Annotated in this window: 46 protein-coding genes and 2 pseudogenes (2 of these 48 cut by a window edge); 25 read left to right on the forward strand and 23 right to left on the reverse strand. The window is 53.2% G+C overall.

Annotated features, from left to right (window positions below; all coding sequences use genetic code 11):
• Positions 1–159, reverse strand: partial view of a FixH family protein gene (locus BLR57_RS13840; protein WP_089698520.1) — the beginning only. Its footprint begins 921 nt before the window's first position; the window shows 159 of its 1080 coding nt (coding positions 1–159); the start codon lies at positions 157–159; its stop codon lies off the left edge, out of view.
• Positions 160–273: 114 nt separating this feature from the next.
• On the opposite strand from BLR57_RS13840, the gene BLR57_RS13845 reads away from it, so the two are divergent.
• The 5 genes from BLR57_RS13845 (at position 274) to BLR57_RS18995 (ending at position 6711) form a co-directional block, all read left to right on the forward strand.
• Positions 274–2556: a PGF-pre-PGF domain-containing protein gene (locus tag BLR57_RS13845; RefSeq protein ID WP_089698522.1), complete on the forward strand. Its 2283-nt coding sequence runs from the start codon at positions 274–276 to the stop codon at positions 2554–2556.
• 111 nt (positions 2557–2667) lie between these two features.
• The gene (locus BLR57_RS13850) at positions 2668–3429 is read left to right on the forward strand and encodes an ABC transporter ATP-binding protein (protein WP_089698524.1); all 762 of its coding nucleotides are present in this window, start codon (positions 2668–2670) and stop codon (positions 3427–3429) included.
• Between the two features lie 652 nt (positions 3430–4081).
• Positions 4082–4654 carry an FtsX-like permease family protein gene (locus BLR57_RS19735; RefSeq protein ID WP_244510031.1) on the forward strand — a complete coding sequence of 191 codons (573 nt, stop codon included), beginning with the start codon at positions 4082–4084 and terminating at the stop codon, positions 4652–4654.
• A 65-nt stretch (positions 4655–4719) separates the two neighbouring features.
• Positions 4720–5883, forward strand: coding sequence for an ABC transporter permease (locus tag BLR57_RS13860; RefSeq protein WP_244510033.1), 1164 nt, complete (start codon positions 4720–4722; stop codon positions 5881–5883).
• 237 nt (positions 5884–6120) lie between these two features.
• Entirely contained in the window at positions 6121–6711 is a 591-nt protein-coding gene (locus tag BLR57_RS18995) for a hypothetical protein (RefSeq protein ID WP_139173355.1), read from the forward strand.
• A gap of 155 nt (positions 6712–6866) precedes the next feature.
• On the opposite strand, the gene BLR57_RS13865 is transcribed toward BLR57_RS18995, so the two are convergent.
• From BLR57_RS13865 to BLR57_RS13890, 6 genes are all read right to left on the reverse strand, one after another.
• On the reverse strand, positions 6867–7784 hold the full coding sequence (locus tag BLR57_RS13865; protein ID WP_089698531.1) for an NAD-dependent epimerase/dehydratase family protein: 918 nt from the start codon (positions 7782–7784) through the stop codon (positions 6867–6869).
• Positions 7785–7857: 73 nt separating this feature from the next.
• Positions 7858–8394 (reverse strand): metal-dependent hydrolase, encoded by a 537-nt coding sequence (locus BLR57_RS13870; RefSeq protein ID WP_089698533.1) that lies wholly within the window; start codon positions 8392–8394, stop codon positions 7858–7860.
• A gap of 260 nt (positions 8395–8654) precedes the next feature.
• Positions 8655–9833, reverse strand: coding sequence for a tubulin/FtsZ family protein (locus BLR57_RS13875; protein ID WP_089698535.1), 1179 nt, complete (start codon positions 9831–9833; stop codon positions 8655–8657).
• 72 nt (positions 9834–9905) lie between these two features.
• Positions 9906–11219 carry a phosphoglucosamine mutase gene (gene glmM, locus BLR57_RS13880; protein ID WP_089698537.1) on the reverse strand — a complete coding sequence of 438 codons (1314 nt, stop codon included), beginning with the start codon at positions 11217–11219 and terminating at the stop codon, positions 9906–9908.
• A 220-nt stretch (positions 11220–11439) separates the two neighbouring features.
• Positions 11440–13239 (reverse strand): glutamine--fructose-6-phosphate transaminase (isomerizing), encoded by a 1800-nt coding sequence (gene glmS, locus BLR57_RS13885; protein ID WP_089698539.1) that lies wholly within the window; start codon positions 13237–13239, stop codon positions 11440–11442.
• A complete protein-coding gene (locus tag BLR57_RS13890) occupies positions 13240–14436 on the reverse strand; it encodes a sugar phosphate nucleotidyltransferase (protein ID WP_089698541.1) in 1197 nt (398 codons plus the stop codon).
• A 366-nt stretch (positions 14437–14802) separates the two neighbouring features.
• On the opposite strand from BLR57_RS13890, the gene BLR57_RS13895 reads away from it, so the two are divergent.
• Genes BLR57_RS13895 through BLR57_RS13910 form a run of 4 tightly spaced genes read left to right on the forward strand, consistent with a single transcriptional unit; the run spans position 14803 to position 19274 of the window.
• Positions 14803–15816, forward strand: coding sequence for a glycosyltransferase family 2 protein (locus tag BLR57_RS13895; RefSeq protein ID WP_244510035.1), 1014 nt, complete (start codon positions 14803–14805; stop codon positions 15814–15816).
• Complete coding sequence (wecB, locus tag BLR57_RS13900; RefSeq protein ID WP_089698543.1) at positions 15813–16922, forward strand: non-hydrolyzing UDP-N-acetylglucosamine 2-epimerase; 1110 nt, start codon at positions 15813–15815, stop codon at positions 16920–16922. The genes BLR57_RS13895 and wecB overlap by 4 nt, the downstream gene beginning before the upstream one ends.
• A complete protein-coding gene (locus BLR57_RS13905) occupies positions 16922–18217 on the forward strand; it encodes a nucleotide sugar dehydrogenase (protein ID WP_089698544.1) in 1296 nt (431 codons plus the stop codon). Before wecB ends, BLR57_RS13905 begins: the two co-directional genes overlap by 1 nt.
• Positions 18177–19274, forward strand: a complete 1098-nt coding sequence (locus BLR57_RS13910) for a DUF354 domain-containing protein (RefSeq protein ID WP_211603272.1) — start codon at positions 18177–18179, stop codon at positions 19272–19274. Before BLR57_RS13905 ends, BLR57_RS13910 begins: the two co-directional genes overlap by 41 nt.
• 800 nt (positions 19275–20074) lie before the next feature.
• Here BLR57_RS13910 and BLR57_RS13915 read toward each other — a convergent pair.
• Complete coding sequence (locus BLR57_RS13915; protein ID WP_089698550.1) at positions 20075–21520, reverse strand: oligosaccharide flippase family protein; 1446 nt, start codon at positions 21518–21520, stop codon at positions 20075–20077.
• Positions 21521–21529: 9 nt separating this feature from the next.
• Positions 21530–22384: a hypothetical protein gene (locus BLR57_RS19000; protein WP_139173356.1), complete on the reverse strand. Its 855-nt coding sequence runs from the start codon at positions 22382–22384 to the stop codon at positions 21530–21532.
• 195 nt (positions 22385–22579) lie between these two features.
• Between BLR57_RS19000 and BLR57_RS13920 the strand changes: the two genes are divergently transcribed.
• From BLR57_RS13920 to BLR57_RS13940, 5 genes are all read left to right on the forward strand, one after another.
• A complete protein-coding gene (locus BLR57_RS13920) occupies positions 22580–23767 on the forward strand; it encodes a glycosyltransferase family 61 protein (RefSeq protein ID WP_089698552.1) in 1188 nt (395 codons plus the stop codon).
• 531 nt (positions 23768–24298) lie between these two features.
• Positions 24299–25684 carry a sulfatase gene (locus BLR57_RS13925; protein ID WP_139173357.1) on the forward strand — a complete coding sequence of 462 codons (1386 nt, stop codon included), beginning with the start codon at positions 24299–24301 and terminating at the stop codon, positions 25682–25684.
• A gap of 11 nt (positions 25685–25695) precedes the next feature.
• Positions 25696–26802 carry a glycosyltransferase family 4 protein gene (locus tag BLR57_RS13930; RefSeq protein ID WP_089698557.1) on the forward strand — a complete coding sequence of 369 codons (1107 nt, stop codon included), beginning with the start codon at positions 25696–25698 and terminating at the stop codon, positions 26800–26802.
• An 81-nt stretch (positions 26803–26883) separates the two neighbouring features.
• On the forward strand, positions 26884–27948 hold the full coding sequence (locus BLR57_RS13935) for a glycosyltransferase family 4 protein (RefSeq protein ID WP_089698559.1): 1065 nt from the start codon (positions 26884–26886) through the stop codon (positions 27946–27948).
• 574 nt (positions 27949–28522) lie between these two features.
• Entirely contained in the window at positions 28523–29344 is an 822-nt protein-coding gene (locus BLR57_RS13940) for an IS5 family transposase (protein WP_089698561.1), read from the forward strand.
• Between the two features lie 165 nt (positions 29345–29509).
• Here BLR57_RS13940 and BLR57_RS13945 read toward each other — a convergent pair whose 3' ends face one another.
• The 3 genes and pseudogenes from BLR57_RS13945 to BLR57_RS13955 all read right to left on the reverse strand — a co-directional run bounded on the left by BLR57_RS13945 (position 29510) and on the right by BLR57_RS13955 (position 33452).
• The gene (locus tag BLR57_RS13945; RefSeq protein ID WP_139173358.1) at positions 29510–31063 is read right to left on the reverse strand and encodes a hypothetical protein; all 1554 of its coding nucleotides are present in this window, start codon (positions 31061–31063) and stop codon (positions 29510–29512) included.
• Between the two features lie 454 nt (positions 31064–31517).
• A pseudogene (locus BLR57_RS19975) lies at positions 31518–32293 on the reverse strand (IS200/IS605 family transposon protein TnpB); the annotation flags it as partial.
• A 931-nt stretch (positions 32294–33224) separates the two neighbouring features.
• Positions 33225–33452, reverse strand: a complete 228-nt coding sequence (locus BLR57_RS13955; RefSeq protein ID WP_089699061.1) for a helix-turn-helix domain-containing protein — start codon at positions 33450–33452, stop codon at positions 33225–33227.
• A 298-nt stretch (positions 33453–33750) separates the two neighbouring features.
• On the opposite strand from BLR57_RS13955, the gene BLR57_RS13960 reads away from it, so the two are divergent.
• A complete protein-coding gene (locus BLR57_RS13960) occupies positions 33751–34386 on the forward strand; it encodes a hypothetical protein (RefSeq protein WP_089698566.1) in 636 nt (211 codons plus the stop codon).
• A gap of 243 nt (positions 34387–34629) precedes the next feature.
• On the opposite strand, the gene BLR57_RS13965 is transcribed toward BLR57_RS13960, so the two are convergent.
• A complete protein-coding gene (locus BLR57_RS13965) occupies positions 34630–35001 on the reverse strand; it encodes a rhodanese-like domain-containing protein (protein ID WP_089698568.1) in 372 nt (123 codons plus the stop codon).
• Between the two features lie 333 nt (positions 35002–35334).
• Here BLR57_RS13965 and BLR57_RS13970 point away from each other — a divergent pair, with 333 nt between their 5' ends.
• From BLR57_RS13970 to BLR57_RS13990, 5 genes and pseudogenes are all read left to right on the forward strand, one after another.
• Positions 35335–36675: an FAD-dependent oxidoreductase gene (locus BLR57_RS13970; RefSeq protein ID WP_170830648.1), complete on the forward strand. Its 1341-nt coding sequence runs from the start codon at positions 35335–35337 to the stop codon at positions 36673–36675.
• A gap of 88 nt (positions 36676–36763) precedes the next feature.
• Positions 36764–37003 (forward strand): annotated as a pseudogene (locus BLR57_RS13975) (DUF488 family protein, N3 subclade); the annotation flags it as partial.
• 75 nt (positions 37004–37078) lie between these two features.
• A complete protein-coding gene (locus BLR57_RS13980; RefSeq protein WP_089698574.1) occupies positions 37079–37525 on the forward strand; it encodes a universal stress protein in 447 nt (148 codons plus the stop codon).
• Complete coding sequence (locus BLR57_RS13985) at positions 37512–38030, forward strand: hypothetical protein (RefSeq protein ID WP_211603275.1); 519 nt, start codon at positions 37512–37514, stop codon at positions 38028–38030. The genes BLR57_RS13980 and BLR57_RS13985 overlap by 14 nt, the downstream gene beginning before the upstream one ends.
• A gap of 312 nt (positions 38031–38342) precedes the next feature.
• Positions 38343–38834: a hypothetical protein gene (locus BLR57_RS13990; RefSeq protein WP_089698577.1), complete on the forward strand. Its 492-nt coding sequence runs from the start codon at positions 38343–38345 to the stop codon at positions 38832–38834.
• A gap of 542 nt (positions 38835–39376) precedes the next feature.
• Here the strand turns inward: BLR57_RS13990 and BLR57_RS20040 are convergent.
• A complete protein-coding gene (locus tag BLR57_RS20040) occupies positions 39377–39883 on the reverse strand; it encodes a DUF7342 family protein (RefSeq protein ID WP_089698579.1) in 507 nt (168 codons plus the stop codon).
• Positions 39884–40432: 549 nt separating this feature from the next.
• On the opposite strand from BLR57_RS20040, the gene BLR57_RS14000 reads away from it, so the two are divergent.
• From BLR57_RS14000 to BLR57_RS14010, 3 genes are all read left to right on the forward strand, one after another.
• Entirely contained in the window at positions 40433–40864 is a 432-nt protein-coding gene (locus BLR57_RS14000; protein ID WP_139173360.1) for a hypothetical protein, read from the forward strand.
• Positions 40865–40948: 84 nt separating this feature from the next.
• Positions 40949–41251 (forward strand): ribbon-helix-helix domain-containing protein, encoded by a 303-nt coding sequence (locus BLR57_RS14005; protein WP_089698584.1) that lies wholly within the window; start codon positions 40949–40951, stop codon positions 41249–41251.
• Positions 41252–41740: a PIN domain-containing protein gene (locus BLR57_RS14010; RefSeq protein ID WP_089698586.1), complete on the forward strand. Its 489-nt coding sequence runs from the start codon at positions 41252–41254 to the stop codon at positions 41738–41740.
• A gap of 58 nt (positions 41741–41798) precedes the next feature.
• Here the strand turns inward: BLR57_RS14010 and BLR57_RS14015 are convergent, their stop codons facing one another.
• The 7 genes from BLR57_RS14015 to BLR57_RS14045 all read right to left on the reverse strand — a co-directional run bounded on the left by BLR57_RS14015 (position 41799) and on the right by BLR57_RS14045 (position 52039).
• The gene (locus BLR57_RS14015) at positions 41799–44645 is read right to left on the reverse strand and encodes a type IV secretory system conjugative DNA transfer family protein (protein WP_089698588.1); all 2847 of its coding nucleotides are present in this window, start codon (positions 44643–44645) and stop codon (positions 41799–41801) included.
• Positions 44645–45556, reverse strand: coding sequence for a DUF8128 domain-containing protein (locus BLR57_RS19015; RefSeq protein WP_139173361.1), 912 nt, complete (start codon positions 45554–45556; stop codon positions 44645–44647). The genes BLR57_RS14015 and BLR57_RS19015 overlap by 1 nt, the downstream gene beginning before the upstream one ends.
• 136 nt (positions 45557–45692) lie before the next feature.
• Positions 45693–47762: a VirB4 family type IV secretion system protein gene (locus tag BLR57_RS14025; protein ID WP_089698592.1), complete on the reverse strand. Its 2070-nt coding sequence runs from the start codon at positions 47760–47762 to the stop codon at positions 45693–45695.
• Positions 47755–48846, reverse strand: coding sequence for a TraC-like domain-containing protein (locus BLR57_RS14030; protein WP_089698594.1), 1092 nt, complete (start codon positions 48844–48846; stop codon positions 47755–47757). Before BLR57_RS14030 ends, BLR57_RS14025 begins: the two co-directional genes overlap by 8 nt.
• Positions 48847–48854: 8 nt before the next feature.
• A complete protein-coding gene (locus tag BLR57_RS14035) occupies positions 48855–49901 on the reverse strand; it encodes a TrbL/VirB6 family protein (protein ID WP_089698596.1) in 1047 nt (348 codons plus the stop codon).
• Positions 49902–49965: 64 nt separating this feature from the next.
• Positions 49966–51579: a DUF8186 domain-containing protein gene (locus tag BLR57_RS14040; protein ID WP_244510039.1), complete on the reverse strand. Its 1614-nt coding sequence runs from the start codon at positions 51577–51579 to the stop codon at positions 49966–49968.
• Positions 51580–51631: 52 nt separating this feature from the next.
• Positions 51632–52039 (reverse strand): DUF7985 family protein, encoded by a 408-nt coding sequence (locus BLR57_RS14045; RefSeq protein WP_089698598.1) that lies wholly within the window; start codon positions 52037–52039, stop codon positions 51632–51634.
• 376 nt (positions 52040–52415) lie between these two features.
• Between BLR57_RS14045 and BLR57_RS14050 the strand changes: the two genes are divergently transcribed.
• Both BLR57_RS14050 and BLR57_RS14055 read left to right on the forward strand, forming a co-directional pair.
• Positions 52416–53804: an ATP-binding protein gene (locus tag BLR57_RS14050; RefSeq protein WP_089698600.1), complete on the forward strand. Its 1389-nt coding sequence runs from the start codon at positions 52416–52418 to the stop codon at positions 53802–53804.
• An 86-nt stretch (positions 53805–53890) separates the two neighbouring features.
• Positions 53891–54556 carry a metallophosphoesterase family protein gene (locus BLR57_RS14055; RefSeq protein WP_089698602.1) on the forward strand — a complete coding sequence of 222 codons (666 nt, stop codon included), beginning with the start codon at positions 53891–53893 and terminating at the stop codon, positions 54554–54556.
• Positions 54557–54742: 186 nt separating this feature from the next.
• Here the strand turns inward: BLR57_RS14055 and BLR57_RS14060 are convergent, their stop codons facing one another.
• Positions 54743–56509 (reverse strand): restriction endonuclease, encoded by a 1767-nt coding sequence (locus tag BLR57_RS14060; protein ID WP_170830649.1) that lies wholly within the window; start codon positions 56507–56509, stop codon positions 54743–54745.
• 197 nt (positions 56510–56706) lie between these two features.
• Positions 56707–57671, reverse strand: the 3' portion of a protein-coding gene (locus BLR57_RS14065) for a hypothetical protein (RefSeq protein WP_089698605.1). It continues 787 nt past the right edge of the window; 965 of the gene's 1752 nt are visible here — the last part of the coding sequence; the start codon falls outside the window, past its right edge; its stop codon occupies positions 56707–56709.

Below are 57671 nucleotides of genomic sequence, written 5' to 3' on the forward strand. Positions count from 1 at the left end.
CTGGCCTTCGACGGTGACGGTTCTATCGGGGGTATCGAGACTACCGTCGACATCCAGCGAGTACTGTGTCTGTGCAGTGCCAACACCGACGACACAGCTCCCGACAATCAAAAGCGCAACGAGGAGGGCAAAGTGAGACAACGCTACACGGTCTGACATGGTTGCACCACTTCAGCCACGCTGTATAATTCTTGTTGCTTGATTCTGCACTCGAATATACCGTATATTGAAACTCTCGATAGAATTAACTGTCTTGATTGAGCAGAGGTGCTCATGAAACAGCAATCAAGAAGAGGGATTGGGGTGATGCTTATCGTCATTGCCCTGCTACTTTCGACTGTTGCTCCTGTTAGTGGGAGTCTACAGTCAGTAGAAACGAACGGACAAGCACCACAAGCACTCGACGACAGCGACTTCTTCAGCGCGTCGGACGACGTTCAGGTGTGGGACCGCAGTGCGTTCCCGCTGCGCGTTAGTACCGGTAATGCCGCCAACGCAATTACCGGCCCGTCGATCGACGTAAGTACCGACGAAATCGACGGCGCCTCGCTGAACAAGCGACGAGTCGGTGTTTATAACGCAGGTACGACACTTCGGTTCTCGTACCAGTCCGGGAACATCGAAACTAGTGACTTCGCTAACGCCGATACCCAGCTACTCGTTGCACGGCTCGACCCCCAAGCGACGACCGGAATGGGGCTGCCGGACATGGACATGACGGACCTGAGTGAGCTCACGACTGAAGACGCGAACGACGAGGCGTCGTTTGCACTGAAGAGCAGTCCGGTCTCACTGGACGGAGATGGTGAGAACAGTGGGTTCTCCTACACGGCGGAGGAGTCCGGACAGTACGCCTTCTTCCTGATTCAGGACGTTGACAATGACAATGGCATCTCGATCGATAACGTGGACAGAGACGGCTTCGGCGACCTCGAAGTCAATAACGATGTCCGCGTCATCGGTATGGATGGCGCGCTCGTCCAAGAAACGTCATCGCGTGTTCGAGTCCAAGACGCACGTCAGCGTCCCGGACAATCGTTTACGTTCAATATCCAGGCTAACTTAGCGGGTGAGAACGATGTCCGCCATAGCGTAGTGCTGTACGATGAGGGGAAACTCCAAGCACAGCGCTTCGACATCACGATCAGCGGAGAGATTGACCGGAGTATCACGTCCGATCAGGTCACGGTTGAACACACTGTCGAATCGGTCAACGGTGTTGCTAACATCCCTGCAGACCTCACTGACGTGTCGGAGTTCGACGACGGGACGTTTAGCGGGACCACGCAGGCCAGCGACGCGATTCAGTTCGCAGCCGACCAAGCCAATCGTCAGAGCCCGAACACCCAAGCGACGGACGACGTCGTGTTGGACGCATCCGTAACGGCAGTTGAGGACGATGGCTCGGTGACGGTCACCGTCGAGACGCTCAACGATTGGGACACCGGCTCGTACCGCTACATCCACATGGCCGTCGGTGACCAGACTAACGAAGTCTCGACTAATACTGGACTCGTCCGTCTCGCACGTGGTGGTGGCGGCGGTGACGACGATAATAACGACAACAACGGCAACAACGGCAACAACGACGCCGGTAGTGGTGGTGGCGGTGCTGGCCCTGTCGTTGACGTTGAGAAGCGGATCAAGAACGGCCGTCTCACCATCAGCATCACGCGTGTCAGCTCTGGTGCGACCGTCACTGAGGTCGTTACTGGTGCAAACGTCTCGAACGGCGTCGGTCTGCAGCAGTTCTCCTTCAGTGTTAGCCAGAACGTCTCGAACGCACAGGTGAACGTCGAGACGCTCTCAGAACGTCCCAGTAACGTTCCGGACACGGGCGTTCCGACAGCTGCCTACTACGACGTCCAACTGAGCGGCTTCAACGACACCTCAGTCTCTGGTGGGGCGTTCCAGTTCACGGTCAACGAGAGCACACTCACGCAGCTCAACGCAACGTCCGACCAAGTTCGGATGTACCGCTTCAGCGGTGGCGAGTGGCAGGAACTCGAAACCACGTACCTCGGAAACGGAACGTACGAGGCCCAGACGCCTGGCTTCTCGTACTTCGCTGTTGGTGCCGCACCGGCCCAGCAGAGCGGGCAGCCGAACTTCAACATCGAGAGTACCAGCCTTGGGACGGAGTCGGTCGCCGTCGACGAGACGGTGACTGTTGAGGCATCGGTGAGCAACAACGGCGATGCAGCAGGCACGCAGACGGTGACGCTCACGGCGAACGGTGATGTCGTCGACGAGCAGGACGTGCAACTTGACGCTGGCGAATCGACGACGGTCACCTTCGATGTGTCCTTCGGTGAAGCAGGCACGTACGACTTAGCTGTCAACGGTAACGGTGCTGGATCGCTCGAAGTCGTCCAGCAAGACACGGGCACCGACGAACCAGGTGACCAGACCTCACCCAGTGAGGTCACCCCTGGTGAGGGCGACGGCGACGGTGGAAGCGGAGCACTCGTCCCGGTACTTGTCGTGTTTGTCCTGCTGGCACTTGCACTCGTCGCGTACTACTTCCGCGACGACCTGCAACAGCAACTGAAGTAAGTCAACGAATCCCGTTTTGCGGTTTTGTTTTTGTTTTTCACGCGGCAAACGACACCACAGCGTACCCCCGACATATATGTTCCTCCCGTAGCATCCCTGAGTTAGTAACAGATGCAGACGAACACCCCGTCAGATACTGCCGTTGTCTCCTCGCCCTCCAGTTCGGCTGATTCCCCGCTAATCGACTGTTCGAACGTCACCCGAACGTACACTCGAGGGGGACGCTCGGTATTCGGCTCGAAGCGAACAGGCCAAACCGTAACCGCACTGGACAACGTCTCGCTTCAGATACACCGTGGTGAGCTCGTTGGAATCGCAGGCCCGAGCGGGAGCGGAAAATCGACCTTGCTGCATCTCCTCGCAGGGCTCGACACACCCTCGAGTGGATCGCTCTCGATCGTCGATACGGACGTCAGTAACCTCTCGTCTCGACAGCGGACCCGACTACGGTTGGAGAATATCGGCATCGTATTCCAGCATTTCTATCTCCTCCCGTCGCTGTCTGCACGAGCGAACGTTGCGATCCCACTCGTCGAGAAGGGCTGGGGAAAACGACGGCGTCGCGAGCGTGCAGCTGCCTTGTTAGACGAGGTTGGACTCGGTGACCGGACGACACACAAACCCGGCGAACTCAGTGGTGGTGAACAGCAGCGGGTAGCGATTGCACGAGCACTGGCGACAGAGCCAGATCTCTTGATTGCAGACGAGCCGACTGGTGAGTTAGACACCGCTACTGGAGAGACAATTATGGGACTGTTCGATGAGTTAGCGAATGACCGCGCCGTGGTGATGGCGTCACACGATGAGCGAGCGTTGAGTCGCACTGACCGAGTCATTCGACTGCAAGACGGAGTTCGACTCGACGATGCCTGAGTGGCGACAACTCCTCGCTGTCATTGGACTCGGGTTTCGACGCGTCGTTGGTCGCCTGACTGGTGCTGCCTCGGGCCGCGTGTTGCTGAGTGCTGCTGGTGTCGCGATTGCAGTCATGTTGATGACAACCGTGTCCGGCGTCGCACTCGGATTAGCCTCACAGTCGACTGTCGAGAGCGATAATGTCGATTACTGGGTCCTCCCAGAAGCGAACGGGGGTACGTCGTCGACCCTGTCTGTTGGAGGCCCACAACTTGGTGACGTTCACACCACGGCAGCACGACTTAGTGCAGATGACCGAATCGACTTCGTTACGCCCGTTCAGTTGCGTGTGGTGAATATGCAAGCACAGGGGGGTAATACCTCAGAGTATATTCTTGCAATTGGTGTGATTCCACGCGAAGAATCACCATCTGTAGGCGGGCTTCCACTGAGAGATTTACAACCTGGTGACCCTTACTATGCGAACGGGACGTACAGCGGACCATGGACCGGAGAGATTGTATTTAGTCAGGCAGCGTCGGAGTTGCTTGGCGTATCGACGGGTGACGACATCGTTGCACGAAGCGGGGGGACAACTCGGAACCTGAGTGTTACGAACGTTAGCCAAGCGAGTCTCTCATCGGGGGCGGGGCCACTTCCAGTTGCGGTGATGCATCTCTCTGAACTGCAGAGGCTCGCTGGGGGGACAGAGGCGGATATCGCCGACCAAATCCTCGTGAGTACAGATGACCCGAGTGTGCAAAGTGACCTGGAGGCATCAATCGCTGGGGCGACGGTTGTCTCCGGGACAGGCGTGTCAACTCAGAGTGTATCGACGTCGAGTCTTGCACTTGCTGTCGCGCTAACGGCGTTCCTAACCGCCGTTGTCGTCGGCGTTCTGTTCGTTGCGACGATGATGGGCCTGGAGATTCTGGCTTCACGAGCAGAACTCGCCGTGTTGACGGCTGTGGGATATTCACAGCGTTCACAAGCGTTGTTGGTACTCACCGAAACAGTCGCCGTCTCGGTGGTCGGTGGCATTGGTGGCGTTGGACTCGGTGCTGGAGCAATTGTCGTGTTCAACCGGTTTGCAGCGCGGTCGTTCGGCGTTGAATCGTTGGCGACGTTTGACCCACTGTTGATTGTCTATGGAATCGCCGTTGCAGTGCTTATCGGACTGATCGCAGCTCCCTATCCGATTTGGCTGAGTCGTCGAACCGACGTGACGGAGGTGCTTGGGTAATGTTTGGGCTGTCTCGGATTCGAGCGGTAATCGGAATCGCACTCGCACAGCTGCGACACGAGCGAATGCGGACGATATTAGCGGTGTTGGGGATTACGCTCGCAGTCCTCGCCAGTACGTTGCTTGCAAGTGTTGGGGCAGGTGTCGTCCAGACAGGTCAAGAGAAATTCGAGACCTCTGGGCGTGATTTGTGGGTTACTGGTGGGCCGGTTCGGCTGAGTCCGGAGACCGGTGGATTTGAGAATACCGTTGTGAATGCCCACGAGGTGTCTGATGAGATCACAGAACGTGAGGATGTTCGATCAGCTGTCCCACTCGCGTTCCAGACTGTGTATGTGAGTGCTGATGGTTCTGACTTCGAAACCATTGTCGGAACCGGCTCACCAACAGGTGGAACGGCGGTCTCAATCGAACGTGGGACTGGGCTTTCGAGTGGTGACGTGCACTATGCAGGGGGGAACTACACAGGACCGATGACCTACGAAGTCGTCATCGATCCACAGATTGCAAACCAATTCAACGTCTCTGTTGGTGACACGCTGTACATCGGCGGAACGCTAGCGAGTGCACGACAAAACGAGTTTACCGTCGTCGGGATTTCGCAGACCTTCACCCAGTTTTTGGGCACGCCCACAGTCGTGATGCAGTTGAGTGAGCTGCAAGAGATTACTGGAACAACGGGGTCTGACCGTGCGACGATGATTACCATTAACCTCGTTTCAGGGACAAATCCAGAAACAGTAGCGACTGAGCTTGAAGCAGAGTATCCCGGATACGAAATCCGGACAAATCGAGAACAACTTCAAACAGTTCTGCAGAACCAAGCGGTGGTTATTGCAAGTGGGACAGTGTTAGTTCTCCTGGCAGTGCTTGCAGGGCTAGCGCTGACGGTGAATCTGTCTCTGTCTCTTGTGTATCATCAGCGAAAGGAATTGGCGGCGTTGAAAGCGACAGGGACTCGAACGACGACGTTGGTTGGGATAATGCTCGTTCAGTTGTTCGTCGTCGGTGTTATTGCGAGTAGTCTCGGTGTTGCACTTACCTATCCCTCGGTTGCGATCCTCAACTACGTTGCAGCGCAGATCGTGGGGTTCGAAGGGCTGGTTCAAATTTCGAGACAAATCTTACTCGGTGGGGCAGTGGTTGGTGTCGTCATGAGCCTCTTTGGTGCACTGGCAGCGAGTGTCCGTCTCGCTCGGTTGAACCCACTGACGCAGTTGGCTGACTGAGTGATGGTTCTCTCATAGTTACAGAGTCCTCTGCAAGCGGCCTTGAGCTACGAAGTAGTGCTGTTGAGCGAGCACGGTTATACTGCCTATCAGGGAGACTAATCGTCAGGAGCCCAATAACATGGATAGCTGAGCTATAACAAAACAGTCACATCCCGAATCACCTATGTATGAGGGTAGGTGGTAGGACTGGCACGAAATCAGGGGTTGTCCACCAGCAGAGACTCCCACGGAGTGGTGAGTAAGGTGCCAGACCGACGGACGTTCCTCAAGTGGGCCGGTTTCACACCAATCAGCGGTGCGATTCCCTACTGGATCACGCCTGAGCGGACGATTCAGGTCATGCCGGATGAACAACTCGAAGAGCCACCAACCGAATCAGAGTCCATAACAACAACCCGACGCTCAGTCTCGTGGGTACAGAAACATCTGCGTGATTACTTCGGTTCAGATTTCTACAAGGCCCCTAACCAAGGGATTTTCCACCATTATCCCGATTACACGTATGACCTCTTCGAGCCAGATGTCTTTCGCGAACTCGCAGCAAGCTACTCTCCGAAGGTTATTCCAGGGAATTCAGAACGATATGACTGTGACGAGTATGCAACTGGATTCCGCTGGTACTTCTTGACTGGCGGGTTTGGTAAGTTCCCACCAACAAATATGGTTGGACAAGCGCACAACTTCGCAGGAAACCATGTGTACAACGTCGCCATCTGCGCAGATGGGACCATACTCGAGTGGGAACCGCAAACCGGAACACTCGCTGCAGACTCAGGAGCACCACCGAGATACTACGAGTTCACGAACGGCATTCTCTACCTGTAATAATCACGAACACGGGACAGCGTTGCCACCGAGAGAAGAACAAAAGGTGTGCCACCACCGGAATTCTGGGACGGTCGACCCCTGAGGCAGCGTCGGTTACCCCATATGATTGAAATGAGGTGCCCTTTTTCAAGTCAGAAGAATCCGACCGCGTGTCAATTTGACTTCTTATGTTCGACAAGTGTTGCAAGCCCTTCTGATAGCAGGATAGTGGGCTCGTAACCCAGTTGAGATTGGGCCTTAGAGATGTCTGCGAGACTCCGTTCGATGTCACCGTCACGACCGTCTGTGTGCACGATTTCCGAGTTCGAATCAGTAACGTCGCGGATCGTTTCCGCGAGTTCTCGGATACTCGTTTCACTCCCTGTCCCGACGTTGTAGGGCTCGCCGACGTGGTCCGTCGTTGCGGCTTTCAGATTTGCTTGGACGACATCGTCGACGTGTACGAAATCACGCGTTTGTGAGCCATCGCCGTGGACCGTAATCGGCTCATCGTTGAGTGCCTGCTTGAGGAAGATGCTGATAACACCACTGTAGTCACCTGCGGCTTGCCGTGGGCCGTACACGTTGAAATACCGAAGTGGGACTGCTTCCAGGTCGTAGAGCTCGTGATAGACCTGTGCGTAGTGGTCGAGAGTTGTCTTGTCGATCCCATAGGGTGAGGAGGGCTTCTTGGATTCTGCTTCCGGTGTTGGGATTTCGTCGGCATCGCCATAGATAGCCGTACTCGAGGCAAGGACGATACGAGCGTTGACATCACGGGCATACTCAAGAACATTGAGCGTGCCGCCCATGTTAATCGCGTGTGAACGCGCTGGCTCCTCGACAGACTTGGGGACACTCACGAGGGCGGCTTCATGGAAGATAAGGTCGGCCTGTGGGAGGGATTCGAATACGTCCGTATCCTGAATGTCACCGCGGATGAGTTCGACATCCGCGGGTAGGTTAGACGGTTTCCCTGTAGAGAGATTATCCAGGATGTAGACGTCGTTGTCCTCAACGAGTGCGTCTGCAAGATGACTCCCAATGAAGCCTGCTCCACCCGTGATAAGGACCGTTTGACCCTGAACCATGTTTGTAACTACTCACACCTTGTAGGACAAAACGGTTCTCGTTCGGGTTGGTTATGTGTAAATTACTGAGAAACTACCTGGTCAAGAGGCGACGTAGCAAATCGATACCGGGGTAGTCGTCATAGACCCACACGACGAAAGCGAGTGGAACCAATCCAAACTCGAGCATGGCGAACAGTTCGAACTCGAAGGCCGCAAAATGGGCGAGGATGCTCTTGTCAGTCTCGTAGGCGGGGAGGGGAAGAAGCGGCCACGCAAGGTACGAGAGGGAAGCAAACTCACCTTCGAGAAACGGATACAGACCGTCTGCCGCGAGGTGCGAGAGGTAGCCAATTCCGAAGGCCCCTGCCAACGGCGATCGATTGGCCCGTCGTGCGAGAACGACAACGACACCGATGACGAGCGACGCCGTGAGCAGTGAGTGCGCGAGTGACCGCCCCGCCGGAAGAACCGAAACGGTCCACGCGAGTGGTTTGTCAATAAGGTCCGGAAATTGGGTACCAAATCCGACAACGACGACCGTGAGGCCTGTTGGCGGCTGGTTACGCACACTGCGGCTGTACAGCGAGTAGAGCAGATATCCGACCGCCGCGTGTCCCCAGGGCCACATTGTCTCTGACGGAGGTGCGCGGTCTGGGTGAATCTATCGAAGTCTATCCACCGATCTGTTGTTGTTTGTCGGCCAAAATAGCTACTGTGGCATAATATTCAATGGAACATACATTCAATCCGTTCTATAATTACATTACTAGGCCAGTCATATTAATGCGGCAGAAGGTGTCTAGTAAGTCTTTTGGCCAAACATATAATCTTTGGTCACACAGACAGGTTCGAGTACGTGCTCGCGCTGAGACGTTTTGACTGGGTACGCTAGAAGAGTGAATCGAGGCGGTCAGTTGGGTCCTCAACCAACGTCTCCAGGTTCTCCTCAGAGACCTCATCCCGGTTTTCTTGCCATTCATCGGTCTCCATGGCCTGCTGTTGGAGCTGCTTGAGCCGTGGGATGTCTGTGACGCCAGAGAAAAGCCCAGCGACAGAGACATACTTCGATGATGGCTGCGGATCGTCGCCGCCGCGAATTTCCATACTAGTAGTCTCTTCTTCGAGCCACTGGCTGCTCTGTTCGATTCCCTTTCGACTCAACCACGCTGGTGGGCCGCTCACGACGACGAGCGCACGCTCGGTACTAGAGAGATCAGCAGGCAGTGTGAGGCGTCCACGGGCAGCCCGTCGTGCAGCGGTCGTAATCCGGCTCACAGCCTCTACTTCGTCGGGCTTCGGTGTCGACGAGCCGAGAAGGCCACGAATACTGAATCCTGAGGAACTGTCGTCCGGGAGTTCACTCGAGGCGAATCCGATTGTCGTGACACCGCCACCTTTGAGCGTGTTGATAATCTCGCTGGAGTCGACGACACTCTCACCAACGGCATCCGAGCCAGAGACTTCTCCCGCGTTGAAGATGACCGACAGCCGTCGAACCAGTTTCTCGTTCATCGAGTCATAGGCACTCGTCACATCCTCACCCGACTGCATCCACGCATCGTTGTCGAACAAGAGGAGGTTGTCTACCTCGTCGATGAACGTCTGGAACGAACGAGCGGCGTTGTACGTGTAGATACTCCCTTCATCCGTCCCAGGGAGGATTCCGAGACCGTAGATTGGTTGTGCGTAGATTCGGTCTAACTCACGTGCGATGACGGGCGCAGCACCGCTTCCCGTTCCACCGCCGAGACCGGCGACGACGAGGAACGCGTCAGCTTTGGAGGTCGGGATGTCGTCAGTCGCTCGAATGAGTTCCTGTGCGTCTTCGACTGTCAGTCTGGTCGCGAGTTCGTTGTCGGCACCGACACCATGGCCGTTCACTTCGGTCTGTCCGAAGAGGTGTCGGCGACGGTCCGGAATGTGCTCGAGCCCACGGAGGTCTGCACGGGCGGTGTTGAGTGCAACGGTGCCAACGATGAAGTCCTGATTTGTCTGTTGTTCGTACTGGAGGAAGCGGTCAACAATTTTCCCACCGGCCTGTCCGACACCAAGTAAGATGAGGCGCATACAAGTGTGTGAGATTAGAACTATGTTCAATCTTCGGTCATGAGTGGGTGAAGTGGTCGGACCCTACGTTGGTTAGCAGAACCGCTGGAGTAGCGTTCGTGCTTCAGTGAGAAGGGTATCAGCGTGTTTGCTGTTGCGTGCTTCTGCAGTCAGTCGAATCAGTGGTTGTGTCCCACTCGCTCGAATGAGGATCCAACCAGTGCCCATCTCGATTCGGACGCCGTCGATAGTCGAAACGTTGTCGTACTCCTCAAGGACGTGATTTCGGATAGCGTTCATCACCTCTGTTTTGTCATCGACGTCGACGTTGTCGCGTCGAATCGGGTACTGCTCGATAGAATCGACAAGCTCTGAGAGTGGGCCACGGTCGGCAACGAGTGCAGCCAGTTTCACGGCAGCGAGCGAGCCATCGGGACAGAGCGTTTCGTCAGGCCAAATCCATGCCCCGCTTGGCTCCCCACCGAAGACGACGTCGGAATTAGTCACTTCTTCAGCAACAAACACGTCGCCGACGCGAGTTCGGGTGACAGACGCGCCACAGTCTGCGAGAGCGTCGTCGACTGCGAGGCTTGTGTCGACCGGAGCTGCGATGCGAGTCCCTTCAGTTGCCTCGTGAATACCGAACAGCGCGAGTAGGGCGTCGCCAGAGAGGAACTCACCGGTCTCGTCGACTGCACGCATACGGTCTGCGTCGCCGTCGTGTGCGATTCCGAGGTCTGTGTCAGTTGCGGCGACGTGTTGGCACAATCGCTTGCAGTTTTCTGCCGTTGGTTCGCTCGGACGTGCGGGGAAGCGACCATCGGGTTGGGCATTGAGTGTCTCGACGTCACAGCCGAGTTCGTAGAGGGAATCAGCAGTTACCTGGCCAGCACCGTTACCGACGTCAACGGTGACTGAGAGTCCGTTGAGGGAGTTTTGTTTCGCTGTAAGCGCGTCGACATGGCGGGTTTGTGCAGTCGTATCCGACTGGGCGGTTCCGAGTTCGTCCCACGGTTTGAGGTCGAAGTCTTCAGTCTCGATTCGTTCAGCGATTGCTGCTCGTTGCTCTGTATCGAATGCCTGTCCAGACGGGTTCCAGAGTTTGAGGCCGTTATCAGGTGCCGGGTTGTGTGACGCAGTGATAGAGACACCAGCGTCGGCTGTGTACCAACTCACGCTTCGAGCAATTGTCGGCGTTGCTGCTTGGCCGAGATCGATGACATCAGCACCGCATTCTCGAAGGCCGGCAACGAGTGCATCACGCAGTACCTCGCCGCTCTCACGAGGGTCACGACCGACGACAACTCGTTGTGTTCCTTCGCTTGCAAGCGCACGTCCGACTGCAAGGGCGAGTGCTGCAGTGACGTCTTCTCCGATGGGACCACGGACACCGCTTGTGCCAAACATGACTCCGGGTTTCCAAGAGTGGCAGATAAACGCTCGGTATGGGGAAGTCCAAAATTGGCCCGGGAATTATTATATATCATATTAGATTATGATATCATAGGGAATACTAGGTAATCAAGGAGTTACAAGACTAGTCTTGGCAAGTATTGCAAAACAAGACTGTCTGGACAGCAGATGTGTTAGTACTTGAATCTATTGCTTAGGCCGGAGCTTTGACAACCTATTCAACGGTCACACTCTTCGCAAGGTTCCGCGGCTTGTCAATCGACCGGTTGAGCCGGTTTGCCATGTGGTACGCGACAAGCTGGAGTTGAATATTCGCGAGGAGGGGTGCCATTCGCTCGTTGGTTTCGGGGATCTCAAGGACAGCGTCTGCATAGCGTTCGGCGTCAGACTCACCATCGGTGACGACGACGACCGGTGCATCCCGCGCTTCCACTTCTTTGATGTTCCCAATGGTCTTCTGGGCACTTTCGTCGTTCCCCGTGACGACGGCAAAGACGGGTGTGTTGGCGGTGACAAGCGCGAGTGGGCCGTGTTTCAGCTCGCCTGCTGCAAACCCTTCGGCGTGTTCGTATGTGATCTCCTTGAACTTGAGTGCACCTTCCAACGAGACCGGGAAGTGTAGGCCACGGCCGATGAAGAAGAACGCTGTCGAGTCGAGGAACTGCTCGACAATCTCCTCGGCGTTCGACTCGTCGAGAATCGTCTGGACGTCGGTTGGGAGGTCTCGAAGTGCCGTGATAAGTTCACGGTGGGTGTCGGTTTCGCTGAGGAGTTTCTCGACAAGGAGATTTGCCCCGATGAGTTGTGAGGAGAACGTCTTCGTCGCTGCGACGCCGATTTCTGGACCGGCTCGGATGTACAGTACGTGGTCACACTCGCGAGCGGCCGTGCTGCCGACGACGTTCGTGAGAGCGAGCGTCTCCGCACCGCGGCTCTTGGCGTCACGGAGTGCACTCATCGTGTCTGCGGTCTCTCCGCTCTGAGTGATACCGACGACGAGAGTGTCCTCGGGGATTGGTGGGTTTGCTGTCGCGTACTCGCTTGCGAGATAGGCCGTGGCCGGGACGCCACCATCGCGAAGAAGTGCTGCGGCGTAGAGCGATGCGTGGTACGAGGTACCGCAGGCGACAAACTGGACGGCACTTGGGGTGTCGAGGTCATCTAGTTCCTCGACAGCAATCTCACCAGTGAGCTCGTCGACGCGACCACTCAGACATTGTCGAAGTGAGGTCGGCTGCTCGTTAATCTCCTTGAGCATGAAGTGGTCGTAGCCACTCTTGCCAGTCTGTTCGGCACTCCAGTTGACAGTTTTGACCTGTTTGTCGACGGTGGCCCCATCGGCTGTGGTGACAGTATAGTCGTCGGGGCGAAGGGTAACAAATTCGCCATCGTCGAGGTAGACGACATCGCGCGTGTACTCAAGGAAGGCAGGAACGTCTGAGGCGAGATAGTAGCCGTCGTCGCCGATACCGAGGACGAGCGGGGAGTCGTTACGTGCGGCGAAGATTGCGTCCTCGTCAGCGACGACGCAAGCGAGGGCGTAGGAACCCTCAAGTCGGTCGACAGCTCGGAGGAAGGCACTTTCCGGGTCGTCACCCTCATCGAGGTATTTCGCGACGAGGTGTGGGACGACTTCGGAGTCTGTGTCGCTCGTAAACTCGATGCCTTCGGCCGTAAGCTCGTCACGGAGTGCCTGGTAGTTCTCGATGATGCCGTTGTGGACGACGGCGACGGTTTCGTCTTCGTCCGTGTGTGGGTGAGAGTTGTAGTCCGAGGGCGGGCCGTGGGTACTCCAACGTGTGTGGCCGATGCCGACGTTGCCGCTGAACGAGTACTGTTCGACGGCGTCCTCAAGTGCGTTCAGTTCTCCCTCTCGTTTCTTGATTCGGAGGTTACCGTTTGCCACGGCGATTCCTGCAGAGTCGTATCCTCGATATTCGAGGCTTGAGAGTCCAGACATGAGGACCTCGTCCGGATTCGTAGCGGGACCGACGTAACCGATAATGCCGCACATTTAATTTGTCACCTCAGAGTTCTCTCTGATATTCCTACCTATTGATGTTCCGGCATAAATGTGTGCATTTGGACCAATAAGGATACCTGGATGAATTGTTACGCCGCCACCGAGGTGAGCACGGTCGGAGATGACCGCGCCCAGGTTAACGCCTTCGTGAATCGTGGTTCCGATTCTAACGTCTGCTTTGCCACCAGGGATACAGCTTCCAGCACCGAGGTGGACTCCTTGACCAGTGACGGTATCGATTGCGGTGACGTTTGGTCCGATTCGTGTGTCACTGTCGATGACAGAGTCACGGATGACAGTACCGGCTTCGATCGTGACGTTCCGACCCAGCGAGACATTTGGCCCGATGACTACCTGAGGTCCGATGACACAGTCAGGTCCGATAATTGCTGGTGCTTGGATGGTTGCATCGTCATGGATGGTCGCAGTAGCGTCGACGTAGACACCGTCGCTGGTTTCTGGTTCGTCGATGAGGTCATCGGTGTTCAGAATCGCTTGGGAGAGAGCGAGAAGATCCCACGGGTAAGTCGCATCTTGCCACACACCGTCAGTGACAACGCCACGGACTGGACCCTCAGTACTGGTGAGTCCGGCGATGGTGTCTGAGAGGGATAGTTCACCGTGTTGGCGTGGTGTTGATTCGACCTCGGCGAAGAATGATGGTGCGAACGCGTAGACACCTGCGTTGAGTAGTCGATAGCTATCGGAGTGTGGCTTTTCGACGAGTTCGGAAATTCTGTCACCATCCATCCGGACGGCACCGTATTCTGGTGCGTCGTCGCTTTCAACGACAGCGAGGGTAGCAACGTCCTCGACTGTGTGTGCTTGTAGAACACTCGTGACCATCTCGTGGTGAATCAGTTGGTCACCGTTGACGACGAGGAAGTCCGAGTCCAGCGTGTCGGCGACCTGTAAGAGAGCGTGGCCGCTTCCGAGCTGTTTGTGCTGGTGGTGGTATGTGATGTTACGGTTGCGGTACGTTGGGCCGAAGTGGTTCTGGACTCTGTCAGCTTTGTAGCCAACAACGAGGTGGAGGTCGTCAATGCCAGCGTCGATGAGTGCGTCAAGAACGTACTCAAGGATTGGTCTGTTTGCCGCGGGGAGCATCGGTTTCGGTCGGTGCTTCGTGAGTGGACGTAGGCGGGTACCCTCGCCTGCTGCAAGGATGACAGCGGAAGAGATATTCACACCTTGTGGCTATTCGTACTGGAACTACAATCTTGCTGTGTTGTCGATTCAGTGGTTCCTGATTGCGAGAGATACCATAAGTATTCGCTCGGGCGGAGACCAATCTATCCATCTGTGTGAGTTCAGATTGCCTGTGCAGACGTCGAAAATCATGAACGCGTTGACTAGACCCGACAGGATGACTTTGAGATTTTTGTCTTCACGCACGTCGGACTCATCAGACAAAACCTCTTTATATTATTATTGATGTGTTGATGGTAGCAAGCGAGAATATCTATTTGGAAAGGCTGTCTTACCTTGAGACAGTCACTGAGAGGGTCACATAGAGTATGAAAAACGGGAACAACCGAAAAGGGGAAAATAGATTTGCACTCAAGCACTCGAGAGAATAGAGAGCCAGAACTGAGAAATGGAAACGCACGAAATGAGCACCGTGAGACTGTTTCTGAAGCAAAAACGGCTTCACAATCTCAAGATGCCATCGTGGTGGTTGGGATTCCAGCATACAATGAAGAGGTGGGGGTTGGGAGTACAATCCTTGCTGCACAGGATTATGCTGACAAAGTTGTCGTCGTCGACGACGGCAGTTCAGACAATACGGTTTCAATTGCTCGTGCGTCCGGTGCAACAGTCATTATCCACGATGAAAACAAAGGGAAGGGTGCTGCAGTCCAGACACTCTTCGACCACGTTCGACGCACTAAGTGTGACGCCTTTGTGATTCTTGATGGAGACGGCCAGCATCACCCTCGTGATATCCCACGAGTCGTCTCACCTATTCTGGAAGGGGAAAGTGACCTCGTTATTGGGAGCCGGTATCTCGATCAGAACCCAGACGACGAGACACCCCTCTACCGGCGATTCGGCCAACGAGTACTGGACTTCCTAACCGCTGGCTCTAGTGGACAGAATCTCACGGACACGCAAAGTGGGTTCCGTGCGTTCGCGCCGACTGCAGTTGAACGTCTTTCGATTACAACCTCAGGCATGGGGGTCGAAAGCGAGATGATTGGTGATGCTGTTGACAAAGGGCTGGAAATTGAAGAAGCACCAATCGATGTCCGGTATGAGGGCGTCGACGGGCAAACATACAACCCGCTTCGTCACGGTCTAACTGTCGCAACTTTCATACTCCAGCTGATTCGTGACCGACACCCACTAATTTTCTTTGGCGTTCCAGGAGTGGTCTTGACTGTCGCTGGAACACTCTACGGACTAGATACAATCCTCATCTACCAAGTCTCAGGAGTATTCTACCCCGGCAAGGTGCTCATCGCAGGATTTACTACGATTCTCGGCGTCCTCGGCGTCTTTGTGGGCCTTATTTTGAACCGTATTTCGAACATGATCACCGAACTCAAACACGACTTCAGACCATGAACACACAATCTCCGCACATCACTATCGTTCTCGGCACTCGGCCCGAGATTATCAAGCTCGCACCAATTATTCGAGCTTGTGAAGCACGTAGCACTTCGTACAGCGTCATTCATACCGGCCAGCATTATTCAAAGAACCTCAACGAGGTTTTTTTCGACCAGTTGGAACTTCCACAGCCAGATTATAATCTCGCTGTCGGATCTGCATCTCACGGGGAGCAGACTGGAGAGATGATTATCGGTATCGAAGAAATCCTACTTGAGGAAGGTACAGACGTCGTTCTTGTACAAGGAGATACCAATTCTGTTCTGGCAGGAACCATCGCAGCGACAAAACTGGACTGTGAGGTCGGACATGTTGAAGCTGGTCTCCGGAGCTTTGACCGTGATATGCCCGAGGAAAAAAATCGTGTGCTTACAGATCATGCCGCAGACTACCTCTTCGCACCAACAGAACAGTCCGAAGCACTCCTGCTAGAAGAGGGCCTCCCCAAAGACCGAATATACGTTACAGGTAACACGGTTGTCGATGCTGTTCATCAAAACCGTGAATTGGCATCTCAAAAGAGTTCGGTGCTTGAAGAGTTCGGATTGAACGACACCGAGTATGGGCTTTTAACGGCACACCGTGCGGAGAATGTTGACGAGAAGAACACGTTCATGAATCTCTTAGAGGGTGTTGAGCGTGTTGGTGAAGAACTTGGTGTTGAGTTCTTGTACCCAATCCATCCCCGTGCACGAGGGCAGTTGGAAGAGTTCGGACTGCAAATCCCGGAACATACCCAAATTATTCCTCCGCAAGACTACCTTGACTTTCTGCAATTACAAAGTAATGCAAAAGTAATACTCACTGATTCAGGGGGAGTCCAAGAGGAAGCGTGTGTACTTAATGTTCCTTGTGTGACACTCCGGGAAAATACTGAACGGCCAGAAACGCTTGACGTTGGTGCGAACTGCCTCGCTGGGACAGCACCACACGAAATTGTGGAGACTACAAACATGATGATACAAACAGAGCGTGGATGGGAGAATCCCTTTGGAGACGGAACAACTGCAAAAATGATTTTGCAAACAATTATACAGTCACAACAACAGGAGGCAGTTTAATGACAGACATCTGTATCCACGGTCTCGGTTACATTGGACTCCCAACAGCCACAATATTCGCTCACTCTGGTTACGATGTAGTCGGATTTGACACCAATCCAGAAGTAGTATCTACCCTCAGGAGGAGAGAGGTCCACTTTGATGAACCGGGCCTTCAGCAAATTGCAACTGAAGCAATTGACTCGGAGAGACTCAAAGTCAAGTCTGAGCCCGTATCTGCAGACATTCACATCATTTGTGTACCGACACCGTTCGATGACACAAAAAAACAAGCAGACCTCGGAAATGTGGCTGCAGCTGGGCGGACTATCGGTAACCTTCTAAAAGAAGATGACTTAGTTATTCTCGAATCAACTGTCCCCCCAACGACCACGGAAGAGGTGTTGCAACCGCAACTAGAAAAATCAGGGTTAGTTGCAGGCCGAGACTTTGGGTTAGCACATTGTCCTGAGACAGTACTCCCAGGGAACATGATTGCTGAACTCAGAGAAAACGATCGGGTAATTGGGGGCATTGATCGACGGTCAACTGAACGAACGGTCGAACTATACGACTCTTTCGTTGAGGGAGAGATTCGAACTACAGAAAATCCGACGACCGCTGAATTTGCGAAGCTTGCCCAAAACACATTCCGTGATACAAATATCGCACTCGCAAATGAACTTGCTATGTTGGCAGACGAATATGATATCGATTCTCGCAAGGCAATCCAGCTTTCGAACCACCATCCACGGGTGAATATTCATCACCCAGGGCCCGGTGTGGGTGGTCACTGTCTCCCCGTTGATCCGTGGTTCCTAGGCCAAGAGTCCAACAATCTCAATCTCGTTTCAACAGCCCGAGAGATTAATGACTCCATGTCTAACTACACAATTGAACTTCTGGGGGAGGAGTTAGGAACTTTGAGCAATTCACGAATCGCGGTTTTAGGTGTCGCGTACAAGGGTAATGTTGACGACACGCGAAACAGCCCTGGCTTGAAACTTGCACGTGAGTTGCAGGCTAGAAAGTCTTTGGGAGTGAACGAGGTAACAGCAACGGATGGTGGAATCGATGATATCGATGTTCGAATTCATGACCCATGTGTGTCCGACCAAACGCTGGATCTCGTCCCACTTGACGAGGCAGTTCGTGGCGCCGAAGCTCTAGTCCTCACAACAGATCACACAGAGTATGCGCAGTTATCACCAACTCGAATGTCTAAGCTTATGGATGGAAACTTAATTTTGGACACTATGGCACATCTGAACAAAAATGAGTGGAGTGATGCGGGTTTCAATTACCGCCAAATTTGACGATAAATCTATGAATGACCAAAATACAGCGTGGATTGACCTCGTCAGTCCGTCACATCCGTTCTTTTTTGCATCGCTAGCTAAGCATATTGATAAGTCGGATGTGAAAACGACCGTTCGTAAGAAAACCGAGACAGTTGATTTAGCTGAAGAAGTTGATTTCGATTTCGAAGTCGTCGGTCGGGATTTCTCTCAGAAGTGGCTAAAGATTGCTGGGATTCCCGCTCGAACAGCTCAACTGGCGTTTCAGGCGCCGGATGCAGACATCGCACTATGCTCACGGAATGCCATGTGTATCCTCGCAGCGAAAGCTCGAAATGTGCCCTCAATTAACTTCACCGACAATGACATTACTGCTCATCAAGATGGAGTAAAATATGAAGAGAGATACAACCAGCTGGAATCATTGGCAACATATAATATTGTCCCATCAGCGTTTGAGACCGGCGAATTGACAAAATGGCATGCCGACCGTGATGATATATTCACATATGAGGGATACAAAGAGGATGTGTATGTTGCTGATTTTGAGCCGGACCCCAGGTTTTTGGACAGATTGCCATTCGAAACCTACATCGTACTTCGTCCGGAAGCTCTTGACGCAACTTATGTTGATTCTGAAAATTCACTAGTCCCCGATTTACTTGAAAAGTCCATTGAGAACGGTCATAATGTCGTCTACTTACCTCGTGGTAGAGGTGATGAACACTATGCAGTAGAGTACTCGCAAAATCAAGTGTTTGTACCACAGAACGCTCTAGATGGTCTTCAACTCGCATGGCATTCGAATGGTGTATTAACTGGATCCGGTACAATGGCTCGAGAAGCCGCATCTATGTCGATACCAGCAGTATCGTTTTTCCCGAACAAGCTTTTGTCGGTTGATCGTTCAATGGTTGAACAGGGACGTGTCTTGCATAGTCGTGATACAATTGAAATCATGAATTATATCGATTCTGTAGGGCAAGAAGCCACTCAAGCAGACCTAAATAGGTCAAAACAAGTAAAAGATGAGGTTGTAGATATCGTGAACAAAATTATAAATAAGCATGAATAGCCCCCATACATAGCAGTGTCTAAATAAGGGGCGAGCAAGCCGAAGATCTATTGTTCAATGCTGCACAGAGACCAGCTCACAGAGAATCTCGACACTACACAGTTGAATGGTGGTAGTGGGACGGACAGCGACGCTAACGAGACTCGAGGCGTCTCGTTCACGTATCAGAAAGATTCGGTTGCTGGGGACGCCGTCAGAGTATTTGTCGTCTGACCCCGCGCTGCGGAACTTTCGCTCAGAGAAATAGATGCGGTTCTACATCTACTTGGATATAACAATTATCTTAAGCAATTTTCAGTGGTGCATCGGTTATCTAACGGCGTTACAGACCCAACAAAGGCGCACGAGATGGGACGCGATTGACGAGACCGCTGTCAAAATCAACGGTGAGTCGTCTTGATGTACGCTCCAAAAGGCCTCGACACAGAGATATGTCATGGTGTCACACCGTTCAAAAATCACGGGACTGATCCGGCGACTGTGTTTCTCCATAACCCCGCAAGAGATAAGATTGCTCCTAAACGGTGTTTCTCGTGGATCCATTCCTCAAACTGCGTTCTCTTGGTTAGTTGTGGACGGTCAAGGCGACTACACAGATCGAAACGTGATCGAAAAGGGGTGTCGTACGTTGAGAATATGGGTCGACCGTTTCGATAATTTTTGTGTAAGCCGGTCGGTTGAGCATCGTAAGCGGTTTACAATGTTCAGTAATTAATATTACTTTCAGCGACCGCATCAATCGCTTGGAGGTCGGACACCATCTTGCGGGTTAACCGGACAGTTCCTCATATAAATTATAATCAACCAATTGACTCTAATATGACTCTGTCCTTCTCCTCAAATCCTAGGATATAATTAGACAAAGCAAACACAGAGAGAGTCAAGAATCCAGCAACCATTGCGAGAAAAACCCCGTCTAGTGGGAGATACACAACCAATGCAAGAGTAACTAGCGCTAAGACTAGTGAAATAACACTTGCAGGATTAAACAGTGAAAATGGCTTTATCTGAGCCAACCACCATACCTGAATCAATCGAATAAAATTGTAAATTGTGAACGAAATTCCGGTGGCGATAGCTGCCCCCAGAGCGCCATGCGTCTGCACGAAGAAAATATTCAAAGAAATATTGATAGTTGCGACAATTATTGTATTCGCTGTTTCTACCCGCTCATTCCCACTCATTACGAGCAGGTATCCTACAGGACCAACTGCCGCACTAATCATTTGACCAACAGCCAAAATCGAAAGGATGTTATTTGCTTGGGTGGTTGGTTCTCCGAAGATTGACAAAATATCGTTTGAAAAGACAATCAAGTACATACAACCAAGGATTGATAGAAGAGCAATCCATTTCGTTGTTGTATTATATATTTGTTGAAGTTTCTGCATCTGACCTGATTCGTACAGATCGGAAGCCAAGGCCGGGAAAATACTGTTCGCTGCATGAAGTACAATCAACAGAAGAGCTGAAGTTTGGTATGCAGCCTGATACCAACCTAACTCTACATTAGAAACATATACGCCCAATATCATGACGTCGGCCCACGAAACTAGACGACCACCTGCAGCTAACAGTACTAATGGCAAAGAAAAATTCAACAATTTTCTCGGTTCAAAAGTGGTTGGTTTAGAATTGAATCCTCCAAGAGATTTGATTGAGAACAACATGACAAATAGACCAATTGTTGTCGCAGCAAAATATCCGATAACAACAGCCACTAAGTCATTATAAATGAATGATGATACGTATGCAAGCACTAGTGCAAGGCCAGACCTGACGATATTATCCCCAAAGACTGCGTACTTTGTTTCTTTAAAACCTTTTGTTGCATTTACTGCAACTTCAAACCCTGCCAATATTGGAAGGCCTGCAAAAAAGATGAAGAGAATATTTCTTTGGCCACTACCGAGGATCGACAATAACATATCTAGATTCAAGATAAGTATAGATGATATGAGGGTAGAGAGCAGGATTGGTGTTCCAATTGAGAACACAACAACACCTGTTGTTTTCTCTGGAGATTCGTCCAAGTAAATTGGTATGAATTTTTGAACTGCTTGATCTAGTCCTAATCTAGAGAATATTATGACAAATTGGGAGATAACCAGTCCAAAGGTAAATACTCCAAGAGCATCAGGACCAAGTCCTCTTGAAATCACGACATCAAGAGAGTATCTAAATCCACGACCAACAATACCGCCAATAAGAGCGATAGAGGCCAATTGGAAAATTGACTTTTTCATCAGTGAATTCTATGCTCGATATCCGAGATTTTCTAACCGTTCTTTTATCACATCATCTTCAATATTTTTGTCATATCCTTGAGGAGACTCGGATTTAATTGCCCTTCTATCACCATCTATTTCAAGCCATGGTACATTAACTAGTTCACTAACGAATGTCTCTTGAGGATGCCCAAAGTCCCGAAATGGAATCGGGAAGGAACGTTCGCCAATTAGTTGCCCGTGATCTGAAGTGACAACGGTTTTTCCGCCAATCATATCAGTCAACTTTTCAACACTTTCTAATACAACTTCCAAATTCTCATGATAAGCATCAAACAGAACGTCCACAGGCGTATCTATCTTCCCGGCTCGAACCTTTGGCCAGAAATCAATTCCACCACCATCAGTATATGAATCTCCTTTTTTACCAATAAATGGACAGTGTGGCTGTAGATAGTGGATGATAAGCCGTTTGTTCGGATATTTTTCGTTTGCCTTCACTGCAAACTCATTCACCGTAGATGGAAGCACCGTTCTTTTTGATGAATCCCACCCATCTTCTTTCCAAACATGAATGACATCATGGAAGTCTGGGCTAAAAAGTTCAGATTTCCACTCTAATTGAGGGTTTGCTGAGACATACACAGTGTCATGCAACTCACGGTTGCTAATGTTAGAATCTAAAAAACCAACAGTACTGCTAGCCCGAGATTTTTTAGCCTGCAGATCTCCTTCAATGGAATTGAGTTCTTTAAAAGAATCAAAGCGGCAAGCATCAAGTATTAATAAATTGTCCCAATCTTGTGAGATGAAATCTTCACCTTCAGAATTGTACCCCTCATTCGTATAGCGATAATATAGCTTATTGAGTTGTTGGGGCACAAGTTTAGGGTCCTCGAATATTCTATGGATACGTCTTTTATTTATTCCGAGCATGATCTCGAGTAGGTGAAATACGTGTCTTCTTTGTCGGTTAAAACTGTTGTGCAATCCTCATTAGCATGTGGACCCATTAGCAATTGGCAAGATTATTGCAATCCAATTAATACAAGGAACTGCCATATGCAATTGTAGCTAATGAGCATCATCAGTGAAACGATTTTTGAGATCAAGAAGAACGGAATCATCTCTGGGATTAAGTGGGGGTCAAGGCTTTTAGCGACGTCACTTATTCAGCCCACTGCGGACATTCTAGATTCATATTTTCCATTTATATTCATCCGGGGAGAGAAGCTAAAGGAGGCTTTTGAGGAGAATGGTACAATATATACATATGGTGACCCATATTATTTGAACATTGATGGAAATGAGGAAGAGACTAAAACAGCACCAGACTATATTACTTCAAAATCAGGAAGGCGGAAGGTGGACCAGCCTTTTGTCGGGATATTGCATGAGGTACACATCGTAGGAGACTATCCAATCCCAATCAAAGGCCGTTCAATAATTCAAGAGGCAGTTGTTTCAACATCTCACCTTGTACTTCATCTTGGGTATTCTCTCTCGCGATTACTAACGGGTCAATACAGTGGCCGTAAGGAAGTCGACACAGGCGTATTATTATTCAATAAATGGAATTCAGGATACTACCATTGGACAACAGAGACACTAACACGATTAATCAGCATAAAAAAATATATTGAACACACCAACACTAATTTGAAATTAATTGTTGGTCCAAACCTCACTCGCTTTCAGGAAGATACACTATCGCTATTGGGATTTGCTAACGATCAAATCATTAGGTACAATGTCTCGTCGATGAAAGTCAACCGGTTAATAGTGCCATCAAACAGACGTGGCTTTGACCCAGGTGATCCAGCTCCAGTTGATTACCGGTATCTGAGGCACCAAATGCGAGAAATAGTGGATGTAGAATCTGAAGGACATAGTTCGAGAGTATACATATCGAGACAGGATGCGCCAACCCGCCAAGTCACTAATGAAAAAGAAGTAATCACAATGCTCAAATCCTATGGGTTTGAGTTAGTTACACTTTCTGAGAACAATGTACAGGAAAACATTCGGATTTTTTCAAAAGCTGATGTTGTTGTCGCACCTCACGGGGCGGGGTTGACAGATATAATATACTCAAATTCGCTTTCGGTCATTGAATTGCTTAAAGAGGACGACTGTTCGGCAGCATATTATACACTCTCCAAGTCACTAAGTCACGATTATTACTCGCTCCTATGTGATTCGGATGGAAAGAATCTCAGTGTTGACGTTGCCAAGCTGGAAAAGTTGGTGAATGAGGTGATATAGGGGCATCGGAGCGTAATAAGTATCGAGGATGTGAGATATAGATAGAAGTATCAAACCTATTCTTGAAGAGCCTCTCCCTACGTTCTGTGGAAGAACCAAGGTCTTTCCGCCTTCAAACGAATTTATAAATCATCTATAAAGAAAGTGCAAGACTCAACAACTCGAACGAGTTGCTAACCAGTATGTCCATCAAGATATACTCATACTACTTCTTTAACATATGCACATCTGACTTCCACTCGCGGCCCTACTACAATGACGAAGGCGACACAGACGGCCTCTATCATTCGTAGAGGGGAACCTAGAACGACTACATCACACGTTCAGGTAGGTACCAGTAGCAATGACCAACGGTTTCAATCAACGCCAGCCACAAATGTTGTTTTATCTACACATTTCCCTGAAAACACCATCTCATCAGGCTAGGCTGCTGGAGCCAGGTCCAGTGCGCTAGGGACGCTGGCAAGTCACCGAAAAATCAGTAAATCGATAAAAACATTAGTTCCGAATTGAAAAGACAATGAAGTGACTATGAATGATGGAGACGCAGCCCATCCAGATATCCTATGGGTAACACTTGAGAGTGTCAGATACGATCATACCTCTATTTCGGATTACGAACGAGATACCACACCGAATATTTCGTTGCTTGCTAATGAAAAGGGGTCAAGTGCATCGAATGCTTATAGCCATGGAATTTGGACACGAGCTTCATCTGCGTCAATCCTTACTGGTTATCCACCTGCAGTCCATCAAACGTGGTCTGGCGAGAGTAGCTTACCGAAAAACATGGAGACGATTCCTGAACAACTTCAATCAAGGGGATATTCGACTACTGCCATTTCAGCAAATCCTCAGTTTGGTCCAGATGTTGGACTGGATAGAGGGTTTGATGACTTCCACCTACTGAGAAAAGAGACTCTGATCAACGAAGTTGGAGTCCTTTCCACAGTGAAATACATCTTGAATTTGTGGAGACATTCAGCAGGTTACACAACAAAGACGAATCGGCATTCGTTAGGGTATCTCACAAATGAAGCAGCTGTTCAAAACCTAAAGAGAAAATCAAACCAGTCCCCTCACTTCCTCTACGTTCATCACTTTGACACACATCATCCGTACATTCCTCCTAAGCTGTGGAGGTCTAGTTTTGAATCCCCACTAGGAGTGAAGAAGTCAGTTGAGCTCGCGGAGAAAATGTCGTCGAATTTGCACAAGAGTATTGGCGACGGTGTTCAATTTTCTGGAGAAGAACTACAGGCAATAACCACGATGTATGATTCGTTAATTAGGTATGTGGACACATTAGTTGGAAGACTCACAAAAACGGCAAGAAAGTATCTTGACAATCCGATTATTGTGATAACCTCAGATCATGGAGAATTTTTTGGAGAAAATGACTTGTTAGCGCATATGTTATCAACTCACTCCGCAGTCTGTGAAGTGCCAATGATTGTTTCAGGACTTCCGGAATTGCCCAAAGATTCTCCTATCCAGCCTGCAGATATTTGGAAAGTGATTAGCGAAGAGAACAACTTGGGCCTGTCTGTCCCAGCAGGGCACCATTACAAGAGCGACCCTCGCAAGTATGCAGTCGTCCAGAGAGGAAAAGAAAGGTCTCAGAAGAAGGTAGATTTGATTTCCAAGCAGAGCCCAACGTTCGACTTAAATAAATTTCCTACAGGTAACGAGACAAGCATAATTGGGAACAACTATCGCCTTGAACGGATTAGCGAACATACAAATTTATTCAAATTGGATACTGAGCAGGCGAGCGTGAAAAAAGAGCAGGTAGACATTATGAATGCCTGGTTAGACGAATGGGAACACAAGTGGAGTGAAACGAATTATTCACCCGAGAGATCGGATTTCAGTCCAAGTGTTCAAGACCAGTTGAGTGATCTTGGATATCTGTGAATTGTTCGAAAATGAAAATTGGAATATACCACAGAAGGGTATCATGGAATACGAGTGGAGGGGTTTCAGTATACCTTCAAGAGATTGCCGCCCAACTTGCAAAAGAACATTCTGTGACCGTCTTCAGTTCAGCAGATGAACAAGTTGCACCAAAACTTGCAGATTCAGACGTCAACGTCATCACCTATGATAGATCAGTGATGGCGAAACGACTGGAACAACTGACTCAGTCCAAACTTGCCCCTGAAAAGATTGACAGCTTATCATTATTTCTATCAGGTGTGCTCCGTGGAATGCGATCTGACATCAGGAGCCAGTGCGACGTACTTCTCACAGGTTTCCCAGTTGACGATATCTTAGTTTCAAATCTGGTGAATATACCCTGCATTTTCCAATATCATTCATTAGATGTGATAAACAAAGGTACAAAGATTCATGATTTTGTATCCTCGTCTGAATTGACCATTGCCAATTCTCAATCGATCGCTGACCGACTCCAAACCGAAGTGAGAATTCGGACTAATGGTGTCGTTGAACCAGGAGTTGATTATGAATTCTTCTCAGAGGGTAAGCAATCAGTGCTTCCAGACCAAGGGGTGTCAATTGTCTTTGTTGGTAGATTAATCAAAAATAAAGGGGTACAAGATATCATCAAGGCAATATCAAATGAACCACAATTCCAACTGCACATTATCGGGGAAGGAGAATATGAAAAAAATTTAATGCGAATATGTTCCAAAAAGTCCGTTTCAAGAAGAGTTACATTTCACGGTCGAAAGCCTCGGTCAAAAGTTAGAGACTACTTATGCTCTGCAGACATAGTCTGTCACCCCTCTTACGACGAAACATGGTGCATGACAAATTTTGAGGCAATGGCTGCAGGGTCACCACTGATAACGACAAACTTGGACACCATTTGCCAGTATGCAGACCATGAAGAAAATTGTCTACTAGTTGAGCCTGGAAACCCCAACCAGATTCAAGAGTCACTCCAGAGAATTAACGAGAACCCTGAATTTGCAAAAGACTTAATTGATGGAGGAAGGAAGACGTCAAAGAAATATTCGTGGGAATCCCAAGCTAATGATATCTGCAAACATATTCGGAATTGCCTGTAGCACGTGACTGACCTAATCAAGCGATAGGTCAAAACGCGACTCATTATTATTTTGTACTTTGAATCTGCAACAACCGAATAGATGACTGAAATGACTATTCTAGTGATTGGTGCCATTGACAGAGATACTGGGGGAATCGCTCAGTACACTAATGAGCAGATAAGGCACTTACAGCGCGACAATGAAATAATCGGCCTCGATGTCTCAGCTCCTGAAGTCAGGCGAGTTCTATTGGTCCCGTATGCCAGTCTGAAGCTTTTCAAAGACGTGATCAAACTTGTTCGTCAAGATCCACCAGACATTGTACATATGCATGTAGCACAAGGAATACCCTTCTACCGGGAAACGCTCTTTGGGCTAATCGCCACATATTTCTGGGATATCGAGACTGTCCTCCACATTCATGGATCTTCATTTGATAAATTTCTAGAATCAGATGGAATTCTATCTAATGCGTATCAATCAGTAGTATTTGAAAGAGTGGACAAAATAGTCTGTCTGTCATCATATTGGGAAGAAGTACTTTCAAATCATACTGACCAAGACAAATTAGAGATATTGCCAAATGCAGTCAACGTGTGTGATTATGCACCAGAAGAGAATGAATCTGGTAAGCTGAGAATATCCTATATTTCGGACTTAGTGAAGCGAAAAGGTGTTCGAGAATTTTCTAACGCTGTAGAGCAATTCGGCGATGATGATAGCATCCAGATTGACGTTGCAGGGAAGGGCCCACTATCATCAATTATCCAAGATTTATCTGACCAGCATCAAAACGTCAGATATCATGGATATGTTTCAGAAGACACCAAACAGGATATATTAAATAGGTCTGACATTTTTATATTACCTTCGTACGCTGAAGGACTTCCAATCGTTATTCTCGAGGCTATGGCTGGTGGCAATGCAATTGTGTCTACAAATGTCGGGAGTATTCCGGAATTAATCGGAAGTGAGAATGGAATACTCATCTCACCAAGGAATGAAGAGATGATTAGAGATTCGGTTAAAAGGTTGGGGAATGAAAGAAAAAAACTTCATGAAATTAAGAGAAGGAATCGAGAGTTGATAGAAAAATCATTTTCATGGGAAGCACATAAGAGAGATCTCACACAAATATACAACTCTGCTCTACAAAAGGAGTAAATAAAGAAGACGGCGGTTCTAATGCAAGAGAAGGAATCCGTCTCCATCCGCTCACCAACGGCGTCGAAAAATGACGCTCCCGATTGACAATACCACCACACACATAGTACTATGTTGATTTTAGAGAGCAGTTTTGACCGCGTGTTTAAGTGCTTCTCGACCGGATTTTCTGAAGAGTTCGCTGTGTAACTGAGAGGCACGAAGATACTGTGTCAACCTGTCCTTCAAGAAGCCTCAATACAGTGAGTGCCACTCTAGCACTGGGATGCTCGATTCCACAGACATTAGCATTAACGTCTCCTACAGTGTATTCTGATCGTTTGGATGACCTATTTGCGGTAGAATTTGTCGTCGTCTTCGAGTGAGTTCAGGCTCGAAGTCGTCGGTGTAAATAGGCCAGAGACTCGTCCTCGTACTCTGTCAGCACGAGTCGCACACCGAATTGTAAGTGAATTTCGCCGGCATGGTGTACCGGTGTCGCATTCCACGATTAAGAATGGTGGGCTCTGTAGTTTCGCTAGACAGAGACGTCACGACTGCGTTATTGCCGTAGAAAGCGAAGAGACAGAATGGTTTGATATCGGAATTCCGTCTCCTCACCCGTGTTACGGTCGCTAAGGCTAAATCAGTTGTCGATAACTCAGACGAACCCGCCGACCCCCAAGGGGGTGGCGGGTTCGCCGAATGGGCGATGCTCACGCTTCATGCACTCCGCATCGAGCTGGGCAAATCCTACCGCGTTGCGGTAGATTTGCTCAGCGAAATGCCCGGCGTTCTTGAAGAGATCGGGCTCACCAGACTTCCACACTACACGGTGCTTCGCACGTGGTTTGCGCGGATTCCAACGAAGACGTGGCGTGCGTTTCTCGGTGCGTCCGCCGAGAAACGCACTGGCCACGCTGCTATCGATTCGACCGGCTTCGACCGTGACCAGCCCAGCCGTCACTACGCCAACCGCACGCACTACCGTGTCCGGGCGCTGAAAGTCACTGCACTCGTGGATGTCGAAACGCTGTACATCACGGACATCCACTCCACAACGAGCAAGAAACACGATGCGAAGATCGGCCCGCAGGTCGCCCGCGTTCCGGCGGGCGACCTGCGGAGCCTCGCTGCCGACCGAGGATACGACGCAAAAGCCTTCCGCGACGAACTCCGCGAAAACGGCATCAGACCGCTGATCAAGCACAGGATCATGAATCCACTCGATCACGCCCACAACGCCCGCATGGATCGTGATCGGTACAACCGTCGCTCAATGTCAGAAACCGTCTTCTCAAGCATCAAGCGCACGCTCGGCGCTGCCGTGCGTGCGCGTAGCTGGTGGCTTGAGTTCCGTGAAATGCTTCTCAAAGCGACCGTCTACAACCTCCGTAGGAGCGTCCGATATCCGTGAAATCAACCGCCGTGTACCGAAACTACAGAGCCGAATGGTGAGAGATAGTTTGTCTCTATCGTACGAACATCGTCCGCTTGTGGAGAAGCATAGCGACCATGCCGCCTATTGCTATTGAAACTGTGAATTCGCTTCTTGAAGTTATTCTCTAGAGATGGAACAAAGTCATATGGATGTGGATTTCAGGCCAGCGTTATTATAAATCTCCGCTCTCCCACTGGAGTAAATCTTGTTAATCTGAGTGTTTGATCGTATCTCTTCTCGACTCTCTAGCCATGTCTTTAGATGAACCCAATTCATGAGTGCAACTTTATCACGTTCGTAGTCTATAATGTATAGGATATCATCGTCAACATGACTCTGCTCTCCAAGGAGGTGTTTTACATGTTTGAGTTCAAGAGATTTTATCTCACCATCCCACGATGACCTCGTTATGTCTCTTTTCACATGGCGGAATAATTCAATTCGGAACCAAGTCTTCACATCTGTTCTAATCTTTGTCTCGTCACTTTCGTACTTGTGGAGAAACAGTTCCAAATTCTCGGGAGTGTCGCTTGATATATTTCTATCCACCACTTGCCCTGTTGAGATGCGCGCCCCTGCCAACGCTGCATTTGCGGTCAAGAGCAAGACAATCCCAACAACAGCAATCTGTTTGTAAGATACTGATAGAATTCCATCAAGATCGGACCTGTACATCCAGAGCAAAGCAACAGTGGCTGGAAGCGCGATAGCGTCAATTGCAATACTTCCGATAGCAAGCCTCATTACAAGCCAAATTGCCGCAGAACAAAACATACTAGCAGGAAGCAAAGCCGACTTGGGGATCTTCCGTTGTATAATCGTACGGTTGAAGAAAATGCAACCGAAAACTGTTGAAATTGTCCCAAATATGACATACTTGACTACCGCGAGTTGAGTGATGATGCGAGGACGAGTCAGATATAAGCGCGACAGTTCAGATGTACCGCTACTGCCGAAGTATGCCAGCAGGAATTTATCTAGACTGGTTACCTCCATTATCCTCTCTGATGCGAACAGTGGGACTGCTTTGTTATAGAAAAAGCCGTTCACACCCAGCTCCACAACCACCATTATGATAAAAACTAGGCAAATACTACCCACTTGTGAAGAAATTCGACGGCCATAAAACATGGACATGAAAACCATCGAACCAAGCAGGAGTAGCAAGATCGCCTCGATATCATATGATAATGACATGGTAGACGACAGCAAAAGAAGCATGATTATTTTAATTTGCCATTTGAAATCACGCCGCCTCAGCGTTAGTAGGATGATTGTTAATAACAAGAGATACAGAACGTTCGCAAGACCGTGAGAATACAGGAAGTGCTTGCCAGTGCCTGTATTTCCGCTTACTAGTCTAACCGCGGTAAATGAAGCAGCGATAATACGACTGCCAGAAAGTTCTCTCGCAAGCATATAAAATATAGGCGCGATTGCAAAAATGATAAATGGTGTCTTCATAATATATAGCGCAGATATATCTAGGGTTTCCAAAATCATTGCTCCGTAGAGATGGAACCCTGGCGTGGCAGATTTCTCCCAGTGTAAGGTATTGAGGTCGGTGATCGTGTCCATCTGCGCCGCATGTGATGGAGGAAACGCCGCTGTTGATCCACTGAAGACAAAGAGAGCAGATGTAAACCCGAGTAAAACGATAACTGCAGCGATTTTTATCTCCTGTTTACGTGTCAAATTCGGAGATTTTACCATCGAGCACTGTTTAAACAGATAGTGGTATAGTATTTTCCATCGGCAAAAACAGGATGTGTCGCAATCACGCGATTCCAAAGGGTATCGTGTCCATGATGGTAAATTGGCCGTGATTTCACCCGACAGTTGCACAGGGTCAATTTAGGCCTTCAAATCACCGGCCATGGGTGTTAAATTTTGTTTGACTTGTCTATCTCGATGAATTCGCCGACGAGATTGAACGCAAACTTGATTGGCGTCTTCGTACAGTCTCATAGAGGCAGAAACTGAGTTGATAAGTGGTTTTTAATCGGAGTAGAGCGCGCAAATGAGCTTTGCTCCCGATGTTGCCGCGTTTGGTGTGTTATAGAACCCTCAACGTTTGGAATCCGTTTGCCAGTCTTGCGGGTGAAGGTGTCACCGCCGATGACACACCTCCACCACTCCATGCGGTTTAGTTGTGTGCCTTCGCGTTCACACGACCCGGCCAGTCGTACTGAGTACGTTCTTTAGTTCACCGACGTACATCATTGAAATGGCTCTTTCGTACAGACGTTTAATCAAATTTTGGGCAAGTGTGTCTTGCACATGATTGCGTCGTCTGTGCAGGCGACAAGGTTGTTAGCACTAATGTATAGAGCCACCGTTTCGTCACCTGATGGGACGCTAATTGAGTGGCGTCAATCGTAACTGATTGGAAGGTCACTAATTGCTCCAAGTCATCATTGTACTGTAGTTCCAGACGGCCTTATTTGCCGTGATTTTTCCAATTGGGTTCGCCACTACTTCCAGTCGGAGTCCTTCACAGTGAGCAAGCCCGTATTCGTTTATCAGGTCTTGCCCAACAAGTATTTCCAATCGTGAGTGTTCTCCCCACTCAACTGAGTACGACGTGTTGCGAATGTATGTCCGAAGTTTGCGCCCCTCCTCTTGATTACCCCAGAAACCAGGTGGATTGATCAGTTTACTTTTCTTTGAGAGTGAGAAAAATGAGCTCCATGCTTCGTACGTTCTTCTCTCAATTTGTTGGGCTGTGGACACACCCAGAATTCCACTATAACGGTCGCGGTACTCACTGACGTCCCACACGTCTCCGCCTGGGTCGAGATACTGCTGGCGCCGCTCATAGTTGACCTCGTTCCATAGCGCAGCAGAAGCATCCAATAATCGGAGTAGCAACTCCCCGTCCGAATCAGACTTGGGAACGACCTCAAACGAGCTGGTCCGCTTCATAGGTGAGAGATTAGGTGGGTTGGGCGTACCATCTCAACAACAACTGGTGCGACAAGTGTCAACCAGGTCCGCTGAGTAAGCGCGTCTTGAGCAACACCAAGACGACCTTCAACAAGTACCTCAATCCCCGAGGTGGTAGGAAGAGAATCAAACGAGGCGGATGCACAACCAACGCAGTAACGTTCCAAGATATTCCAGCAGTCATCCTTCTTTCTAAGTCGAATCGTGAGTGGACTACGCTCAGTGAGAGTGATTCCACACTGGTTGCAGACAGTTGACGTTCCCTCGTTGATTCGGAATCCAGCAACCGCTTGTTCCAGTGCGAGACTCATACATGAGCCTCCATGTAACATTCGAAGCAAGGGAGTGTGCCCAGCCTGTCGCAATCGTCACAATTAGTCTGCTTTGCGTTCGCTGCCGACCTCGATGAGGTAGGCTTACCAATAGTGCGTTCGTTCGTAAACATGGTCTTTTGGTTCCAATTAGAAAGACCAGCTCAGGTGTTCCAGCACCTGGGCACTTCTACGCCCTGAGCAACTGGTCTTTCTTGAATAAGAGGAGAGCATACGTCCACCTATACTTTACGATGTAAATTGACGTCGTAACTAGACGCGAGACGCAGGTTCTATTGCAACATGAGAGTGTAGGTCAAAACCAATGACCCTCTCTGCTTCAGACTTGAATGAACTTGATCGGCAAATTCTGGACTATGCCCAAGAAGGACGAGTGGCACCCCGTCTACTACGCGAGTTATTCCGTCATGAAGGATTGAAGGACAGTGAAATTCCATCGAGGCAGTATCTATACCAGCGCCTCAAACGACTTGAAGAGCATAACCATCTAGAGAACCTGTTCGGAACGGGAATTTATGAATTCGTGAGTGACCCACGTGAGCAATAAACCAGATTAAATCAGGTTTCATGTTCGGAGACTACAACTCTGACGCATCGACGCTCCCAGATAGATATCCAAGTCCCTCGTCCGTAATTTCGTATTTTCCTCTCTCAACACGTCTCACAAGTCCTCTCTCGACGAACTCCGACAATCGTCTGTTCACGTGGGAGCGATTGAATCCAGCGTTGAACGCTATGACGGTGGGCGTTAACACCAGTTCAGAATCGCCCAACAGCTCCAGGATCTGGTCGTCGGTCGGTTTCATCCACTCCCCCCGTTTGCGCATACGAGAGCAAGTCAGAAGGACCTGTTAACAGACCCGATATGTAGAACTGCAAGCACAAAATAGAACTATTTGAGCACTTCTTAGTGACTACCTTGAAGTACCCACCATGAGTTTCTCAAAGTAACGACTCACCGAATCACTTGGTCCTCTCAGAAAGGACCCGTGCTAGAACACGGATCCGGTGCGGTCAAAGGAACCTCAACCGCATGCAACCGAACACGCCACCAACTCAAAAAGGTCTCGTCGCACAATTATCCCTCACCACGGAGGAAACTGAATGAGCGACGATGCCTCAGACGACGTCGCGACCCGCCTAAATGAACTTGAGAACCGAGTCGACGAACTTGAACAGAAGACCGAACAACTCGAAGAGACAGTCGAAGCGCAAGCGGACATAATCGCCTCCCAACGCGAGCAACTCGCGGAGTACCGCGACATCGTAGACGACATCGAGTCCACCCTCCACACCTCGAAAGACCACCGCAAGCACCTCCAACAGCGCGTCCACGCACTCGAAGACGACCCCGAAACCGACGCCACAGACACTGCCTCCCCACTGCAGCAACTCATCAGACTCCCCTCGAAAGCCGCATCAAAACTCACAGCCAACCAAGAACGCGCACGCTTCATCGCACAGGACATCCGCGAGTACGCGAAGAAAGTTCCGGCTGGATTCGCGATCGACTCAACCACGGTCCGCAAGCTCCTGCAGGCCAAAGAAGGCCAGACGCCACACACTCAGACAGTCACGCGCGTCATGGACTTCCTCGATAGACTCGGCAAAGAGGACGTTCGCATCGTCAAACGCCGTGGGACCAAACGCGTCGTCTTCTCCGAACACGCCGTCGGCGAACTCGCCGCGACGTCCACAACGTCACAAGCAATCACGGATGTTGTGATGGGGTGGAAGTAGAGACGCCGTGATACCAGGTCGGTAGTCCACACAACGGACACACCCACCCAAACCACCACGCGCTTGCTTGCACTAGTGTGAGCAGCAGCACTCGACAACACCCTTCTGGCTGTAGGAGTAGTAGACGACGAAGCAACGAGTTTGAGCAGAATGTCTATTCGGAGCGTATCACAACAGGTGTGATGAGCGTGAGAACAAACAGGGCTCTCAAACACATCCGTACGAGCGATTGCCCGGCACGAACTACCGCAACCGCCAAACAAGCGACCGGATCTTGTACCCCAGCGAATTGTTCTGATACCCCCTCCAGCCGCTCATTCCGCCGAGGAGTGTCGATGCGTCATAGCCCTCTTCTCTGAGTATACTCGTCGCTCGCTTGGCGACCATTCCCATCTTACAAACGACCACCACGTCTCTATCAGACGGAATTTCCCCGAACCTGGCGCGCAACGCCGACGCATCACCTCCACGAAGTTCATCGTACACAGGAATATTGTGACTCCGATCGAGAGCACCTGACTCGTATGCCGATGTCGGACGAATGTCGAGGAGAAACGGCTCGTCTCCCGACGACCCGAGACGGTCGTCGAGTTCGTCCGGACGAATACTGCTCATGGGTGTGGGATTGTGTCACCCACACAAAGCGGTGCTGTTCGCGCCCGTCGCATGGGCTCTTCTGGCCATCGACACAGCCACGACGGCGCGATGACCGCCGAGCTCACAAACACATCACCCAGAGGCGGGCGACTGCGTCGACGCGTCGTCACCACTGAGTCGGCCTTCCATGTGAGAGCGTGTTCCTGTATTCACCAGGTGACGTGCTCAGACTGGTCTGAGAACAACCATACCGAGGATGTCGACAGACGACTCTGCCCCCCATCACAATCGCGCCGGTCACAGACATCTCAACAGAGTAGCTTTTTGTGTCATATACACAGAGTTATCTGAGTGACGCTGGCGAATCTCAATCAGTACAATCCAGGCCAAACACAGCCTGTTGGATGTCGAGCCATCGTCGTCGGTGGCAGCATGGCGGGGCTCTGTGCAGCACGAGTTCTTCGAGATTCATTCGATGAAGTTGTCGTCCTCGATCGCGACGAGTTTCCGAGGAAGCCACAGAGGCGCGATGGGGCACCACAAACCAGCCAGCCACATGCGATGCTCGAAGCTGGTCGAGCCACTCTCGAAGACTTCTTTCCAGGATTCACTGAGGCCGTGCAGTCCGCTGGGGGCCTGCTGCTTGAGGTCGGTGAGGACATCGTGTGGTACGACAAAGGAGCCCCTGTCGCGGAACCTGCCGCTGACCTCCCGGCACTCTACGCCAGCAGACCGCTTTTCGAACACGTTGTACGCGAGCAGATTCGAGAGTTCAACGAGATTCAGTTGCGAGGAGACTGTCACTTCCGTGAGTACGAGTACGATAGCGACGACGAACAGGTGACTGGAGTGTGCTATCGGGACGAAGCGGGAACCGAGAGAACACTCGATGCAGCACTCATCGTCGACGCAACCGGTCGGAACAGTCGGACTCCGAAATGGCTCGAGGCACACGGCTACCCAGTGCCCGATGTCGACGAAGTTGAAGTAGACGTCACCTACAGCACTGTGCGCATCGACCGGCCCTCGGACATTCACCGGGGTGTCCTCATCGCACCTGAAGTCCATCGCCCACGGGGGGCAGCCATGCTTCCCGTTGAGGGCGACCGTTGGGAAGTACTGCTCCAAGGAATGCATGGAGAACGAGCACCGGACGATCGCGAGACATTTATGCAGTGGGCCGAGCAGCTACCACTCGACGAAATCGGCCAGCGACTTCGCCAGCACGAGTGGGTCTCGGACATCCAACAGTATCCATTCCCTGGAAGTATCCGTCGGCACTACGAAGCCATCGAACGGTTTCCCGAGGGGCTCGTCGTCACCGGCGACGCCCTTGCGAGTTTTAACCCCGTCTATGGCCAAGGAATGTCTGTTGCTGCACTGGATGCACTCGTGCTGCATCATGAACTCGTCAATGGACTCGATGGACTTGGTCCACGGTTCTTCGAACGCACGAACAAGACAATCGATGAAGCGTGGACGGTCGCCGTCGGAAACGACTTCAGCTTCGACGAAACAACAGGGCCCAAACCGTTCGGAACTGACCTGCTTAACCGATACGTCAACAGACTCATCCGTCGTGCACACGACGATAGCGAGTTATCTGCAGCGTTCTTCCGCGTCCTTCGTCTAGAGAAATCTACCACCAGTTTGGCTCACCCAAGTGTTGTCTGGCGAGTCTTTCGCCCATAGTGTGTACGAAAGAAGAGATATGACGATTTACCAGACCATCATTCGTCGTGCGCGCTCTGGTGGCCTAGCGTCGGCCGCTGGCCCTTTCAAAATGCAAGGCCTGTGTGACGAAGGGGCGCACAACGCTGCGTGGGACGACGTCGAGTTCGAGACGCGCTACCGGTCACATCTCGCCGACGACGCCGATGCACAGCAAGCAATGGACGAACTCACAGACCGTCTCCGTGGCGGTGAACAACTGGCATTAGTCTGTTTCGAGAATACGAACCAGAAACGCTGTCACCGGACGCTGCTTCGAGCGGTTCTCATCGAACAGCTGGAGCCGTAGTGGAAACCCACCAGTACCTTCGAAGAGAGTGCCGCAGGGAACAACCATACTCTTAGCTAACCTACACAACTCACGATGTACACCACCATCCTGGTCCCCACCGACGGCAGTGAAACGGCCAGTCGTGCCGTCGACCACGCCATCGACCTCGCCAAGCAATACGGCGCAACAGTCCACGCCCTCTCGGTTGTCGACGTGAGTGAACTCGGTCTTCGAACACCCACAGAGATCGACCCAGCACGACTCCGCCAGCCTCTCCGAGATCGCGCACAGAGCGCGGTGGATGCCGTCGCACGAGTCGGAAAGAAAGCCGGCATTGACGTCACCAAAGCTATCAGAGTTGGCGTCACACACGAGGTCGTTACCGACTACGTCATCGACAACGACATCGATCTCGTCGTCATGGGTACACACGGCCGGCGTGGTCTCCCACACGCATTTCTCGGGAGCGTCACCGAGCGCGTCATCCGGACGTCAAATGTCCCAATACTCGTCGTTCACCCGCTCGATGACTCACCGTAGCGACGGTCGACGGAAACAGAAAGTCGACGCCACGGTCAGCAACGCGTACAAGGCAACTGGTGATTTCGAGACGTGGAACGCCTGGGCACAGCTCACGCTTGGACAGATGCTGTTCGATGATCTGTACATCCAACGGCACTGTTTCGATTACCTCGAGTCGGGTGAGCGGGCAGTGTTCGATAGCATACTCACAGAACGCCGCCCGGGAGCGGAAGCTCCTTTCGTCGCCGACGCAGGTCGGATGTTCGAGGCCACCTCGGACGCGCTCAATGACTACGCTGCCGGTGAGGTTTCGGCCGACACCGCAGCAGGGGCCATCCGTGCCGAACTGCGTGACGCCGAGTGGCTCCCCAAACACGTCTACAACTGGGGGAGCGAGGACGCCCGCCACGTTGACTTCAGCGACCCGGCACTCGTCGAAGCGTTCATCACGTGGGGGAAAACTGAGTCACCGGACCACCTTCGTGAGCAACTCTTCGACTTCCAACTCCCCAAATCTGCGTAGGTTACTGACGATATTTTTACAGAGTTTCTCTCGGAATACATTGGCCTCTCTTTCGAAATTGAGTGATTGTGGTAGCACACGTTCTTGGAGTCAACTCACACACCGGGTTTGACCTCCCCCGGTTTTCTGAGAACAGACGAAACGTACTCTCTCAGAAAGACCGTACAATCGGCTTCGGAACTCCGGTGTGTCTCATCTGCCACAGTATATGTACAAAGCAACACCAACAAAATATCGGATATTCTAGAAATTTTCACAACACTTTCAAAACCGGAATCTTTGCCTCACAGTACAGCCCTCACACTTGTAGGAATGGTTGGCATCGAAGACCTCGACTCGAAGTCCAAAGACATCATCTGGGCACTCTCTCAGATGGGTGGCAAAGCAAACACGAGTGAAATCCGCCGGTATACAGATATCGACAACACGACCATCATCAATTACCGGTTGAAGGGAAAGCTCGGGCCAGACCAGTTTGGGCTTGTCGAGACAGAGCAACCCCCAATGGGAGATGGCCCACTCCCAGCGAAGATCGCGACGCTCACTGACGCGGGTCACGAATTCGCAGACGAACTGTATTCGCAATCTGTGACCGACGCCGAATCGCTCGTCAAGGAAATCGAGCGGTTGCAAAACCGCGTCGACGATCTCGAGTCAGAACTCCAGGCGGGCGAAACCAACAGCGAGCCGGACGATGTCGATGAGCGGATTGACACGATTTGGAACGCGACAATCGCAATCCGTGACTACCTTATCGAAGAACACGACGCTAATCTCGAACAGTACCATCCACGGAATCGGTGAGAGACAGAACTTGGCGCTTGCGCGCTCGCTCAACGAAAACGACTATTTCCGAATCTGGTCTTCGAGCAGGTCAAGCAACTCCCAGAGGGCACTAGCTGGTGTCCGGGCATCAAGACTGGCTGGTGAGTACTCGTATTTCGCGTCTGATGTGGGTCGTTCTTGGAAGTGAAACCATCCCTCAACGTGTGGATTGGGTTCATTATGAAACCCACAGTCGTAGCTACTGGACTCGCTGTAGTGCAATTTGAACATAGCCTCGAAGTGAGTTCGCGGTCCAGCAGTCGTCTGATCTGCGGGGTCTGGACGAGAATCGCTTTCGGTGACAGTTGGTGAGGGGTACCACACGAGTCGAAGCGTCGCGGTTTCAGCGTCACGTCCGAAGTACGTCGGAGAAACTGCCGCACCCACTTCGGCATACGCACCGTCTGGCTCGCCCCACGCAGCCTCGATAGCAGGGTGTTGCTCGAGCTGCTGGCGAAGCTGGCGAAGAATACGGTGACGCTCAGCACCTGGCTCACGACTACCAGACGGTGGTTCGTCGGTCATGCCGACGCTGGGCGTGACGAACTGTAAGTGTCGTAGTGTTCGAGTGCGTCCCGCACTACTGACAGCCGATACTGTGCGTACTCCCAATCGGAGACCGCTTCGAGACGCTCTCGTGCTTCTTCCGGAGAGAGACTAGCCGTTGCAATAGACGTTCTGAGTGCAGTTGGTGACTCGACATCATACGTGGTTGAAAACGACGCCAATTCTTCTTGGAGTTCAACTGCTTGCGTAGCGAGTTGGTCTTCGGTATTTGTGTGGATGAGTTCGCGAATATCTTGTGAACGCGTGTAGATTGCATCAGGACTGTACCCAGTGCCACGGTCAGTCGTGGTTGTTGTGAGTACACCGAGTTCAGCCAGTCGTGAGAGATGACTCCGGGCGGTATTCTCCGAAACGTGCGCTTCCTCAGCAATCCAGACAGCGGTACGTGGCGTTGAGAGTGTAAGAGCGACGCTCTTCACCCGGTCAAATGCAGATGTTTGTTCAACCCAAGTCTCGCTCATGTGATTGACTTTGAACTCGAAAGCAATAGTTCTATCTCTGGCTCAAGTTATGGGATAGAATCGACATCCACGATAACGAGACAATCAATCTTCGTAACCAATCTCTACGCTGGGAACTGCCTCTAGAGCAAGGACTAGGGGCCAGCACCTGCAAAGCGATAGCGGACCTGATAGAAGAAACACACCACTCTTCCGGAACTCTCAGAAAGTGGATTTCGTGAGTAATCGAACGGTAGAGGAGCTGAAGCGCACGTTCCACCGTTAGCAACAAGATTTTGGAACAGATTCTCGCCCGTTGGATGGGAGAACAGACGAAACGTACTCTCTCTGAGAGACTGTACGAGTGGCTCCGGAACTCCGGTGTGTCTCATCGCCCATTTCGTGTGTACAAAACACCATCGCCATGGGGTGTCTATTCTTCTAGAAATCCACCCTACACCTTCCAAATCGGAAGCTTTGCGTCCTAATACGGCCCTCACTTACCTAAGAATGGTCGGTCTCGGAGATCTCGATTCGAAGTCCAAAGACATCATCTGGGCACTCTCTCAGATGGGTGGCAAAGCAAACACGAGCGAAATCCGCCGGTATACAGACATCGACAACACGACAATAATCAACTACCGGCTGAACGGCAAGCTCGGACCAGATCAGTTCGGACTCGTTGAGACAGAGCAGCCCCCAATGGGAGATGGCCCACTCCCAGCGAAGATCGCGACGCTAACCGACGCCGGCCACGAATTCGCCGACGAACTGTATTCGCAGTCTGTGACCGACGCCGAATCGCTCGTCAAGGAAATCGAGCGGTTGCAAAAGCGCGTCGACGATCTCGAGTCAGAACTCCAGACGGGCGAAACCAACAGCGAGCGAAATGACGTCGACGAGCGGATTGACACGATTTGGAACGCGACAATCGCAATCCGTGATTACCTCATTGAGGAACACGACGCTGATCTCGAACGGTACCATCCACGGAACCAGTGACCTGTAGCAAACACTGAACAAACTCCTCCCAGAAGGTGAGTGACCAACACATTTTCATTGTTGTGGGTACAACGTACATACAACATGAACACAAAACGAGTGAATTTTCGGCTTCCTGAGGAGCTAGTCACGCAAGCCGATATCGCCGCCAAAATAACGCACAAAAATCGCACAGAAGTGCTTATCGAGGCACTACGCCGGTACCTCGAGGAGATCGAATCCGAAGAAAAGTTTCGAGAAGCAGTTGTAGAACTCTACTTGAATGATCAAATCGAATTTGAGGCACTGGTAGACGTTATCGGGCGGCAAGATGCAGAGGCGGTCCGAGCCTCTAAGCAGGTACTTGACCGGGGGGAAGAGTTGGCAGACGAACTCGCAGGTCTCTGAATGATCGTTGTCGATACAAGTGCGTTCATCTCGCTTGCAGTTGGTGATGTTCTCCAGCAGACATTGACAGAGTTCAACGTATTGACTACACAGGTCGTCATCGAAGAGCTAGAACAAACAGCCGACTACGACGATCGCCATGGACGTGCTGCGGCAGATGTACTGACTCTCGTTGATCACTTCGAAGTCACCACGACAGGCCCGACAGAATTGGAAACGAGCCGAATCGACGCTGGCGAAGCGAGTTGTGTAGTCGCAGTTCGGGAAACCGAGGCACCATTTTTCGTTACTGACGACTACCGTGCACTTCCTGAGTTACAGCGTCTAATCGATGCTGAAGTCGCACTGTCTCCCATCGTTCTCCGCGCCCTCGTCAAGCGGGGGGCACTCACAGATGATGAGGCAAGGAACATCCTTGGGGAAATCGCTGAGCAGAGAGATTGGCTTGGTGCACCAATCTATCGGTACGCACGACAGTTGCTCGAGTGAGTGTTGGAAGACAAGGTTAAGACCTCAAAAGTCGCGTGTGAAGCTGCCTGGCAAACGATTACAGAATTAGGTCATCGCTCGTCCCATCGCAACTGTCCTGCGACGACCCCTCAGAAACAGGTCTCATTCCAGCCATTAGCCCCTCCACCTCTCCATCCGAATAGCCGTCTTGAGTAGTGTCCGTATCCGTTCCATACTCTGACAACGGCGTACACTCCCCACCGACAACCACCTGCAATTCTTCGTACTTTGACCCTGAGTCAGGGACGACAACGAACAGAAAGTCCTCCGAACGCACATCACGCGGAAACTCTCGTTCGGGGACGAACGGCTCATACACTCGCCCCCACTCAGCCTCGAACTCGTCAATCGAACTGTAGCGATACGTCCGGTCCCCACACTCAACAGCGTATTCCCCACTCGCGCGGTCGACAGTGTAGTAGGCTTCGACGTCCGAGGGCGAGACTGCATCTAAATCCTCGACACCACCGAGTTGGACATGAATTGACCCACCGGAATCCCGGTTAATGAGCCCGCTGTCGGTTTCGACCCATTCGCTTCGCGTGTTCGATTGTGGTCGGACGGCTGTTCCGTCTTCACCCACAGAGAGCGTCGTCGACGTCGTGTAGAACGTCCGTGATCGGCCATCCACCTCACTAACACATGGTGGGTCCGTCAGGATTGACACACCGCGCTTTGCCCAATACGCAACGTCTCCGTGTTCTGCCGACCCATCCTTACAGACAAACACGCAACGTCGTCCAGCCTCGATTGCTTTCCGGAGGTTGGTGAGTGTCTGCATCGGCTTCGAGAGCGTCGTCGTCTCTGCCTCAAGTGCGACTTCACGGCCGTCACTCACGGTGGCACAGACTGGATACTCTGTCTCAAGCTGTTCCAGACGTCGCTGGACGTCCTGCGGTGTGCTCGCTTTCATTGGGTCGATGGGCAATGCTGCAATCCCATCTGGGAGCTCACCACCGTCCTGCGTGGGAAGCGTCACGTCGAATCCCGCCGCAGTGAACGCCTCGAAGGCTTCTCGAAGGACAAACCGATGCTCGTCTCCGCCGCCACTCGCCGCAGTGCCGGTGTTGAACAACCATCCCTGGCCTGTTTGTGTAAGCCGGACTTGCATCCGTCCATCGCGTCGTCGCGCGTCGAGATACTCACCAGTCAGACGCTCGCGAATGTTGGAGAGTTGACTCTGCTCGAGCGGTTTATTCGTCCGTCTCTTCATCGCCTCGTTGACCTCCGAGACGAACATCCACTCACGCGCTACCCGAATTGACTGCGCGTAGATCGACTGCAGCATGAGTGCTGCAACATCCTGCTCACCGCCACGTGTACCATCACTGTCGACAACAGAGCCACGACCTGTCGACGCGTCGAATCGGAGTTCCGAGCGAATTGTCTTGTCGTCCAATCGGTCGTTCCCGTACCGGTCGAGACTCTCCCGAATTACCTGCTCAACATCTTGTCCATCCCGTTGGGGAACCATCGCTGGGAACGTCTGCACACGGAGTGGGTCAGTCCGTTTACCCTCGTCGAGCGCGAGTCGAACCCACGCCTGGTACTGTGGCGTACTGTTAATCGTGTCTGCATCAAGGTCCCCGAACCGTTGGGCGAGTTGCCGGGCATCGTTCGGATTCCCGGGCCGGAACGTCAGGAGCGTATCACAGTTCCCGAACATCGCTTCCCGCGTTGCCTTCGGGAGTTGAGAGGGCTGTTGGCAACAGAGAGTCACGCTCATCCGCATCGCCCGCGCCTTCGAGAGCATCCGTTCGACGTCAGCATCAGGGGCGACGACGGCATCGAACTCATCAACGACCAGAAAGAACGGCTCTCTGTCCGCCAGTGGGACTCGCTTTCGGGCTTTGATCGTCGCCCACACGCGACGCATCACAGCCGTCGCAATCATCTGGCCGATAGTCGTGCTCTCGGTAGCATTGCGAACGATGACGAGTTTCCCTGACTCGACGGCATTGGCGATGTTGATCGGCGACTCACGATGCGCAAGCAACTGCCGAGTCACCGGGTTCTCAACCCACGGCTGGAACCGACCAAGTAGTGGCTCTAACTCTGAGTCGCTCAACTGAGCGATTTTTCGGGTATACTCACGAATGAACGGGAGTTCTTCCTCGTCGACGAGGGCAGCGAACTGTTGACGACTACTCTCCGAGGCAAGTGCGAAGTAGACGTCCAAGAGCGTGTATTCGTACTTCGAGCGCTGCATCGCCCGCAGCATGTTTTGCGTCACCCGATCCATTCGCGCACCCCAATACCGGTCCGCTCGCAGGAGGGCAACGAGGTCCTCGGTCAGCCCCTCGATAGCGGCGTCGTACTGTGGGTGCGATGGCTCGAATCCGACATCGAGAAAGTTGAATCCGACTGTCCGGTCTCTGTCAGCCCCTGGTTCAATCCAAATAACGTCCGCAAGGCGCGCTTCAGGAAGTGACTGCAACACATCGTAGGCGGTGTCGCCCTTCGGATCAATGAAACAGAAGCCGTGGTCACCGCGGGCCCACTGGTACAGGAGGTTCTGGAGGACCGTGCTCTTCCCGTATCCTGTGGTTCCGAACACGCCAAGGTGCTGAAAGAGGTTCTCGAAGGCAATCCCCGCCTCGCGAAGTCGGCCACGGCCATAGCCGACCCACGTCGGCTGTCTCGATTGCTCCGCTGAATGCTCTAACAGTCGTTGTGGCCACTCACCGACAACAGTTTCGAGACCTCCAGTGGCCGTCTCGACGGTCCGTGTCAGTTCTTTCCCGCGGCGAGTCTCCGTCGCTCGGATGTCGAACCCGTCTGGGAGCACAGACTCCTCAGGAGCCACCTCTGAAGCGCGTCTTTCCGCTGTATCCTCTTCCGATGTCTCTCCCGTCCCAGAACCAAACAGCGAACGCCATCGCATCAGGATTCACCCTCGAACGACGGGGCTCGGTCCGGAACGACGTCGTAGGAACTCACAGGATCTCCATCGACAGGCGGTGTGAGTGTGGACATCGACGGGACGTGTGCGACGCCAGCTAGCTCGGGGGTCGTGAGAAGCCCATAGCCGTATGTCGTCACCTCGCGTGTAGCAACGGCCTCGAGAACAGTCCGAAGGTCGTCACCGCGAAGGAGCTCCTGTCGAAAGCCCTGGTTGCTCTGGGAAGTATAGTACCGTTTGAACACGCGAGCGATGGTCCCAGCGCGGGTGATTGCTGTCGACGCCGTGTCCGCCTGAACCACAATACGAACGTCTGCGTGAAACGCCTGCATACCCGCTTGGGCTTGCACGACCTGTGCCGTCTGTCGCTGTGCCTTGGACGCCTCAATTTCGCAGACGCCACCGAGTGATTCACGAACTGAAGGGCTTCGAAGTCGTTCGGCAACCATCTCGATGCTGTCGGCAGTCCACCCACCTCGCACCCACGAGTTTTTCGCGGGTTGGACGACGACCTGCAGACCGGCTCGCAACTCACCGCCACCAAGCAACTCGGCAACGAGTGGGCCATAGGGGTCCGCTTTGAAACCCTCAACGTCGTAGCGACGAATCGGTAACAGGCCCTCTCGTCGAAGTGGCAATGCGACCACGGCTGTCGGCTGTCCCGTCGTCAGTGCGAAGGCACCTGTCTCAGTCGTCACTGTTGCGTCACGATACTGGCTCCGAGCTTGCTCAAGGAGCGACAACGATTCGTCTCCAGACGTAAACACACAGCTCACATCACCACGGTCGTTCCACAGTTCGAAGGAGACGGTCGGACTCAGGTTTCGACCGAGCCAGTCTGTCTCGACGCGATGCAGCGATGGCCATAGCTGTGTGGCGTCTTCGAGACTCACTGTATCCGACCGGGGGCGAACGCGAACAGTGGACTCTCGGGTTCCTGCTCGCGCTTCTAAATCCTCTTGATTCTGACTGTTTAATACGTGCGTTCGCGGCCCTCCTTGCAACCATTGCCGGATTGCGGCAAGCGAGTCACGCACCATGGTTCCGGAGCTCCCTACGTGTCTGTTCAGTCGGATCGAAGTCGATGACCCGCTTCTCGTGCTCCATCGCTCTGACCTCCACGCCACGCCACTCCCCATCGACACCCACTAACGCGTGAGAAAATCCCGCTTCCTCGTTGCCAGGCACAGCGTCCTGCACAAATCGCATCTGGGCGTGGTTCAACCCGAACTCGTCGGCCCACTGTTCGTCCATCCCATCCAACCGATGGAACTGCTTGATTGCACACTGGTCCAAGATGGCCTCGGATTCGGCGTGCTCGAAGAACTCGTCGACGGTCTGGGTCACCAGTCGAATCGAGAGGTCGTGGTGACGGTGATGCCGGAACACCGTCTCTAAGAAAGACAGGCTCGCTGCGTCCTGCATGATGTAGCGTGCCTCGTCGATGACGAAGACGACCTCCTTGTCCGTCTCCTTCGCACGCTCATACACCAGCGAAATCAGTAGTTGCATCACGAGACTCGTCGCACCACCGACGCTGCCTTCCTGTTGGGCCAAATCGAGGTAGACGACCTTCTCGTCGTGGATGTCGAAGTCCGTCTCCCGACCGAGATTCTCGTACTGCCCTCCATCCTCGAAGGGTCGGAGTTGGTCAATGAGCCACGTGGCGTCATCGAGGAGTTTCTCGGCCTCGGCTGGAGAACGAACGACGAACTCCTCTGGTTCGTTGATGAGATCTTCGAGCACGTCCAAGACGTCACGCATCGTCGGGCTCTCTTTCGAATGCGTCTCAACATCTTCCGTTATCCCACGCCGACTGTACGCTTCCCGAACAGCCAACTCCAGAGTTGTGCGTTTATCCCCCAGCTCGATATCGCGAAGCGCGAAGTAGTTCGCGAGGAAGCTCAACACGTCTGCGAGCTTTTCCGAAAAGGGGCTTGCGTCCTCACCCATCGCCCGTCGAACGTGTTCGGGCGTGGGCTTGATCTCTAATGGATTCAACCCGAGTGTTCCACCGACGGTCACTCGTTGTCCGCCGAGTGCTTCGGACACACCAGCCCAGTTGTTCAGTGGTTCAAGCACCACACCGATTCGGTCTTCGCTCTGTTCGATCGAGCGGATGAAGTTCTGTTTCGCGCCGAAAGACTTCCCGGAACCAGGGTCGCCGACGGTGAACATCGCATAGCCGTTTTCGCGTGCGAACGGATCGACGACGACGGGACTACGGACGTCCTTGTGAATACCGACCTCGACCCCACCGTCTTCAAGAATCGTCGCACTATGCGGCGACGCCAACAACGCACCGACAGCACCACCCAAGGCAATCGACTCCCGCCCGAGTTCGTTCATCCCAATCGGTGCGGCCGACTGGAGGGCTTTGTCCTGGACACAGATGGCTGTCTTTGGCGACAGGTTCGCTGGGTCGTCACGAAGTGTCCGTTTGACTTTCCGAACCGAGTCACGCAACTCCGAGCGATTGTCTGCGCGGACCGTGACGAACGTCGCCTGGTCGAACACTTGGTGGCCGGATTCGACAGCCCGATAGGTCGCCGCAGCCTCGGCAGCACGTTCTTGGAGATACGAACTGCGCACACTCTGTGCTAACTCAGCGTCGACCTGCAAGTCGTCGGCAACCTCCTCAAGCTCACTACGAGCGCGTTCGTAATCGCGCGGACGGACGTGGACCGTCAGGTCGAACTGGACGTCAGTGAGTTCGAACAACGCACTCAGATAGCCATCCTTCGGATAGTCGGGATACCCGGCCACGTACAGCGTACTCGTCCACTGCTCACCAACGCGTGCAGCACGAGTCTCCCATTCAATCGCATCCGGGGCAGTAACGTTCCGTTGGGATTCAGAGACGTCGTCGGTGCCACCCTCTGCGGTCAAGAACTCCACGAACTCGACTGTTTCTGCTTGCTCCGTGTCACCTTCTTCATCACCCACGTCTCGGTCCGCATTCCACCGGAAATAGAGGGAGATCCCCGTGACAGCAAGCAGTGTAACCCCAACAGCCAACCCCATCGTTGACGTGGAACTATCAACTACAGAGAATACGTCGTTCACAACTGTGCTCCCCTGAAGCACTGGCTCACTCATTGTCGTCCCTCCGAGTCGAATCCCCGACGACTGGCTGTTCACGAACTATCGACTCCGGCGTCGACTCGCGATGTTCGACGCCGTTCCAATACTCCCAGTTCAACGTGAACAGCTCGACAGTACTGAGTCGTCGTGCCGACCATCCCGAGGCTTTCTGAATGAACTCCGACTGGACGGCTCTAAGCCGCTTATCGAGCGTTTCCAGCATCCGACTCCGACGCTCACTCTCCGTGAGGTCCTCTCGTCGCGTGACAAACGGGGTGAACAGCACGCCAACTACCGGAAGTTCAGTGAGCCGCTCCGCAGGCGTTGCTTCCCGACGATTCCGTTGATACACCTCCAGCGGATGAACTTCGATGCCGATGAAGTATCGAACCTGTTGGATGCCACGACTCCGCATCTCCGCAGGACGTTGCTCACGATACTCTTCGAGAAGGGTCTCGAAGACAGGGTTTGTACCCACGTCCTCGTCACTCAATCGGCCGTCGATTCGTTCGACGATCGATTCAACCGGGAACGATTGCGTCGTCGCGTGGAACTTCAGTTTCCACGAGACCTCGTTGTTCGCAAACTCGGCACCGGCAGCCTGGAGTGTTGCCCAGTCGTCGGACATCGCGAAGTCCATGTTGCCAGGTGTGACCTCGACAAACGCTTCCATCGCACCATCGGTCCGTTGGACTGCGTTGGCACCGCTCCACGCACGTTCGATGGAAGTCAACTCCTGAGTGCGCTCTCCAGTCATGAAGGGAACACGGTCGTCAGTCGGCGTGACCGGCTCACCGGGTGGTGCGTGAACAGACAGCGACGGCCGTTTCAGATAGTGCCAGACCTGTCCAAGCCATGCCGGTGCTGTCAGATGCCGTGGTGTGATGTAGATGATGGCACTCGCCAAACCGGCACCACCCACGAGCAGCGGCAGTGCAAGTGACTCGACGCCAACGAGTCCAGCAAACAGGAGGCCAGCGACTGGAAGCGCGATTAGGACGCCCACGTCAGCCTCGTCGATGTTCAGATAGGGAATCCGACTCTCTTCTCCGAGTTCGGTCATGATCCGTCGTGCTGCAGCAGTGTCGTCTGTGTCCATTGTCGAATCTAGGGGTCGTTCTTCGTACGTCGATACCGCGGCTGGTGCTCGTCGTCCTGTTCAAACCGCTTCGAGACGCGGCGCACGGTCTCGCGCTTCGCCGCTTGTCGTGCGCCCCGATATGCAACCGTACGCGCAACTGTTGGACCGGCGACGGAGCCGCCGACGGCAACTGCACCGACGGTCCCGACGGTCCGTGTCGTTGCCGCAAGTACCCGCGATGTAAGCGGCGTCGCATACTGGAAGGTCTTCCACGAGAGAACCACGGCGACGACAGGCAGCGACGCCGCAACGAGAAATTGCAGGTAGACCGTCGTTGGCGAGAGAATCCCCTGCCCGTACAGGAGGTCGTACCCACGGAAGACGACAGCAGCCGGCAGGGGAAGCAATGCAAGTGGAATGAAACGCCTGCAGAACCCATCCGCAATGTCGGCGACGACTGGGACGTTGCCGTAGGCGAGTGCGACAGCGATAGGCATCCCGTACAGGTAGACGTACAACAGTACGTGTCGGATGTAGAGAAACGCCTCAAGTGCCCACATCGAGAGCCCACCGACAGCGGCGACGACGAACGCGAGTGCGGGGTTCGAGATTGAGACGGTGAGAAAGCTAGTCATCGCCGTTGCAACCGACTGCACACTCGGAAGGAGTGCAATCGTGAGTGCTTCAACGAGGTACAGAGAGACCGAGCCAATCCAGTACCACATCACGACGACCATTGCACCGACCCACGCCGTCTTCGAAGTTCGCCGAGCGGCGTAGGCACTCCCGACGTTGAAGATACGCAGGGTGTGGCGAGCTTGGACGCACACCACGAGGATGAGCAAGGCAAGTAGCGTCACCTCGCCACCCACCAGTGCATCACGGAGTTGTGGCCACGGCGCGTTCGACGGGACGCCAAAGATGAACGAGCCGTTCGTCTCGGGCGTTGGCGTTCCAAACAACTCCGCTGAAAGCTGCTGATAGCCACCGTTGAGTCCGTCGATGAATTGGGCAGTAATCCACTCGAGCGCTTGCTTGAAGCCTTCGAGGACGACGTCGATTAGTTCAACCACAGTGGAACCTCCGGAGTCCACGGTGGCGGCCGAAACAACTGCTCGTAGACGTGTTCTGAATCATTCACAGAAACCTCTGAATATCGAAGATATTGAGGAAGGCTCGCCCGGCGGCGTAGACAACGGCAAACGGAATCAGGTTCCAGCTGACAGTGAGTGCGAGGTGCCACCAGCCACTGCGTGTCGACAGCGGGTGCCACCTAATCGTCTCAGTGGATGAGGCATACGCAGGCTCGGCCGTCAACCATGATTCGGGGTGGTATCGAACAGTGTACACACCCGGTTGCGAGAGGGTTACGGTGGCGACACCACTCGAGTTTGTCTCGACGCGTTGACCGGCAATCGTGATGTATCCATCTCGATCGTCGAATCTGATCGGTTGACTTCCACGCTCAGGGTCGGCAAGGACAATTGGGTCGCCAACGTCATGGTAGAGTTCAATCCGAACCGTCGCTTCCGAGGCGTCTTGCTCAACAACGCGCACCGAGAGATTGCTCTCTCGAATGCGTGTCCGGTTCGTCGACTCCGCTACACGAGCCGTCACACCACGGACGATACCGATGACTCGAACGTCGTCGAGTGACCCAGATGACGTCCGCACGGCAACACCGTATGAGGTCTTGTACGTCCCATCAACGACTTCGACACTGATGTTCTCTCCAAGCGTTTCCTCGGCACCACGGCGTTCGATACCCCAGACTCGCTGGAGTGTCGGTCCATCTCGTACCGGCTGTGTTCGCGGGCCAATTCGAGAGGGATACGCGTGGACGTACACCGGGTGTGCATCCGAGTGCTCCACTGTGGTCCCACCAGCGTTCGCACGAACCACTCGGTCCCACTGTGGATTCCGAGCGGTGTAAAATCGCCAGACGCCACGAACTCGGTGGTCACTCATTCCGTCGAGGACATAGCCCTGCCACGGTAACGGCTGAAAGACCGCAATCTCCGTCTTACCGTTTGGATACGTCGCCGCCGATCCAACGGCGTCGAGATCGTAGACAGTGACAGACTGTGAATCAGAGATGGTGAGAGTCTCCACTGATTCGTTTCCACCTGTCGTCTCGACACGGACCCGGATGTCCGCCTCCAGTGTGAGCGTCGTCGGACCGCCTGAGAGTTCGCCGTACGTCAGCGTCGGTGTCTGTGTGTCACTGACTTCGTCGATGACTCTCCCTTCTCGGAGCACCCTCACTGCGGTGACCTCGTGGCTGACGACGCTGAGAGACTGATTACCCATCGTCTCTCGGATGCGGTAATCAACGAGGCCACGAACCGTGCCGTTCGGGGCGATGTATAGCGGCGTCTCGCCTGAAGCGATGTGTGCTCGTGTCGAGGGCTGCACTGCAAACGTCGTCGCGTGGGCGTCGGCGATGTACGTCCCGTTCCGTGTATCAGCATGTGGGGGATACACCGACTCCCGTACGCCACCGGGCCGGAGATCAGTGAAGTCATTTCGTGTCCACGTCGCCGCAGTCGCCGGTGGTCGCTTGAACGAGATGTCCGTCGCTGCGGCAACTGCCTCGACACCCGTTTGAGAATTCTCTGGAACGCCTGTGTCGGCGTCGCGAGACCACACTGTCGCGGACTCGTTCTGTGAGAGTCCGTTATCCTCCCCCGACGCATTGTTGCCCACGACGACGCCAGCCCAAAGACTCACCACGACACAGACGGCGAACACCCCCGCAGCGAGCGAACGACAAGCAGACATGAACTGAAGAATCAGTATCTGTCTACCACGGTGCGAGATTCACACAGTCGGCCAGTGGCAAGTTCATAATTTCCCCGGCGACGCTGTATAGCGACCCGAGCACGAGAAGAATCACTGCGGACTTCAGTGCCGAGCGTTTGTGTTCTTTGACGCCTTTCTTCTGTTTGGGGTTCAGGGTAAACAGCTCAAGAAGCGAATCAGCTTGCCAGACGATAACCAACCCGACGATGCCGAGACCAGTCGTAAGTTGAAAGAAGCCTTCAATGATGCCGGGGAGTTTACTCGTCTGGCAGATGGCGTTCGTCGTCGATTGGGCGAACGCTGGCTCAACGGCGACGAGTGCAAAGAGTGCGAGCGGAAGTGCTCTTCCCACCCACCGATGTGTTCGTGATGCTGTTCGACTCGTTGTAGTGTTGCCACTCTGTGACATTGTGTCTGAATAGCGTCTACTCTGTGTGACCGTCGACGGCCTCGAAGACGGTCAGGCGAGCATCGCTGCGTGTCCGTTGAGTATCGCAAGCCAGGATATAAGTCTGAACATTCGGTCGAAGAATTAACTAGCAAACAGAGTTTCTAGAAAGAAAATTGGTAGAGAAGAGAATAATCAGTAGGTGTGATTTTTCCAGGGACAGACAGTGGTACGCTGAACGACAGGGTATCCTAAGCAAGCCAACGACATTGAGGAGAGATTCCCCACGAAAAAGCGTACACCAAAGTATTCTATTTGCGATTAGCATACTCTTGAGTACGATACTTCAGAGTACGCTATTCGGAATAATTATCTCGATGTGCTCTCAACACAACGTATGGACGAGTTCGTCGACCGAGAGGCCGAACTAGCACGGCTGGAAGAACTGTATGAGTCACTAAATCCAGAACTGGCAGTCATTTACGGCCGGCGACGGCTGGGAAAGACCGAACTCGTCAAACAGTCACTGCGCGGGCGGGAAAACACGGTTGTCTACCAAGCACGCCAGAAGACCAAGGAGTTACAGTTACAGCAGTTCGCCGAAATCGCAGCCAAAGAATTCCCCGGTGTCAGTCGCATTCAGAATGACTGGGAATCGCTGCTTGGTTATTTGGCCGAGCAAGACGCCATTATCGTCCTCGACGAATTTCCGTATCTCATTGAGGAGGATGCGAGCCTCCCGTCTGTGTTGCAGGCGATGTATGACTATGAGTTGGATGACGCAGCCCCCACGATTGTACTCATTGGGTCTTCGATTAGCATGATGGAGGAGGCAGCACTCCTTGGGAATAGCCCGCTATATGGTCGTGCTTCGGTCAAACTCGATGTTCTCCAACTGCCATTCAGTGCTGCAATGCAGTTCTTCAAGCACACATACACACCCGAAGAGCAGGTCCTGCTGTGGAGTGTCTTCGGTGGAACGCCGTATTATCTCGAAGAGGCAGCAACGGCGACGAACCTCAGCGAGGCAGTCTCAGAAACAATTCTCGCACAACACGGGTCATTGCACAACGACCCCGATTATGTCCTTCGGATGGAGCTAACTGAGCCGACACGGTACTTCGCTATTCTCGAATCGATCGCTGGTGGCGCAACAGTGCGAAACGAGATTGCACAAGCGTCGGGAATCGACAACAACCAACTCTCGAAATACCTGAACCGTCTAGAGCGACTTCGGCTCATCGAACGACACGTCCCAATCACTGAACAAAAAGAGCGGTCTCGCCGGGGGCGATACCGAATACTGGACCCGCTGTTCCGGTTTTGGTTCAGATTCGTCTACGGGACTGGGACTCGCTACGACGACTTCGGCGACGACGCGTTTGCCACACTGGTTGAACCTGAGTTGGCAGATTTCGCAAGCGGCGAGTTCGAGCGTCTCTGTCAACACGCCCTCCGTGAACTGTACCCCCAGTACACAATCACCGACGTCGGTCAGTGGTGGTTCCGTGAGCACGAGGTTGACGTCGTCGGATTCACCGCTGGAGACACACTCATCGCCGGCGAATGCAAGTTTCAACAATCTCCGTTGGGGTACAACGCCCTTGCATCGCTCGAGGACCACGTCGACGAACTACGTTGGACACCACCAGGTGGTGGCGAACGGTCCTGTGAGTACGCGCTGTTCAGTCGGAGTGGATTCAAGCAATCCGTCACAGAGGCAGCCAGTGAACGGGAGAACATCCGTCTAATCGATCTTCCAGAGATTGTCGAGAAACTCGAATAGGATACAGAGTTAGGCACGGGCCCCACCGATGAGTGCGGATGACATGGAGGAGACAGAATCAAACCTGTCGACACAGATGCAGACGTATGAAGCTCGGCCTCATTTCCGACGTCCATGGAAACCTCCCAGCACTCGAAGCAGTTCTTGAGGATCTGCCAGCGGTCGACATGATCGCCTGTGCTGGTGATGTCGTCGGGTATAACCCGTGGCCAGCAGACTGTGTCGAGCGAGTCCGGGAGGTCGCCGCTATCACGGTTGTTGGCAACCACGACCGTGCGGTCGGTGATAGAGAGTCGTTCCGTGCGAACTCGATGGCACTGGCCGGAATCGAATATGCGCGAGAGGAACTCTCTGATGAACAGAAAGATTGGTTAGCTGAGCTTCCGCGGAAAGCAACGCTCGCCGACGGGTCAATCCTCTTGGTCCACGACCATCCTACCGTGCAAGACCGCTACGTCTTCCCTCGGCATTTTCCGGAGGTCAGACCTCACATCGACGAGTACGATGGAGCCGTTCTCGGTCACACACACAGACAGCACAAAGCTCGTATCGATGGTCGACTCATCGTCAATCCTGGAAGCGTGGGACAGCCTCGTGACGGTGATTCCGACGCCGCCTATGCCGTTCTGGATACCGACGCTCTCGAAGTTGAACTCCACCGTGTTGAGTACGACATCAATCGGGTCATAGAGCGCGTTGAGGAAGCAGGACTCCCACCAGAAATCGGAACACGCCTACTCGATGGCTCATGAGGAGTGACAACTGCTCCGTGGTGAAGTGACGCTCGAGCATCGTCGCATCCATCTCTTAGATAGTTGAACGATGAGTGTGGCCGTCGTATGCTATTCGATGTCACAGTTTGAGACGTCCACGCTGGACAGGGAGCCTCACGCGAGAGCCACCAAGCCGACGACAGTCGCAATGAGTGCACTGGAGTGTCAGCCGGTCGTCGATGAGAACAGCGTCTGCTGTACCACCAGCTGCTCAATCACGACGAGAGCACCGTAGAAGACAACACTGGCTCCGACGGCCGCATAGGCCACGGTCTCGGTGGGAATCGCCGTCTGTAGTTGCGAGAGGCCGGTGAGCCGTACCGTGAAGTACGCCGTCCCGGCGAGGAGCGCGGCTCCTCCCCCGACGAGCACCCACGACCGGCGGAGCACTCTCGTACGTGACCGTCGGACGAGTAGCGCGAGGCCGCCGATAGCGACAGCGGAGACGACCAGAAAGAGGTCGGAGCCGAAAGCGATCGACGGGGGGAGAGCACCTAGGGTATGAGCGACCCACACCAGATAGCCCGTCAAGACGGTGCCGGCGACGAAAGCGATCAGTCCGCCCCGGAAGAGCCGACCGGTCGCATCGACCGTCACGCAGACGAAGCCACACGCGACCGCGAGCTCGACGAGCGGCCGAACCACACCCACGTCGCCGAACGGGACGCCGACACCCGAGAGGAGAACTCCACCGGCGACCGCGATGCTCCCGGCGAGGCCGAATACGGTCGACGGTTCGTGGACGGGGACGTAGGACTCCGTCAGGTCGTCCAGTCGCCACTGCGCCTCGATGTGGAGGCTCCGAAGGACCAGGGTGTGGAGCCCAAACGCACAGAGCCCGGCGACTGCTGGGAGCCCCACAGTGGGTAAGGGGGGTATCGAGCCGACACCCCGCCCGGTCCAGTTCGCGACGGGGCCCAGCAACGGCAGCACGTAGCAGAGTCGCACGAGGTTCCCGAACGACATCGGCCCCGCGAGGGTTGCCCCGACGACACCAGCCACGCTCGCGAGTCCCCCGGCGAAAGACAGGAGACCGACGAGAGTGGGTCCGAGCCGTGCGCCGACCTCGGTGTAAACCATTCCGACGGAGGCAACTGTCAGCACGAATCCAACCATCGCCAGCACGAGCCAGCGGTCGAAGCCGTTCTTCGCCATCCGCAATCGCGGGGAAATCCCCGCGAGTGGGATGACCGAACGGGTTCCGAGCGTCCAGCTGACGAGCGGCAGCTCCCGGCGGCCGAACCCGCGTTCGGCGAGCGAGTTCCCCCCGCGTATGAGGTTCTGTCCCCATAGGTCCTCGTCGTCAGATTCGCGGGGGCCTTCACCGTCCTCAGTCGCGAGTACAGGGTCGTATCCACGGAGCCGCAGTTCGGCTCGCCGGAGTGCCCGCTGGGTGGACCGAAGTGTCTCACCGACGTCCTGAAGGGCTCGGCCGGCCACGACTTCAGTGGTCCCGACGGTGTCGGCAAGCCGTCGACGAACGCGTTCGACGACGGTTCGGGATTCTCTGTGTGCGACCCACGCAGCGAGCTCGTCGTCGTCAATCCCGAGTTCGCCTCGATAACGCCGATAGAACGCGACGCTCGTGTGGTTCCGTATCAGCCTGATGAGGTCGTGGCCGTCGATTAATTTCACACCCAGATCGGCTGCCCGGTCGTGCGCCTGTGAGGTGAACCGTCCGGTCGTGACGAGCAGCCCCTCGTCGGCGCCCACCTGATACTTCATCGCAAAGTACTGTTGGATCTCCGGGCTCCCGACTGTGTTCGACTCTTTGTACCGCTTCGCCTGTATCGCCGTTGTCTTCCCCATCGGTCCGCGTTTCCGTGCGATGACGTCAATCCCGTTGTCCCCGGATGAGGGCCGTTCGACGGTCTTGTACCCCATCTCCTCCCAGAGCTCGGCGACGAACCGCTCGAACCGGTCGTGGTCCATTCGTCGCAACGAGTGCAGCGACGGGTTCGGCGGAGCGATGTCGTCAGGTCCGGTTGCCGAAGCGTGCAACAGCCGTTCGGTGAGTCGTCTATCTGCCATCGAATCGACACCTACGTGACCAATAAGTTCGGGTCGTCTGACAAATATGTGCCGCCACAAGCGGGAGGGCTCGCCGCCCTCGCCGGACGCGTGAGACGTCACCGGCCGAGCGACTGGAGAAGTAACCCTGCCCCACGGAGCGGCGTCGGTCCCGAGAGGTCAATAGCACGGCCGTCGACCGACGGGTCGGTGACGCCGTACCAGAGGACGTACGGACGGTCCGGTGACACCACGGTTTCGAGGAGTTGGCACTCTTCGGTACTGAGGTCTTCGTACACACTCGACTCCGTCAGATAGCGTCTCCTGACAAATTCAGCGAAGTCGCGTGGAAAAATGTTGTCGAGCGTCTCAAGGCTGTCTTGGGTTGCGTACTCGAAGTGGTTGACTGCCAGGTCGGCCATCGTCACGACGGGCCTGACGTTCGTCGTGTTCGACGTCGCTCGATGGAGACCCTCGTACGCACGGAGGTACGACGAGGGAGCCTGACGCTGGGGGCGGCCGACGTCGACGAGGACGGTCCCCTCTCGACGGTACGTCGGATAGACCCGTTTCGCCGTCCCCCCATGTGAGACGGCGAGTTTGTCCAGTTCGTCGCTGGAGGGGACGCCGTCGTCCCACTGTCGTAACCGCGTCGACAGCGACGCCGGATACAGTGTCCGGTCGGCTGGATGTTCGACGACCGTCCCGACGAAGTCGTCCAGTGGCAGCACACAGAGGACGTCGTCGGCGACAGTGGTAGCATCGGCGACTGCCTCGGTGTACCGACCTGCCGATTCGGCGTCGTCGGCACTCGCGATGGCGTCGCGCCACCGTGTCCGAGACTGGCCGGTCAACCGCCGGACCCAGCGTTCGGTCCGTGAGTCTGTTCCCGCGTTGGTGTCTTTGGTCGCGTCGACGATTCGGTCCAGTTCCCCCGGGTCACAAACGACGGCGAGTTCGACGTGTGTCGGGAAGAACCGTCCCAGCCGGTACCGGAGAACGTGTGTCTGCCAACGACTCTCGCTCCCCTCGTGATCCGGTTCGGGAAACCGGCCGTCGTCGGTCAACAGTTGTTCGAGTTCCG

Source organism: Halogranum gelatinilyticum (assembly GCF_900103715.1).
Lineage (GTDB): Archaea > Halobacteriota > Halobacteria > Halobacteriales > Haloferacaceae > Halogranum > Halogranum gelatinilyticum.

Excerpts from the sequence above, each read along its gene's own strand:
- BLR57_RS13870 (WP_089698533.1), bottom strand. The coding sequence starts at position 8,394 with ATGTGGCCCTGGGGACACGCGGCGGTCGGATATCTGCTCTACTCGCTG.
- BLR57_RS13930 (WP_089698557.1), top strand. The coding sequence starts at position 25,696 with ATGAAAATTGGAATATACCACAGAAGGGTATCATGGAATACGAGTGGA.
- BLR57_RS13955 (WP_089699061.1), bottom strand. The coding sequence starts at position 33,452 with ATGAAACCGACCGACGACCAGATCCTGGAGCTGTTGGGCGATTCTGAA.
- BLR57_RS13920 (WP_089698552.1), top strand. The coding sequence starts at position 22,580 with ATGAGCATCATCAGTGAAACGATTTTTGAGATCAAGAAGAACGGAATC.
- BLR57_RS14000 (WP_139173360.1), top strand. The coding sequence starts at position 40,433 with ATGGGTGGCAAAGCAAACACGAGCGAAATCCGCCGGTATACAGACATC.
- glmM (WP_089698537.1), bottom strand. The coding sequence starts at position 11,219 with ATGTTTGGCACAAGCGGTGTCCGTGGTCCCATCGGAGAAGACGTCACT.
- BLR57_RS13915 (WP_089698550.1), bottom strand. The coding sequence starts at position 21,520 with ATGAAAAAGTCAATTTTCCAATTGGCCTCTATCGCTCTTATTGGCGGT.
- BLR57_RS13910 (WP_211603272.1), top strand. The coding sequence starts at position 18,177 with ATGAGTGGAGTGATGCGGGTTTCAATTACCGCCAAATTTGACGATAAA.
- BLR57_RS13985 (WP_211603275.1), top strand. The coding sequence starts at position 37,512 with ATGACTCACCGTAGCGACGGTCGACGGAAACAGAAAGTCGACGCCACG.
- BLR57_RS13850 (WP_089698524.1), top strand. The coding sequence starts at position 2,668 with ATGCAGACGAACACCCCGTCAGATACTGCCGTTGTCTCCTCGCCCTCC.
- BLR57_RS14060 (WP_170830649.1), bottom strand. The coding sequence starts at position 56,509 with ATGGACCACGACCGGTTCGAGCGGTTCGTCGCCGAGCTCTGGGAGGAG.
- BLR57_RS14045 (WP_089698598.1), bottom strand. The coding sequence starts at position 52,039 with ATGTCACAGAGTGGCAACACTACAACGAGTCGAACAGCATCACGAACA.
- BLR57_RS13960 (WP_089698566.1), top strand. The coding sequence starts at position 33,751 with ATGAGCGACGATGCCTCAGACGACGTCGCGACCCGCCTAAATGAACTT.
- BLR57_RS14025 (WP_089698592.1), bottom strand. The coding sequence starts at position 47,762 with ATGAGTGAGCCAGTGCTTCAGGGGAGCACAGTTGTGAACGACGTATTC.
- BLR57_RS14005 (WP_089698584.1), top strand. The coding sequence starts at position 40,949 with ATGAACACAAAACGAGTGAATTTTCGGCTTCCTGAGGAGCTAGTCACG.
- BLR57_RS14010 (WP_089698586.1), top strand. The coding sequence starts at position 41,252 with ATGATCGTTGTCGATACAAGTGCGTTCATCTCGCTTGCAGTTGGTGAT.
- BLR57_RS14030 (WP_089698594.1), bottom strand. The coding sequence starts at position 48,846 with ATGGACACAGACGACACTGCTGCAGCACGACGGATCATGACCGAACTC.
- BLR57_RS13905 (WP_089698544.1), top strand. The coding sequence starts at position 16,922 with ATGACAGACATCTGTATCCACGGTCTCGGTTACATTGGACTCCCAACA.
- BLR57_RS13925 (WP_139173357.1), top strand. The coding sequence starts at position 24,299 with ATGAATGATGGAGACGCAGCCCATCCAGATATCCTATGGGTAACACTT.
- BLR57_RS13875 (WP_089698535.1), bottom strand. The coding sequence starts at position 9,833 with ATGCGCCTCATCTTACTTGGTGTCGGACAGGCCGGTGGGAAAATTGTT.
- BLR57_RS13980 (WP_089698574.1), top strand. The coding sequence starts at position 37,079 with ATGTACACCACCATCCTGGTCCCCACCGACGGCAGTGAAACGGCCAGT.
- glmS (WP_089698539.1), bottom strand. The coding sequence starts at position 13,239 with ATGTGCGGCATTATCGGTTACGTCGGTCCCGCTACGAATCCGGACGAG.
- BLR57_RS13965 (WP_089698568.1), bottom strand. The coding sequence starts at position 35,001 with ATGAGCAGTATTCGTCCGGACGAACTCGACGACCGTCTCGGGTCGTCG.
- BLR57_RS13935 (WP_089698559.1), top strand. The coding sequence starts at position 26,884 with ATGACTGAAATGACTATTCTAGTGATTGGTGCCATTGACAGAGATACT.
- BLR57_RS14050 (WP_089698600.1), top strand. The coding sequence starts at position 52,416 with ATGGACGAGTTCGTCGACCGAGAGGCCGAACTAGCACGGCTGGAAGAA.
- BLR57_RS13990 (WP_089698577.1), top strand. The coding sequence starts at position 38,343 with ATGGTTGGCATCGAAGACCTCGACTCGAAGTCCAAAGACATCATCTGG.
- BLR57_RS14015 (WP_089698588.1), bottom strand. The coding sequence starts at position 44,645 with ATGCGATGGCGTTCGCTGTTTGGTTCTGGGACGGGAGAGACATCGGAA.
- BLR57_RS20040 (WP_089698579.1), bottom strand. The coding sequence starts at position 39,883 with ATGAGCGAGACTTGGGTTGAACAAACATCTGCATTTGACCGGGTGAAG.
- BLR57_RS13865 (WP_089698531.1), bottom strand. The coding sequence starts at position 7,784 with ATGGTTCAGGGTCAAACGGTCCTTATCACGGGTGGAGCAGGCTTCATT.
- BLR57_RS13860 (WP_244510033.1), top strand. The coding sequence starts at position 4,720 with ATGCGGACGATATTAGCGGTGTTGGGGATTACGCTCGCAGTCCTCGCC.
- BLR57_RS14055 (WP_089698602.1), top strand. The coding sequence starts at position 53,891 with ATGAAGCTCGGCCTCATTTCCGACGTCCATGGAAACCTCCCAGCACTC.
- BLR57_RS19735 (WP_244510031.1), top strand. The coding sequence starts at position 4,082 with ATGCATCTCTCTGAACTGCAGAGGCTCGCTGGGGGGACAGAGGCGGAT.
- wecB (WP_089698543.1), top strand. The coding sequence starts at position 15,813 with ATGAACACACAATCTCCGCACATCACTATCGTTCTCGGCACTCGGCCC.
- BLR57_RS13845 (WP_089698522.1), top strand. The coding sequence starts at position 274 with ATGAAACAGCAATCAAGAAGAGGGATTGGGGTGATGCTTATCGTCATT.